This is a genomic window from Pseudomonas sp. H26/SER47-MNA-CIBAN-0231 (genome assembly GCF_040310465.1).
Taxonomy (GTDB): Bacteria; Pseudomonadota; Gammaproteobacteria; order Pseudomonadales; family Pseudomonadaceae; genus Aquipseudomonas; species Aquipseudomonas atacamensis.
In genome coordinates this window covers 1-57,671 of record NZ_JBEOPW010000016.1, presented here as the reverse complement: position 1 = coordinate 57,671, position 57,671 = coordinate 1, and the positions used below count along the sequence as shown (strand labels likewise).

Below are 57,671 nucleotides of genomic sequence, written 5' to 3'. Positions count from 1 at the left end.
CGGCAGCATCACGTATGGGCCGCTGCCCACGCCCCAATAGCCGAGCGTCTGACCGAAGTCTTCGTCGCTGCGGTTCAAGCCCATCTTGGTGCCGACGTCGAAGAAGCCGAGCAGACCGAAGGTGGTGTTGAAAATCAGTCGGGCGGTATCAACGCCCGCTGCAGCCGGTTTGGCCTGGAGGATGTTGTTCGCCAGGTTGGTCACGTCACCGACGTTGCGGAACATATTGTGAATGCCGTCTTCAACGAACTGCGGGGTGATGAACTCATAACCCTGGGCCAAAGGCTTCAGCGCGTAAGTGTCAACGAAGTCGTTGAACTGGAAAATCGGCCGGTTGACGCTTTCCCAAGGGTCTTCTTCGGTGGCCGCCTGGGTGGCGAACGGCGCCAGCAACAGGCTGGCACATACACTTAGCTGAGTGAGCGAAGGGCTCCAGCGCATAGAAAAACTCCTTGGATTCGATACTGGCGCGGTCCTCTCGGCCCGGGCATTAAGGCCGCTAGTATAAGCATAAACGCCGATTTGGGCAGTGCGCCGCTGCAAGGATATGCAGGAAGTTTCCTACGCAGGGTTTCACTCGGCTGTCATGCAACTGTCACCCCAGCGCCCTAGTCTTGAGCGTTATTTCAGGGACGTTGCCATGACTCACGCCGAAACCTTGCCCGTCGCCGCGCCCGGCCTGACTGCCGTGCTGTTCGGCCTGAGCGGTTGCCTGGTGGATTTCGGTGCCCGCGCCGCGCAAGAGTTCAACGCCCAGCCGGAACATGCCAAAACTACACCCGGCGCACTCGATAGCCTGAAAAGTTTGCAGCGCCAGGGAATTCCCTGCGCGTGGCTCGACGAATTGCCCCCTGCCCTCGCTCAGCCACTGGCCTCCTCGCTGCCAGACTGGATCAAACCGACGCAACATTCAGCAACAATGAATCCGTGGCCCGCCCCCAACGCCTGCTGGCAAGCGTTGATGGATCTGAACATCGACCGCCTCGACGGCTGCGTGCTGGTCAGTGGTGAGCCGCGCCTGTTACAGGCCGGTCTGAATGCCGGGTTATGGACGATTGGCCTGGCGTCCTGTGGCTCGCTATGCGGCCTGAGCCCGAGCGAGTGGCAGGCTTTGTCACAAAAGGAACGCGAAAAGTTGCGCGGCAAGGCCACCGTGCAGTTGTTCAGCCTGGGCGTGCATTCGGTAATCGATCATCTCGGCGAACTGGACGCCTGCCTCGCCGACATCAGCCTGCGCCGCGCCAAAGGCGAAAAGCCCTGATCGGCGTCATGCAGGTTTACCAAGAGTGGATTAATCTAAAGGTCAGCCATAGACCTTTGGCGCGTGGCTGCGGTCAATGCCAGTGCCTATTGATAAAAGGAAACCACCATGCCCGCCCAAGAACTGCAAAAACAGCTCGATACCCTGCGCGAGCAGCTGGAACACAATCCACCGCTGTCGGAAGCCGAGCGTGAGGATCTGCATGCGCTGATGGCGCAGATCGAATCGGAAATCCAGCTGGAAACTGCCACCCAGGACGCGAGCATCGCCGACGGCGTGAACCTGGCGGTCGAGCGCTTCGAAGTTGAACACCCGGCGATCGCCGGCACCCTGCGCAATATCATGAATACGCTGGGCAGCATGGGCATCTGACGCCCCGCCGCACAAAAAAGCCCTGCCAGCGATGGCAGGGCTTTTTCATTTGCAAAATGTGCATGCAAGCCCTTGTGGGAGCGAGCCTGCTCGCGAAGGCGTCGTGTCAGTCGACATCATCGTTGAATGACACACCGCATTCGCGAGCAGGCTCGCTCCCACATTGGATATCGCACACTCAGGATCTTTATTGACGTACGAGCCGATGATTCGGCAGCTGTACGCTTTCGGTACTGCGATACGGATTGATATCCAGCCCACCCCGGCGAACGTAACGTGCAAACACAGTGAGCTTTTCAGGTTTCAACAACCGCTGCAGATCGAGGAAAATCCGCTCCACGCATTGTTCGTGGAAGTCCGAATGCTGGCGGAAGCTGACGATGTACTCCAGCAGGCTGGCGTGATCCAGCGCCGCGCCGCGATATTCCACCACGACGCTGCCCCAGTCCGGCTGGCTGGTCACCGGGCAGTTGGATTTGAGCAGGTGGCTGTGCACGCTCTCTTCAACGATCCGCGAATCATCGCAACGCAGCAGCTCCGGACGCGGGTGCTCATAATTGCTGACGCTGATATCCAGATCGTCGATGCACACGCCCGGCAACGCCACCACACCTTCGGCTTCGACGTCCTTCAGACTGCGCACCCGCACGCCCACCGGTTTGCCGGCAGCGGCGGACAGATCCTTGACCAGCGTCGCTTGCAATGTGGCGACGTCGGCGAACGGCGTCTGGTTCAGCGAGTTGAGGTAAAGCTTGAACGACTTCGATTCGATGATGTTCGGCGAGTCCGCCGGGATGCTGAATTCAGCAATCGCCACCACCGGTTTGCCCGAGGGCAGCAGCCACGACAGCTCGAAGCAGTTCCAGAAATCCACGCCTTTATACGGCAGGGTTTCGGCGGTCAGGCCCAGCTCGGCCCATTTCGCGGTGCGCGGAATAGGGAACAACAGGGACGGCGTGTACGTGGCAATGTATTCGCTGGATTTGCCCAGCGGCGAATGTTCGGCTGCGGGATGCATGGCGGAAACCTGACTGAAGAATCAGCGGATTCTACCAGCCTTTGCCCGCGCCTTTGAGTGCTTACTGACTGACTGTCAGTTTGCCGACCATGCCCGCCTGATAATGCCCGGGGATATTGCAGGCAAACTCGAGCGCCGTGGCCTTGCTGAAGGTCCAGGTCAACTCGGCGGTTTTGCCCGGCTCGACCAGTACGCTGTTGGGGTCGTCATGCTGCATGCCATGCCCCATCGCCGCGTGATCCATGCCTGCCATGTCGTGGGACATTTCTTTCATGCCTGTCGGCGTGAGCATGCCGCTTTGCTGCATCTGCAACATTTCCTGCTGGTGACTGGCATGCATCGCCGCATCACCGAGGTTGAATTCGTGCAGTAACTGGCCTTTATTCACCAGCACAAAGCGAATGGTCTCACCGGCCTTGACCTGTATGGCTTTCGGGTCGAAGTTCATGTCGCCCATGACGATTTCGATACTGCGCGTGGCCTGGCTCGCCGCTGCCGGCTGGCCGAAGGCGAAGGTGTGCACCGGTGTCGCCCAGACTGGCGAACTCAATGCCAGCAGACAGGTGGCTATTTTCAGCGAGGTGCGCAAAAACATGGTCGTACTCCAACAAGAGAAGGTTCAGCCTGTGGGAAACTCTAACCACCCAGGACTGGCATCGACCTGACAGGCAGATTACAACTTTGTCAGCTTGGCGCTCATCGCCGGATCTCACGGTATAACGCCTTCGCCCTTCCAAATACCAACCCCGCCCGAGTCGCCCATGAAACTGTTGATCGTCGAAGACCAAGCGAAAACCGGCCAATACCTGCGTCAGGGCCTGACCGAGGCCGGATTCAATACCGAGCTGGTGGCTGACGGGATCAGCGGCCAGCAATTGGCCTTGAGCGGCGACTACGCGCTGTTGATCCTCGATGTAATGCTGCCCGGGCGCAGTGGCTGGCAGATTCTCCAAGCGGTGCGTAGCGCCGGCCTCGACACGCCGGTACTGTTTCTCACCGCCAAAGACGCCGTGGAGGACAGGGTTCACGGCCTCGAACTGGGCGCCGACGATTATCTGGTCAAGCCGTTCGCCTTTTCCGAGCTGCTCGCGCGGGTGCGCAGCCTGTTGCGGCGCGGCAGCGCGATCGCCCAGGAAACCAGTCTGCAACTGGCCGATCTGCGCCTGGATCTGATCCGCCGCCGGGTCGAACGCAGCGGCCAGCGCATCGACCTGACCGCCAAGGAGTTCGCCCTGCTGGAAATGCTCCTGCGCCGTCAGGGTGAAGTCCTGCCCAAATCGCTGATCGCCTCGCAGGTCTGGGACATGAATTTCGACAGCGACACCAACGTCATCGAAGTGGCGATACGCCGCTTGCGCCTGAAGATCGACGATGACTTCCCCAACAAGTTGATCCACACCGTGCGCGGCATGGGTTACGTGCTCGAAGAGCGTTCGCTGTGATGCGTCGTTGGTCCTTGAGCACGCGCCTGGCACTGTTGTTTGCCGCCTGCACTGCGGTGGTCTCGCTGTTCGCCGGGGTGCTGTTCGACCGCGCCAGCGAGGCGCACTTCATCGAGCTTGACCAGCAACAACTGGAGACGAAACTGATCGGCCTGCGCCGCGCCTTGCAGGATCTCCAACCTGCCCAGCGCGAGGCGCGGCTGGCCGATGAACTCAGCCGGCAGGCGGATCTGTCGTTGCGCATCACCAGTGGCGACGGGCAGCACTGGTACGACAGCTCGGTGCAGATTCCGAAGAATCTGCCCCTGCAAACCGGCCTGTCGACCATCAGCCATGACGGCACCGATTACCGCGTGCTGCGCGCCCCGCTCTACCCGGACACAGCGGATTCGCCGCAACTGACGCTGCTGCTGGACATCACCCATCACCAGCATTTTCTTACGCGCATGCAGCATCTGATCTGGCTGACCGTCGGCCTGTCAGCGCTGGCTACCGCCCTGCTCGGCGCTTGGGCGGCGCGCAGTGGTCTGCGCCCGTTGCGGCGGATGAGCGCGGTGGCACGTGGGATTTCTGCGCAATCGCTGAATGCCCGCCTGCCTGAAGAGAAGATGCCGCCAGAGCTTGCGGAAATGGCCCACAGCTTCAACGCCATGCTCGCACGCCTCGACGACTCGTTTCAGCGCCTCTCGGCGTTCTCCGCCGACATCGCCCATGAACTGCGCACACCGTTGTCGAATCTGCTGACCCACACCCAGGTCACCCTCACCCGCCCACGGGCACTGGAGGATTACCGCGAAGCGCTGCACAGCAACCTCGAAGAACTGCAATGGATGGCGCAACTGGTCAACGACATGCTCTACCTGGCCAAGGCTGACCACGGCTTGCTGATGCCCAAGCGCGAACCACTGGAGCTGGCGGATGAAGCTGACATGCTGCTGGAGTTTTTTGCGCCATTGGCGGAAGACGCCGGCGTGAGTTTGAGCCGTGAAGGCGAGGCGCGAATCGAAGGTGATCGCGGCATGTTGCGCCGGGCCTTGTCGAATCTGCTGGATAACGCGCTGCGGTTTACCCCGGCCGAGGATTATGTGCGCTTGAGCATCGTCGACGAGGGGGAGATCGTGCGCGTCTGCGTCGAAAACAGTGGCGAGGGGGTTTCAGCGCAATTACTGCCACGTCTGTTTGACCGCTTCTATCGAGCGGATCCGGCGCGGCAGGAAGGCAGCAGTGAGCATGCGGGGTTGGGTCTGGCGATCACCCAGTCGATCGTGCGTGCCCATGGCGGGACGATTCATTGCGAATCGGAGGCGGGGTTTACGCGGTTTGTGATCCAGTTACCGAAGCAGAACTGAGGCCAGCAGGTCCGGCCCCTTCGCGAGCAGGCTCGCTCCCACAGGGAAATGCATTCCAACCGTGGGAGCGAGCCTGCTCGCGAAGGCGGTCTTAAGGTTACGAGTATCTCAGCGCATGCGCCGGTTCGATCTTCGCCGCCCGCCACGCCGGATACACCGTGGCCAGGAAGCTCAGAATGAATCCCGCCGAGCAGATCAACAGCACATCGCCGCCCTGCAGTTCCGAAGGCAGGTTGCTGACGAAATACACGTCCGAACTGAAGATATGCTGGCCGGTCACACGCTCGACCCAGCCGACCAGTTCGCTGACATTGAGCGCCGCAATCACGCCCAGCACGCCGCCAATGATGGTGCCGGCAATGCCGATCACCGTGCCCTGCACCATGAAGATCGCCATGATCTGCCGGGGCGTGGCGCCGATCGTGCGCAGGATCGCGATGTCGGCGCCCTTGTCGTTCACCACCATGATCAGCGTCGCAATGATGTTGAACGCCGCCACCGCGACGATCATCAGCAACAGCAGGCCGATCATGGTTTTTTCCATCTTCATCGCGCTGAACAGGCTGCCCTGGGTGTGAGTCCAGTCGTCTGCCTTGAAGTCAGCGCCGAGGCCACTGGCAATGTCCGCAGACACCTTCGGCGCGGCGTACAGATCCTTGACCGCCAGACGCACGCTCTGCACCTGATTCGGTTGCCAGTGCTGCATGGTCGCGGCATCGGCGACATGAATCAGGCCCATCGAACCGTCCAGCTCGGCGCCGACCTTGAACACGCCCACCACATTCAGGCGCTGCATGCGCGGGGTGATACCGCCCGGCGCGGTGCTGACTTCCGGGACGATCAGAGTGATCTTGTCGCCGACATTGAGGCGGAAACGCCGCGCGGTGATTTCACCGATCACCACACCGAATTCGCCCGGCTTCAAGGCATCGAGACGCCCCTGCACGATGTGCTGGGCAACGATCGACACCTTGCCTTCCTGGGCCGGATCAACGCCGCTGATCTGAATCGGCTGCATCGAACCCTTGTAGGACAGCATGCCTTCCATTTCGGTGAACGGCACGGCGGCCGTCACTTCGGGATTTTTCATCGCGGCGGCGGCCACCGGCTGCCAGTCATCGATCGGCTTGACGCCAACGATAGTGGCATGGGGCACCATGCCGAGGATGCGCGAGCTCATTTCGCGCTGAAAGCCGTTCATCACCGACAGCACCACGATCATCGCCAGCACGCCGAGGGCGAGGCCGATCATCGAGGTCATCGAAATGAACGAAACAAAGCGATTGCGGCGCTTGGCGCGGGTATAGCGCGTGCCGATAAAGATCGATAACGGTCTGAACATTCGCTGGGGCACCGTATAGAAATAAAAGACCCGGCACCGTTACGGGCGCCGGGTTTCAGCCAGTCAGATGGGGGTCAGGCAGCCTTCCTGCAGCTGCAGAACGCGATCCATCTGGCGAGCCAGGTTCATGTCGTGCGTCACCACCAGGAACGCCGTGCGCATCGAAGTGCTCAGCTCCAGCATCAGATCCTGAATGCCTTCGGCGGTGTGCAGGTCGAGGTTACCGGTTGGCTCATCGAGCATCACCAGCCCCGGGTTGTTCACCAGGGCACGGGCGATGGCCACGCGCTGACGTTCGCCGCCGGACAGCTCGGCCGGTTTGTGTTCCAGACGATGGCCCAGACCGACGCGCTCCAGCAATGCCGTGGCACGCTGACGCGCCTCCGGGATGGCGGTCTTGCCGATCAACAGCGGCATGCAGACGTTTTCCAGCGCGGTGAATTCCGGCAGCAAATGGTGAAACTGATAAACGAAACCAAGCGCGCGATTGCGCAGCAGGCCACGCTTTTTCTCGCTTAATGCCGACAGCTCTTCGCCGTCGAGCCAGACACTGCCTTTGCTCGGCGTATCGAGGCCGCCGAGCAGGTTGAGCAAGGTACTTTTGCCGGAACCGGATTTACCCACGATCGCCACACGTTCGCCCGGGTGCAACTCCAGTTGCAGGCCGGCCAGCACTTGTACCGACTCCGGACCCTCCTCGTAGGATTTGCCCAGGTTACGGCAGCTCAGAATTGCTTGTTCACTCATGCCCGACTCACTCATAACGTAACGCCTCCGCCGGCTGGGTGCGCGCGGCACGCCAGGCGGGATACAGGGTGGCGAGGAAACTCAGGACCAACGCAGCGGCGCAGACCATGACGACGTCCTGGCTCTGGACCTGCGAAGGAAGATAATCAATGAAATACACGTCAGCATTAAGGAACTTGTGGCCGATCAGCCCTTCAAGCGCCGAAATGGCCGCACTGACATTCAGTGCCGCGAGGATCCCGACCACCGCGCCAATCGCCGTGCCGACCACGCCGATCACTGTGCCCTGAACCATGAACGTGCGCATGATCGTGCCCGGAGTGGCGCCAAGGGTGCGCAGAATGGCGATGTCGCCCTTCTTGTCGTTCACCACCATCACCAGCGTGGAAATGATGTTGAACGCGGCGACGGCGACGATCAGCAGCAACAGCAGCCCGATCATGGCTTTTTCCATGCGGATCGCTTGATACAGGTTGCCGTGGGTGCGGGTCCAGTCGCGGGCGTAGTAACGATCTTCGCCGAGCTGCTGGGCAATGTTCCACGCCTCGCGCGGGGCCTGGAACAGGTCGTCGAACTTCAGACGCAGGCCCTGCACCTGATCGGCTTTCCAGCGATGCATTTTCGCCAGATCCTGCAGATTGGTCACGCCGAGGTAGCCGTCGAGCTCACCGGCGCCGACATGGAAAATCCCGACCACGGTGAAGCGCTTCATGCGCGGGAACATGCCGGCCGGGGTCACGCTGACCTCGGGCGCAACGAAAGTGACCTTGTCGCCAATGCCGACGCCGAGCTTGGTGGCGGCCTTGTCGCCGATGACGATGCCGAAGCTGCCGGGCGTCAGGTCGTCGAGTTTGCCCTGCTTCATGAAGTTGTCGATGATCGACACATTGCGCTCCAGCGCAGGATCAATGGCGTTGAGCAACACCTTGGAAACCTGACCGTTGTTGGTCAGCAGGCCCTGCATCTGGGTGAACGGCGCCACCGCCGTCACCTGCCGGTTCTGCTTGACCTTGTCGGCCAGGCTTTGCCAGTCATTGATCGGCTCGCCGGTCTCGAGAGTAGCGTGGGGCACCATGCCCAGCACGCGGGTGCGCATCTCATGATCGAAGCCGTTCATCACCGACAGCACGACGATCATCACGACCACGCCAAGGGCGAGCCCGATCATCGAAGTCAGGGAAATGAATGACACAAAATGATTGCGACGCTTTGCACGGGTATAACGCGTGCCGATAAATACGAAGAGAGGTCTGAACATGTCGGGGCTTGTTCGGAGGGAAAAGGAACGTCCTTGTGGCGGGGGTCGAAAACCAGCTTTACACTCAGACCACCGCCGCTACCATGGGTTCGCCATGTCGACATTAGATGAAGAAGATCGCCGCGAATACTACCGTATCGAGGACACGATCGCACTGGAAATTCGGCCCCTGTCCGCTCCCGAAGCCGCAGGTCAGGAAGTGTTGCAGGATGCTTCCCCACTCTTCAACCTGCTCAGCGAACTGCACCTGAGCGAATTCGAGTCGCAGCACCTGTTGCGGCAGATCAGCGAGCGCGACCGCGCCATCGCCGCGTTTCTCAAATCGCAGAACAAACGCATCGACCTGCTCAGCCAGGTGATCGCCCTGACCGTGCTCGGCCAAATCGGCGAGCCGCAGCCGGTGATCATCTCCGAGGGCGGGATCGACTTTCAGTACCCGACCCCGATTGCCACCGGCGCACACCTGTCGGTGAAACTGGTACTGATGCCGCAGGCGCTTGGCCTGCTGCTGCGTGCCCGGGTCACCCATTGCGATCCCAAGGGCGATGGCTATGACGTCGGCACCGAGTTCGAGCGTCCGACCGATGCCCAGCGCCAATTGCTCGCGCGCTACATCTTGCAAAAGCAGGCTCAGGAACGTCGTCTGGCCCGCGAACAGAACGAATCTGGCATTTAACTTAAGGAAGCACCGTGACCCTCATCTACGGCCACCGCGGCGCCAAGGGCGAAGCACCGGAAAACACCCTGAGCAGCTTTCAGGAATGCCTCAAGCACGGCGTGCGTCGCTGCGAACTGGATCTGCACCTGTCCAAGGACGGCGAGCTGATGGTCATCCATGACCCGACGCTCAAACGCACCACCGACCGTCGCGGCAAAGTCGTCGAGCACACCGCCGCCGAACTGGTCACCTACGACGCGCGCAAGGGCGGCCCGGGCTGGATCAAGCCGTGCCCGATTCCGACGCTGGAAGAGTTGTTCGAGCAATGTGATTTCGAGCACTGGCAGCTGGAAGTCAAAAGCGCATCACGCACCCGCGCGGCGACTACCGTGCTGGCGATTCGGGAAATGGCTCAGCGCCACGGCCTGCTCGACAAGGTGACGATCACTTCGAGTTCGCGGGAAGTCTTGAAGGCAGCGCTGGATCTGGTACCCGACGTATCCCGTGGCCTGGTGGCCGAATACGCCTGGCTCGATCCGCTGAAAGTCGCGGCGAGCTACGGCTGCGAGATTCTCGCATTGAACTGGACGCTGTGTACGCCGGAACGCCTGCAGAAGGCGCAGCGTCAGGGCCTGCATGTGTCGGTGTGGACCGTCAACGAGCCTGCACTGATGCGCAGACTCGCCGACTTCGGCGTTGACAGCCTGATTACAGACTTTCCCGGTTTGGCCACTGCCACCCTTGAGAATTGCTGAAATCGGTCTCCCCGGCCGGCTCAGGCCACCGGCCGGAGCCCGTCAAAAAAGCCGGTTGAGGCCGTCGTACGCCGCGACCCGATAGGCTTCGGCCATGGTCGGGTAGTTGAACGTGGTGTTGACGAAATACTTCAGGGTGTTCAGCTCGCCCGGCTGGTTCATGATCGCCTGACCGATGTGAACGATCTCCGACGCCTGATAACCGAAGCAGTGCACGCCGAGCACTTCCAGCGTTTCGCGGTGGAAGAGGATCTTGAGCATGCCTTGCGGCTCACCGGCAATCTGCGCCCGCGCCATGCTCTTGAAGAAGGCCTTGCCGACTTCGTACGGCACTTTCGCCTGGGTCAGCTCCTGCTCGTTCTTGCCGATCGAGCTGATCTCCGGAATGGTGTAGATGCCGGTCGGCACGTCATTGACGAAGCGCCAGCTGCCATTGTCGACGATGCTGCCAGCGGCCGAACGGCCCTGGTCGTGGGCGGCACTGGCCAGGCTTGGCCAGCCGATCACGTCACCGGCGCCGTAGATGTTTTCCACGCAGGTGCGGTAGTTCTGGTCAACTTCGATCTGGCCACGGCTGTTGACCTTGACCCCGATGTTTTCCAGACCCAGCGTGTCGGTGTTGCCGGTACGGCCGTTGCACCAGAGCAAGGCGTCGGCCTTGATCTTCTTGCCGGATTTCAGGTGCAGGATCACGCCGTTGTCCACGCCTTCGACGCGGTCGTACTCTTCGTTGTGGCGCACGGTGATGTTGTTGTTGCTGAAGTGGTAGCTCAACGCCTGGGAAATTTCCGAGTCGAGGAAGCTCAGCAACTGGCCACGGTTGTCGACCAGCTCGACCAGCACACCCAGACCACTGAAGATCGATGCGTATTCGCAACCGATCACACCAGCGCCGTAAACGATCAGTTTGCGCGGGGTGTGGCCGAGGCTGAGGATGGTGTCGCTATCGTAGATACGCGGGTGGTGGAAATCGATGTCCGCCGGGCGATACGGACGCGAACCGGTGGCGATGATGATGTGCTTGGCCACCAGCTTCTCGACCACGCCGTTGCCGCAGACCACTTCGATGGTTTGCTCGTCGGCGAAGCTGCCGGTGCCGAAGAACACGTCGACGCGGTTACGGGCGTAGTAGCCAGTGCGCGAGGCGACTTGTTTGGAAATGACTTTTTCGGCGCTTTTCAACACGTCCGGGAAGGAGAACCAGCGTGGCTCGCCGATCGCGCGGAACATCGGGTTGGTGTTGAACTGCATGATCTGCCGCACCGAGTGACGCAGTGCCTTGGACGGGATGGTGCCGAGGTGGGTGCAGTTGCCGCCGACCTGGCGACGGCTGTCGACCATCGCGACCTTGCGCCCCGCTTTGGCGGCGTTCATTGCCGCGCCTTCTCCCGCCGGGCCGGAACCCAGTACCACCACGTCGTAGTTGTAGACAGCCATGCGTACTCCTCAGAACAGGCCGCGGTGCCAGCAGCACCGGCGGCTAAATCACGCCGAACGGCGGCGCGAAGGAACAATTGGGGGCCAGTGAAGAACCCGGACACAGTCTATAGAAGCGTCAACGCCGCGCACATTAACCCTTGGTCGCGTCGTAGGCTACTTTTGCCTGCACTACAACGCCAGCTTTCGTCTTGTCTTCGGTCAGTTTTTTTCGCCGACAAGCTGCGCAAATGCCTGACTGCTGCGGGTGACGAAACCTGTATCGGCACGCAGGACAAAGAATGCAGCAATGTCATGCTTTTGGGCATAGTCCCGCGCCCTTTCCGGCCCGAGAATCAGCAACAGCGTCGATAGTCCATCGGCCATCAGCGCTGAAGGATGAATCACCGTGACTGACGCCAGGTCGTGTAGGACCGGTCGCCCGCTGCGTGCATCGAAGGTGTGAGAATAACGCCGACCGTCCTGCAGAAAATAATGGCGGTAGTCACCGGAGGTGGACACGCCGTAGCCATCGACATCGATAATCCGCTCGGCCACTTGCTGGTCATCGCGAGGCTCTTCGAGAGCGATGCGCCACGCTGAACCATCCGGCTTCTTGCCCCGGGCTTTGAGTTCGCCCGTGGCTTCAACCAGGTAATTGTCGATGCCCATGCCCTGCAATCTGGCGGCGATGGCATCCACGGCGTAACCGGCGGCAATACTGTTGAAGTCGACTTCGACGGCGGCGTCCTTGCACAACTGCTCGCCGTCGATGCGCAGATGCTGATGACCGACTCGCTGCATGACCTCGGCCAGCGCGGCCGCATCAGGGATCTTTTCTTCGCGTCCTTGCGGGCCGAATCCCCAGAGGTCCAGCAGCGGCTCTACGGTCAGGTCGTAGGAGCCTTCACTTTGTATTGAAAGCTGTTCGCCGATGCGGACCAATTCGAGCACCGCTGCCGGCATGGCTTGGCAGCTATCGGCGGGCAAGGCGTTGAAACGTTCGATGGCGGAGTCACTTCGGTAAGTCGACAGCTGTTGATCGACTTCACCGAGGACGGCCTGCACTTCGCCGCGCACGCGCGCAGGATCGGCGCCCCCGGCGTGGCGCACGTACTTGACCGACCAGGTGCTGCCCATGGTCGAGCCACCGACCTGTTCCAGGGAATCGCCGGTGCCGCAGCCGACCGAAGCCGCCGCCAAGACCACAAGCCCCCACCAGCGTCCAGTTAACAATTCTTCATCTCCCCGCAAAACCACGGCGGCCATTATGAACTACAAGCGCCCGCTCGCTTCCCCATGGCTGCAACGCCTTTATACAAAATTGAACAGTGAGTACCTCCCATGTCCTCCACCACGGGCAAAGGCAAAGCGATCTTTCGCGTTGTCAGCGGCAACTTCCTCGAAATGTTCGACTTCATGGTCTACGGCTTCTATGCCACGGCCATCGCCAAAACCTTCTTCCCCACCGACAGCGCCTTCGCTTCGCTGATGCTGTCGCTGGCGACCTTCGGTGCCGGCTTCCTGATGCGCCCGCTGGGGGCGATTTTCCTCGGTGCCTATATCGACCGTCACGGACGGCGCAAAGGACTGATCATCACTTTGGCGATGATGGCCGCCGGTACAGTGCTGATTGCCTGCGTACCCGGCTACGCGACGCTCGGTGTCGCCGCGCCGCTGCTGGTGTTGTTCGGCCGTTTGCTGCAAGGCTTCTCGGCGGGCGTGGAACTGGGCGGCGTGTCGGTGTATCTGGCGGAAATTTCTACGCCGGGGCGTAAAGGCTTTTTCGTCAGTTGGCAGTCGGCCAGCCAACAGGCAGCCGTGGTGTTCGCCGGTCTGCTCGGCGTTGGCCTCAACCACTGGCTGAGTCCGGAGCAGATGGGCGAATGGGGCTGGCGCGTGCCGTTTCTGATTGGCTGCATGATCGTGCCGGTGATTTTCTTCATCCGTCGCTCGCTGGAAGAAACTCCGGAATTCCAAGCGCGAACCCACCGCCCTACCCTCGGCGAGATCGTCCGCTCGATCGGCCAGAACTTCGGCGTCGTCATTGCCGGCATGGCGCTGGTGGTGATGACCACGGTTTCGTTCTACCTGATCACTGCGTACACGCCGACGTTTGGCAAGGCCGAGCTGCACCTGTCTGATCTCGATGCGCTGTTGGTGACGGTGTGCATCGGCTTGTCGAACTTCTTCTGGCTACCGGTGATGGGCGCGGTATCCGACAAGATCGGCCGTAAACCCTTACTGCTGGCGGCGACGATTCTGGCGATCCTCACTGCGTATCCGGCATTGTCATGGCTAGTGGCGAACCCGAGCTTCAGCCATTTGCTGATTGTCGAACTATGGCTGTCCTTCCTCTATGGCTCGTACAACGGCGCGATGGTGGTGGCGCTGACCGAGATCATGCCGGTGGAAGTGCGCACGACCGGTTTCTCACTGGCTTACAGCCTGGCGACGGCGACGTTCGGCGGCTTTACCCCGGCGGCGTGTACCTACCTGATTCATGTGCTGGACAACAAGGCAGCACCGGGCATCTGGCTCAGTGGCGCGGCGGTGTTGGGGTTGATTGCGACGTTGGTATTGTTCCGTGGCAACCGGCATGAGTTGCGCACGGCGCAGGCTGCTGTGGTTGGCGGCGCCAGCTAGATCTCACCCGCCAGCGCGATCGCTCCCACGCAGAGCGTGGGAACGATCACTCCACAAACAAAAACGCCCCGACAAAATGCCGGGGCGTTTTCATTCAAGCCTGAGGCTTAGCGCGGGAACGCTGGCGGATTCACATCAGCCATGTCTTCCATTACGCGAACCACCTGGCAGCTGTAGCCGAACTCGTTGTCGTACCAGACGTACAGAACGACGCGGTTGTCCTGCACGATGGTCGCTTCAGCATCGACCACACCGGCGTGACGCGAGCCGACGAAGTCGGTCGACACCACTTCCTGCGAATTGACGAAGTCGATCTGCTTGTGCAGCTCGGAGTGCAGCGCCATGTAGCGCAGGTACTCGTTCATCTCTTCACGGGTGGCGGCTTTCTCAAGGTTGAGGTTGAGAATGGCCATCGACACGTTTGGCGTCGGCACACGGATCGCGTTACCGGTCAGCTTGCCGGCCAGCTCAGGCAGAGCCTTGGCAGCAGCGGTAGCGGCACCGGTCTCGGTGATTACCATGTTCAGCGCGGCGCTGCGGCCACGGCGATCGCCCTTGTGGAAGTTGTCGATCAGGTTCTGGTCGTTGGTGTACGAGTGAACGGTTTCGACGTGACCGTTGATGATGCCGAACTTGTCGTTGACCGCTTTGAGCACCGGCACGATGGCGTTGGTGGTGCAGGAAGCAGCCGAGACGATCTTGTCGTCAGCGGTGATTTCACCGTGGTTGATGCCGTGAACGATGTTCTTCAGCTTGCCCTTGCCAGGCGCGGTCAGAACAACGCGGTCGATACCCGGGCAGGCCAGGTGCTGACCCAGGCCATCGGCGTCACGCCAGACACCGGTGTTGTCCACCAGCAGCGCGTCTTTGATGCCGTACTGGGTGTAATCCACCTCGGTCGGGTTCTTCGCGTAGATCACCTGGATCAGGTTACCGTTGGCGGTGATGGTGTTGTTTTCTTCATCGATGGTAATGGTGCCGTTGAACGAACCGTGTACCGAATCGCGACGCAGCAGGCTGGCGCGTTTGGTCAGGTCGTTCTCGGCGCCTTTGCGCACGACGATGGCGCGCAGACGCAGGCCGTCGCCACCACCGGTTTTCTCGATCAGGATGCGCGCCAGCAGACGGCCGATACGACCGAAGCCGTAAAGAACAACGTCGGTGCCTTTGCGGGCCGAGGCGTTCTGCTGGCCAACCACGTCAGCCATCTCTTCACGCACGAACTGCTCGGCGCTGCGGCCGTTGCCTTCATTGCGGAATTTGAACGCCAGCTTGCCCAGATCCACCGACGCCGCGCCGAGCTTGAGCTCGCTCATGGCCTTGAGCAGTGGGAATGTTTCGTGGACGGAGAGTTCGCTGTCGTCCGAAGAACGGTGGCGAGCAAAGCGGTGAGCTTTGAGAATCGCGATGACAGACTGGTTGATCAGGCTGCGGCCATAGATCGAGCTAACCACGTTGTTATTGCGGTAGAGCTGACCGATAAGCGGGATCATCGCTTCTGCGAGTGCTTCACGGTCGATCCATTCACCAAGACACTGGTCGGGCTTCTGAGTCACGGTAACCTTCCACATGTAGGGGCAGAAAAAAGGGGCTACATTATGCCGCCGACAAGCCCTTTCAGCAATGCGCGCTTGTCGCGCAATCGGTAACAAAATCCCGTTCAAAAAATTTACGCCTTTCTCCAGCCCAGTAAAACCGGGGCTTTCAGCGCAGTCAATTTTTCGACGACTGTTAGACGATGTCTGTAACCCTCCGTAACACCACCCGGTTTCGGCACTACATAATCATGAAAAAAGTGCTCGTTTTTATGGTTACCACTACATTTCGTCCAAACCATGAAGATAGACGCAGTCTGCAACTGACAGGCGGCACCGGAGGCCGCTACAATTACCGACTTTGTCGCAACGCCTGGAGCTCAACCTTCCGTGCCTGTTCTGCGTCTACCGCTACTCCCTGCCGAAGCAGGTAAACAGCACTGGGGCAATCTGCCCGGTGCCGCCCTCAGCCTGGCGATTGCCGAGGCTGCCAGCGCTGCCAAGCGCTTTACCCTGCTGCTGACCGCCGACAGCCAAAGTGCCGAACGGCTGGAACAGGAGCTGAGTTTCTTCGCCCCGGATTTGCCCGTACTGCATTTCCCCGACTGGGAAACCCTGCCCTACGACCTGTTCTCGCCGCACCAGGACATCATCTCCCAGCGCATCGCCAGCCTTTACCGCCTGCCGGAACTGGCCCACGGCGTGCTGGTGGTTCCGATCACCACCGCCCTGCATCGCTTGGCGCCGACCAAATTCCTCCTCGGCAGCAGCCTGGTGCTGGACATCGGCCAGAAGCTCGACGTCGAACAGATGCGCGCGCGGCTCGAAGCCAGCGGCTATCGCTATGTCGACACGGTGTACGAGCACGGCGAGTTCACCGTACGCGGCGCGCTGATCGACCTGTTCCCGATGGGAAGCAAACTGCCGTATCGCATCGACCTGTTCGATGACGAAATCGAAACCCTGCGCACGTTCGATCCGGAAACCCAGCGTTCGATCGACAAGGTCGAGTCGGTCAAGCTGCTGCCGGCCCGCGAGTTTCCGTTGCAGAAAGACGCAGTCACCCGTTTCAAGGCGCGTTTCCGTGAGCGCTTTGACGTCGATTTTCGCCGCTGCCCGATCTTTCAGGATTTGAGCAGTGGTATCACCCCGGCCGGCATCGAGTACTACCTGCCGCTGTTCTTCGACGAAACTTCGACGCTGTTCGATTACCTGCCTCAGGACACACAAGTGTTTTCGCTGCCGGGCATCGAGCAAGCGGCGGAAAACTTCTGGAACGACGTGCGCAATCGTTACGAAGAACGCCGCGTCGATCCTTCGCGTCCTTTATTGCCACCGGCCGAACTGTTCCTGCCGGTAGAGGATTGCTTCGCGCGCCTGAAGAATTGGCCACGCGTCGTTGCCAGTCAGCAGGACGTTGAAAGCGGCGTCGGCCGTGAGCGCTTCCCGGCCCATGCGCTGCCGGACCTGGCCATCGAAGCCAAAGCCACGCAACCACTGGCGGCGCTGGCCGGTTTCCTCGAAGAATTCCCCGGTCGTGTGCTGTTCACCGCCGAATCGGCGGGTCGTCGCGAAGTCCTGCTGGAACTGCTGGAACGTCTGAAGCTGCGGCCGAAAACCGTCGACAGCTGGCCGGACTTCGTTGCCAGCAAGGATCGTCTGGCGATCACCATCGCCCCGCTCGACGAAGGTCTGCTGCTCGACGACCCGGCGCTGGCGCTGGTGGCGGAAAGTCCGCTGTTCGGGCAACGAGTGATGCAACGTCGTCGCCGCGAGAAGCGCAGCGACGTCAGCAACGATGCGGTAATCAAGAACCTCACCGAACTGCGTGAAGGCGCGCCGGTGGTGCATATCGATCACGGCGTCGGGCGTTATCTGGGCCTGACGATTCTGGAAATCGACAATCAGACCGCCGAATTCCTCACCCTCGAATACGCCGAGAACGCCAAGCTCTACGTGCCGGTCGCCAACCTGCACCTGATCGCGCGCTACACCGGCAGCGACGATTCGCTTGCGCCGCTGCACCGCCTCGGCTCGGAGACCTGGCAGAAAGCCAAGCGCAAAGCCGCCGAGCAGGTGCGTGACGTCGCCGCCGAATTGCTCGACATTTACGCCCGTCGCGCCGCCCGTGAAGGTTACGCCTTCGCCGACCCGAAGGCCGATTACGCCACCTTCAGCGCCGGTTTCCCGTTCGAAGAAACACCCGATCAGCAAGCCACCATCGAGGCCGTGCGCGAAGACATGCTCGCGCCGAAACCGATGGATCGCCTGGTCTGCGGCGACGTCGGCTTCGGCAAGACCGAAGTGGCCATGCGCGCCGCGTTCATTGCCGTGCACGGCGGGCGTCAGGTGGCGATTCTGGTGCCGACCACCCTGCTCGCCCAGCAGCACTACAACAGTTTCCGCGACCGCTTCGCCGACTGGCCGGTGACCGTGGAAGTGATGAGCCGTTTCAAGTCGGCCAAGGAAGTCAACGCGGCGATCGCCGATCTGGCGGAAGGCAAGATCGACATCGTCATCGGCACGCACAAGCTGCTGTCCGATGATGTGAAGATCAAAAACCTCGGGCTGGTGATCATCGACGAAGAACACCGTTTTGGCGTACGCCAGAAAGAACAGCTCAAGGCCCTGCGCAGCGAGGTCGATATTCTGACCCTGACCGCGACGCCGATTCCGCGCACGCTGAACATGGCGGTGTCGGGCATGCGCGATCTGTCGATCATCGCCACGCCGCCAGCGCGACGCCTGTCGGTGCGCACTTTCGTCATGGAGCAGAACAAGAGCACGGTCAAGGAAGCCCTGCTGCGTGAACTGCTGCGTGGCGGTCAGGTTTACTACCTGCACAACGATGTGAAGACCATCGAAAAATGCGCCGCCGACCTCGCCGAACTGGTGCCGGAAGCGCGCATCGGTATCGGCCACGGGCAGATGCGCGAACGTGAACTCGAACAGGTGATGAGCGACTTCTACCATAAGCGCTTCAACGTGCTGATCGCCTCGACCATCATCGAGACCGGCATCGACGTACCGAGCGCCAACACCATCATCATCGAGCGCGCCGACAAGTTCGGCCTGGCCCAGCTGCACCAGTTGCGAGGCCGCGTTGGCCGGAGTCACCACCAGGCTTACGCCTACCTGCTGACACCGCCGCGCCAGCAGATCACTTCCGACGCGGAAAAGCGTCTGGAAGCGATCGCCAATACCCAGGACCTCGGCGCCGGTTTCGTGCTGGCCACCAACGACCTGGAAATCCGTGGCGCCGGCGAACTGCTCGGCGACGGTCAGAGCGGGCAGATTCAGGCCGTCGGTTTCACCCTGTACATGGAAATGCTCGAGCGCGCAGTGAAGTCGATCCGCAAGGGCGAGCAGCCGAATCTCGATCAACCGCTGGGCGGCGGCCCGGAAGTCAATCTGCGGGTGCCGGCGCTGATTCCGGAAGATTACCTGCCGGATGTGCATGCGCGGTTGATTCTGTATAAACGCATCGCCTCAGCCACTGACGAGGAAGGCCTCAAGGATCTGCAGGTCGAGATGATCGACCGCTTCGGCCTGTTGCCGGAGCCGACCAAGAACCTGGTGCGGATCACCGCGTTGAAATTGCAGGCGGAAAAGCTCGGCATCAAGAAAGTCGACGGCGGGCCGCAAGGCGGGCGTATCGAGTTCGAAGCGCAGACGCCGGTTGACCCGATGACCCTGATCAAGCTGATCCAGACGCAGCCCAAGCGCTACAAGTTCGAAGGCGCAACGATGTTTAAATTCCAGGTGCCGATGGAGCGCCCGGAAGAACGTTTCAATACTGTCGAGGCGCTGTTTGAGCGTCTCATCCCGAAATCCGCTTGAAGGACGCCCGATGCGCCTGTTCCGCTCTCTGACTTTGTTGCTTGCACTTGCAGCACCGACGGCGTTTGCCGATGACACGTATCAGGTCGAAATGATCCTGGTGCGCCAGAATGCCGTCCCGGCCATCGTCAGCCGCGCCGCCCCGGAAGACTGGGCCGCTGGCGCCCAGCGCCTGGGCAGCGACAGCCAGCGCACCCCAGCGCTGAATGATGTAGTGAGCAAACTCACCGCCAGCGGCGAGTACACCGTGCTGATGCACAAAGCCTGGCAGCAGAGCCTCGGCGAATCGCCGGCGAAAGTCGCAGTGAGCGAAGGTCAGGAACAGTTCGGCCAGTTCCCCATCGAGGGCACGCTGGAAATGAAACTCGGCCGCTTCACCGACGTGACCGCCGATTTCTGGGTCAATCAGATCGACGCCAATGGCCTGGTCACCGCCAGTGAGCGCCTGCGCCAGGACAGCCACACCAAGAACGGCCAGCTCAATTACCTCGACAACGGCCACCTGGCCCTGCTGATCAAGATCACTTCCCTGACCGCGCCAGCGCCTCGCGAAGCGCCTGAAGTCGTGCCGGACTGATCGAAGTCCTTATGCCGCCGCCCCTGAGCAAACCGCTGGCCCCGTCGTGGGTCAGCCGATTCAAAGAACAGAGTCTGGAGCGCGGCCGCCGCTACGCTTTGGAGAATCGGGTGCGCATCGCCCAGGTCGGCGATGCGACCATCACCGCCAGTTGCGAAGGATCTGGCGGCAGTGTCTACCGGCAGACCATCCATCTGCGCGAGTCAGCCAAAGCGACGCTGTTGCTGGTCGACGCCACCTGCACCTGTCCGGTGCGCAGCAACTGCAAACACTGCGCGGCGGTGCTGCTGAAAATCCAGGAAACCCTCGACTACCCCGCCGCCGCGAAAGATGCCGAGCTGCTGGAGAAGCTCCAGGCCGTGCTGGAAAACCGTAGCCCGAAAGCGCCGCCGCAAGTGCTGGTGGACAACGTGCAACCGGTGCCGCGCCTATGGCTGGCGAGCGTCGAGTTCAGCGCCTTCGAGCCGCGCAACGGCAAGATGCAGCGCTACATTCAGCATCGTGCGGCGCTATCGTTCAGCTATCTGGACGAATACGTCAGCGGGCAAAAACACAGCGATATCCTGATCCGTCAGGAAGCCCAGACCCTGCGGATAAAACGCCACCCGGATGTCGAACAGTCCTACCGCGAACAGTTACGCATCCTCGGTTTCCGCATCGCCACAAGGCAGAGCAAAGCCCTGCCGGAAAGCGCCGGCGAACTCTACGAGATGGTCAACGACAGCGCCTGGCTGACCTTCACGCTGAATGACTTGCCGAAGTTGCGCAGCCAGGGCTGGGAGTTGCAGATCGATGAGGAATTCGGCTTCGACCTGACCGCCGTCGACGACTGGTACGCCACCGTCGAACAGGCGCCGGAGCGCGACTGGTTCGATCTGGAACTGGGCATCATCGTCAACGGCGAGCGCCTGAGCCTGCTGCCGATTCTGCTGAATCTGATGCGCTCGCACACCGAGATCCTCAACCCGGAACGCCTCGCCCGTCGTCGCGATGACGAGCTGATTCTGGTCAACATTCCGCAACGCACCAGCGAGCATGGGCCGTTGCAAGTGGCGCTGCCCCTCGGTCGCTTGAAGCCGGTATTGATGACGCTGGGCGAGTTCTATTTGCAGGAGCCGGGCGAAACCACCCTGCGCCTGAGCAAGGCTGACGCCACCCGGCTCAATTCGCTGGAAGGCCTGCCGCTGTTGTGGGAAGGCGGCGAGCAGATGCGCACCTTCGCCCAGCGGCTGCGCGACATCCGCGATTTCACTGCCGAAGCGCCGCAAGGTCTGAATGCAACGCTGCGCCCGTATCAGCTCGAAGGTTTGAGCTGGATGCAATCGCTGCGGCAACTGGAGGTCGGCGGGATTCTTGCGGATGACATGGGCCTGGGCAAAACCCTACAGACCCTGGCGCATGTTCTCAGCGAGAAGAACGCCGGACGCCTCGATCGTCCGTGCATGGTGGTGATGCCGACCAGCCTGATTCCGAACTGGCTCGATGAGGCGGCGCACTTCACCCCGCAGCTGAAAGTCCTCGCGCTGTACGGCGCCACGCGCAAAAAGCACTTCGACAATCTGGCCGACTTCGACCTGATCCTCACCACCTACGCCCTGTTGCCCAAGGACCTTGAGCGTTTGGCCAAACAGCCGTTGCACGTGCTGGTGCTGGACGAAGCGCAATACATCAAGAACCCCAACAGCAAAGCCGCCCAGGCCGCGCGCGAGCTGAATGCGCGCCAGCGCCTGTGTCTCAGCGGCACGCCGCTGGAAAACCACTTGGGCGAGCTGTGGTCGCTGTTCCACTTCCTGCTGCCGGGCTGGCTCGGCGACGTGAAAAGCTTCAATGCCGATTACCGTGTGCCGATCGAAAAGCGCGGCAGTGAAGTCAGACTGCAGCACCTCAACGGTCGGATAAAACCGTTTCTGCTGCGCCGCACCAAAGAGCAGGTCGCCACCGAGCTGCCGCCGAAAACCGAGATCATCCACTGGGTCGAACTCAACGAAGCGCAGCGCGACGTGTACGAAACCATGCGCCTGGCGATGGACAAGAAAGTCCGTGACGAGATCACTCGCAAAGGCGTGGCACGCAGCCAGATCATCATTCTCGAAGCATTGCTCAAGCTGCGCCAGGTCTGCTGCGATCTGCGCCTGGTCAACGACGCCACCCTGCCCGCACGCGGCAGCACCTCGGGCAAACTCGACAGCCTGATGGAAATGCTTGAGGAACTGTTCGAAGAAGGCCGGCGGATTCTGCTGTTCTCGCAATTCACTTCGATGCTGACATTGATCGAAGAGGAATTGAAAAAACGCAAGATCGCTTACGCCCTTCTCACTGGCCAGACCCGTGACCGGCGTACACCGGTGAAGGAATTCCAGAGCGGCACGCGTCAGATCTTTCTGATCAGCCTGAAGGCCGGTGGCGTCGGTTTGAACCTCACCGAAGCCGATACGGTGATTCACTACGACCCGTGGTGGAACCCGGCGACCGAGAATCAGGCCACCGACCGGGCCTATCGAATCGGCCAGGAAAAACCGGTGTTCGTCTACAAGATGATTGCCCGGGGCACAGTGGAAGAGAAGATTCAGCACCTGCAGAAGGAAAAGTCTGACCTGGCAGCGGGCGTGCTCGATGGGCGCAAGGCCGGGGACTGGAAGTTGCAGAGCGATGACATTGAAGCGCTGTTTGCGCCGTTGCCGGACAAGATCGACAAGCGCTGAAAGCGGCGTTGCTGGTTAGATAGCTTTCGCGAGCAGGCTCGCTCCCACACGATCCAGATTCACTGAAGATCAAACGTGGGAGCGAGCCTGCTCGCGAATGGCCACACCGCGGTTCAAAACCTTCAACCTCTGGAAACCGGCAACGGCGCAAACAGCGCCTCGATATCACTCTGTTCCAGTTTGAATCCGCCCGTCGTGCCGCCCTCGAGCACCGCCCCGGCCAGCGCCGCTTTCTCCTGCTGCAACGCCTGGATCTTCTCTTCGACGGTGCCTTTGGCAATCAACTTGTAGACGAACACCGGATTGTTCTGCCCGATGCGATACGCCCGATCAGTCGCCTGATTCTCCACCGCCGGGTTCCACCACGGATCGAAGTGAATCACCGTGTCCGCCGCCGTCAGGTTCAGACCGGTACCGCCGGCCTTGAGGCTGATCAGGAACAACGGCACCTTGCCGCTCTGAAAATCCTTCACCGGCGTGCGCCGATCGGTGGTGTCGCCGGTCAGCAACGAGTAGGCAAGCCCGCGTTGCTGCAACTCCTGCTCAATCAGCGCCAGCATCGAGGTGAATTGGGAAAACAGCAGAATGCGCCGACCTTCGCCGAGCAATTCTTCGAGCATCTCCATCAGGCTGATCAGCTTGCCGCTGCCCGAGCGCAACGCCTTCGCCGTGAGCGGCATATTGACCAAGCGCAGATCACAGCAGACCTGGCGCAGCTTGAGCAGCGCATCGAGGATGATGATCTGACTGCGCGCCACGCCGCTGCGGGCGATTTCGTCGCGGACCTTTTGGTCCATCGCCACACGCACCGTCTCATAGACGTCGCGCTGACCATCGCTGAGTTCGACCCAGTGGATGATCTCGGTTTTCGGCGGCAACTCGGTGGCGACCTGATCCTTCTTGCGCCGCAGCAAAAACGGCTTGATACGTGCGGTCAGGTGCTGCATGCGCTGCACATTGCCGTGCTTCTCGATCGGCGTGCGGTAATCGCGATTGAAGGATTTACTGTCGCCGAGCCAGCCGGGCATGAGGAAATGGAACTGTGACCACAGCTCACCGAGGTGGTTTTCCAGCGGCGTACCGCTCAGACACAAGCGCTGACGGGCCTGCAAGTCATGGGCAGCCTGGGCAGCTTTGCTCAGCGGGTTCTTGATGTTCTGCGCTTCGTCGAGAATCAGCACGCTCCACGACTGCGGCTGCAAGATTTCCAGATCCCTGGGCAGCAATGCATAAGTGGTCAGCACCAAGTCGTATGCGCCCAGATTGGCAAAGTCCTTTTGCCGCCCGGTGCCGTGCAGCGCCAGGACTTTCAACTGCGGCGTGAAGCGCTCGGCTTCGTCGAGCCAGTTGGGAATCAGGCTGGTCGGCATCACCGCCAGTGCCGGACAGTCCAGACGCCCGGCGTGTTTTTCCGTGAGCAGATGCGCCAGGGTCTGCAGGGTTTTGCCCAGGCCCATGTCATCGCCCAGAATGCCGCCGACCTCCAGCTCGCGCAGGGTCTGCATCCAGTTCAGGCCTTCGAGCTGATACGGACGCAGCTGCGCGTTGAGGCCGGCCGGCGCAGCAACCTGGGCGTGGCTGGAATTCTGCAGACGCTTGGCAAAAGTGCGCAGACGTTCGCCGCCCTGCCAATCCAGCGGCACGCCATCGAGCATACTCAGACGCGCGGCGTCTGGAGCGGTCAAGCGCAGCGCATCACCCTGATGGCCGCCCAGGTACAACTCGCCCAGCGTCGCCATCAGCGGTTTGACCCGACTCAGCGGCAACGCGACTTTGGCGCCCGCCGGTTCGCCAAAACCGCTGGGCTTGAGCTCGATCAGGAGTTTTTCATCATCGCTGCGCTGCGCCAGATTGACCGGGTCGAGCAAGCGCGGCTGGGTCCGCAACAGGTGTAGAAGAATCGGCAGCAAGCTGTAGCGCTCGCCGTTGACGACGATACCCAACTGCAAATCAAACCACTGATGCGTAGCCTCTTCTTCAACCTCCGCGTACCACTGCTCAACCGGTTGTACATCGAAATGGAAACCGGGACTGATCTCGATTTTCCAATCTGCGGCGCGCAGCGTGGCCAGCCCTTCGTGCATGAAGCCAAGCCAAGCGGAATCATCCGGCAAGGTAAACATCTCGCCGGGACGGTCCATGGCACTCTTGCGCGTGGCTTTCTTGAAGCCATGTTTTTGCAGGTTCTGGCGTAGCTTCTTTTCCAGCGCAGGCTGGCGTTGAATACGCTGGGTCTCTGTGCCGCTGAGGATCATCACCTCCGGGTTGCGATCCACCGCCGGATGACCGTTGTAGGTAAACAGCAGAGCGGCGCGGTGTTCCAGCACGTATTCCCAGCGCGAGCGTTCTCGGCCGCTGACCAGGGTCAGTTGCGGCTGCGGCCGCACGTCATCGATGATCCGTTCGGTGAGCTTGTGCGGTGGCGCAATTTGGGTCGCCGCGCTCATGCGATGGCTGAACTGCATGGCCTGACGCGCCGGAATATCTGGCGCCAGGGTCAAATGGCAGGCGAGCTTTTCTTCCAGCTCAGTGAACAGCGGGCCAACCTGGCGCTGCTCACGATCAAGGTAATAAAGCGGCTCCAGCGCCAGCACGGTTTCCTGCGCGGCTTCGGCACTGCTCCATTGCGCGCGGAATCCGCCGTCAGCCTGCTCGGCCCAAGAGAACTGACCGACGCGTTTCGCACCCGGTGTCAGCGCTCGCAGGTCTTCGAAGTCGAGGAACAGCCGCGAGGTGCGCAAGAGCATTTCCAGCAGTTCGGCACCACTGCTGCCTTCCAGCGGATAGCCGCTGTAATAGGCGTGATGGGAATGCATGGCGACCAACAGCCGGGCGATGCGCAGATCCAGTTCGGACAGGTAGCCGGGCTGGCGCATGAGCATTTCCGCGAGCGAGTACATCGGTTTGACTTCGCGTAACTCGCCGCTCTTGAGCTGGTAGACCTTGAAAATATCCAGGAGCCACTTGCCGTTCGCAGACGTCGGTTTGAGCTTGTAAAACAGACGCGTACCTGCGGTTTGCGCACTTTCTTCAGCGGGCTTGGCCGGCACGGGAATTGTCGAAAGCCAATGCTCCAGCGCTCGTCCCAACGGGGTCTGCGCGTCACTTCCAGACGCATCCTCGCCAGTGCCCAGCAGGTGATAGAGCACCGCTGCGCTGTGCTTGCAGTCCAGTGCAACCGGACAGCTGCACAGACATCGCAAGCTAACCGATCCCAACCGATCTTCTGACAGGTAAATGGTTTGCTCATACGCCTGAAGTTGCGATCCGATGCAGAACGCCTCTATCTTCCTGTCATCGATCTCGAGGATCTCGACCCGGTCATCGGCGGCATAAGCGCGGGCCTTGGCCAACGCCTTGCTGCTGAATGCGTGGGTCCACGTCAGCCCTTTGAGCCGCTCGATGAAAATGCTCATGGACAGTCCTTAGCTGGCCAGCACTCGGGCCAACGTTGATTTCACCTTGCCCATGCCGTCGTGCAGGGCCTGCTCGATTTCGGCCATGGTGATGACTTCGGTGGTCTTGCCGGCTGCTGGATTCACCACCAGCGCCAGACAGGCGTAATCCAGATCCAGCTCACGGGCAAGCGCCGCTTCCGGCATGCCGGTCATGCCGACGATGTCGCAGCCGTCACGCTCCAGTCGCACGATCTCGGCGACCGTTTCCAGACGCGGTCCCTGGGTGCAGGCGTACACGCCTTGATCGCTGAATTCGCAGCCTTCGGCGGCGACTGCTGCAATCAATTGCTGACGCAACGGCTCGCTGTAGGGAAAGCTGAAATCGATGTGGGTGACGTGTTCCAGATCATCGGCGAAATAGGTGTGCTCGCGCCCACTGGTGTAGTCGACGATCTGGTGCGGCACGCAGAAATGCCCGGTGCCCATGGCCGGATGAATCCCGCCCACTGCATTCACGGCGATGATCGCTTCGGCACCCGCCTGCTTCAGCGCCCACAGATTGGCGCGGTAGTTGACCTTGTGCGGCGGGAAACGATGCGGGTGACCGTGACGGGCGAGGAACAACACTTCCTTGCCAGCGTACTCACCAATCTGCACCTCGGCCGAAGGCGCGCCGTACGGGGTGTCGACTGCCAGCGACTGGCGAATGCTCAGGCCTTCGAGCTGAGTCAGGCCAGTGCCACCGATGATTGCGTAAACGGTCATAACGAAAAAATCCTTAATCGATCAGTTGAGCGTCTTTGAGCGCGCCGAGGGCGGTGAGCCAACGCGGGTCCTGACGATAATCGGTGCTGGCGAAGGCCTGCCCGCGCATCTTCGCGATGCGCGCGGAAGGCTTGACCTTCATACGCTGGGCAGCACTCAACGCCAGCTCGGCTGCCGCGCGGTCGTTGCACACCAGACCCATGTCGCAACCGGCACTCAGCGCGGCTTCGATGCGGCTGGCAGCGTCGCCGACCACGTGGGCGCCGGCCATCGACAGATCATCGCTGAAGATCACGCCATCGAACTGCAACTCGCCGCGCAGAATGTCCTGCAGCCAGCGTCGGGAAAAACCGGCGGGCTGCGAGTCGACTTGCGGATAGATGACGTGGGCCGGCATGACGGCGGCCAGTTGTTTGCTGAGTTTGGCGAAGGGCACCAGATCATTGGCGCGGATCACGTCGAGACTGCGCTCGTCGTTCGGGATCGCCACATGGGAGTCGGCTTCGGCCCAGCCGTGGCCTGGGAAATGTTTGCCGGTGGCGGCCATGCCGGCGCTGTTCATGCCGCGAATGAATGCACCGGCGAGCAAGGCTGCGCGCTCGGGATCGCCTTCGAAGGAACGGGTACCGACCACAGCGCTGCGCTGATAGTCCAGATCCAGCACCGGGGCGAAACTCAGATCGAGCCCGACCGCCAGCACTTCGGTGGCCATGATCCAGCCGCATTGCTCGGCGAGATACTCTGCATTCGGGTTATCGGCGATGGCGCGCATCGCTGGCAGACGGACGAAACCCTGACGCAGGCGCTGCACGCGCCCGCCCTCTTGATCCACCGCCAGCAGCAGATCCGGGCGAATCGCGCGGATCGCGGCGCTGAGTTCGCGCACTTGGCGAGGATGCTCGATGTTGCGGGCGAAAATGATCAGGCCGCCCACTTCGGGCTGACGCAACAATTGGCGATCTTCGGCCGTCAGCCAGGTACCGGCGACGTCCACCATCAACGAGCCTTGCAGGCCAGCAGTCATAGAGATTCCTTGAAAACGAAAAACCCGATCTGCTTGCATTCGCTACCGTGGGCAACGCCCGGACGGTTAGCAGAATTCATGCAGATCGGGTTCAGTACGAGAGTCGGCATGGCCGGCTAGCTTAGCGGATACCAGCTGCCGCGCCCACCCGTGCGCAGTCAAACCTTGGCGGCGACCGGCATGGATTTGCTGCGCGGGCGCAATTGCGCACTGGCCATGGCTGTATCGGTTACGCCGGTTTCGGCGCGCATGCCGGCAGCGAGAAACGGCACCATCAGGCGCATCACTTGTTCGATGGAGGTATTGACGCCGAAATCGGTCTCGGCGATCGCGCGCAAGGCCTTGATCCCGGACATGCTGAACGCCGCAGCGCCAAGCATGAAGTGCACGCGCCAGAACAGCTCGATCGGTGGAATGCGTGGCGCCGCTTCATTGACCAGCAGCATGTAGCGGCGGAACACCTTGCCGTACATGTCTTCCAGATAACGTCGCAAGTGGCCCTGGCTCTGACTGAACGCGAGGCCGAGCAAGCGCATGAAGATCGACAGGTCATTACCGCTGCGAGGCTGCACGACGAGCGCTTGCTCGACGAGAATTTCCAGCAACTCTTCGAGGGTCGGTTTGTTCTCAGGCTTGGCCTGACGGCGCTCCAGCTCTTTATCGAGGCTCACGCAGAACGGACCGAGGAAGCGCGAGAACACAGCTTGAATCAACGCCTTTTTCGAGCCGAAGTGATAATTCACCGCAGCCAGATTGACGCCAGCCTTGCTGGTGATCAAACGCAATGAGGTTTCAGCGAATCCTTTCTCCGCGAACAACTGCTCGGCAGCATCAAGAATGCGTTCAACGGTTTCCGACTGGGCCATGGCTACTCCGCCTGACAAACACTTGTTTGAAACATACGTTTCAGCCTGTGCCTTGTCAAGCCTGCCGGTTCGTTTTGGGAATGGTCGGTCAGCTATTTAACCACACAAGGCGCCAGCATTAATAAGCGCCCTGCGCGACCGCTCGGCGGGAGGCAAAAAAACGCCCATTGCCAAGACTGCTTCACTGTATATAATCCCAGTCACTGTATAAAAAGACAGAGCGATCAATATGCTAAAGCTGACGCCACGCCAAGCCGAGATTCTGGCCTTTATCAAACGTTGCCTCGAAGACAACGGCTATCCGCCCACCCGTGCGGAAATCGCTCAGGAACTGGGTTTCAAATCGCCAAACGCGGCGGAAGAACATCTCAAGGCCCTCGCCCGCAAAGGCGCGATCGAGATGACCCCGGGCGCTTCTCGCGGCATCCGTATTCCCGGCTTCGAAGCCAAGGCCGACGACTCCACCCTGCCGATCATTGGCCGAGTGGCTGCCGGCGCGCCGATCCTCGCCCAGCAGCACATCGAAGAATCCTGCAACATCAACCCGACCTTCTTCCATCCTCGCGCCGACTACCTGTTGCGTGTGCACGGCATGAGCATGAAGGACATCGGCATCTTCGACGGCGACTTGCTGGCTGTTCACACCACCCGCGAAGCGCGTAACGGTCAGGTTGTGGTTGCCCGCATCGGCGACGAAGTGACGGTCAAACGCTTCAAGCGTGAAGGCAGCAAAGTCTGGCTGATTGCCGAAAACCCCGAGTTCGCCCCTATCGAAGTCGACCTGAAAGATCAGGAACTGGTGATCGAAGGCTTGAGTGTCGGCGTCATTCGCCGCTAAAGGAGGCTCCATGCAGTTCCCACACACACCTCAGCAAACACAACTGCCTTTGTTTGAAGCGTTTCTGGCGCAACCGATTGCGCCGATCCTCAAAGACGTGGTCGAGCGTGACTGGAATGCCAAACCTGACGCCTTCAGTGAGCTATCACTGCGTGGTGCGGCCGGGAACTGCCTGAACCTGCTAGCGCCGATCCTGCGTGAATTGAGCGAGGATCAGGATGCGCGCTGGCTGACGCTGATCGCCCCACCCGCCAGTCTGACGCAAACCTGGCTGCGCGATGCCGGCCTGAATCGCGAACGCATTCTTCTGCTGCAACCGCGCGGCACTCAGAGTGCTCAGCAACTGGCGTGCGAAGCGTTGCGGCTGGGTCGCAGCCACACCGTGGTGACCTGGCTAAACCCGTTGAATGCCAATTCGAGGCAACAACTGATCAGCGCCGCGCGTACGGGCGAAGCTCAGAGCCTGAACATTCGTTTGGGTTGATTGATTGGTAATGCGCGCTGTGTGAAGCGCAGGGCTTCTCCAGGGACAGAGAAGCCGATCTGAAGCGCAAGCGACCGAGAAAAGGCCAAAGCGTGGATTAATGAAGAACCCGCGGCCCCTCTTCCTTATCAAACTCGCCTTCAACCATACGACCTGCCATCTGCACGCCTACGCTCAACATCGCTTTGGCAATTTCAACGTGCTGGCCTTGCAGGAACGCCTTGGCATCCTCGGAGAAATCCAGCGTCACCAGAGAACCTTCGTCCTCGGCCCTGCGCAGTTCGATTCGGCCGTCTGGTAACTCGACGATTTCTAGAAAGGACGTTGGCATATAAGTCTGTTCTCCACGAAAGGCAGCGATTATATAGACATCATTCGAGCTTCGCTCAGGATCTTGACCAGCAGCATGTTTCAGATTGCCACTGCGTCAAATCCAATCAGCACTCATTCAAACCTTCACGGAAACGCAGGGCCAGACCTTTGAGGTTCTGCCGCCAGCTCTCCAGCTCATCTCGAGTGAGCTCTTCCGGCGCCTCTTCTTCATCAAGATTAATCGCTTGAATCAGCGGTTGTGTCACGTCGCCTTTTGGCTTGCGTGGCGCCCTCGGTGGCTGAAACAGTGCTGCGTGCGCCGCCAGCAGTTTCGCCAGCCAGGTTTCCGGATTACCTGCCAGCTCGACCATTTCCGCCAGCTCCGGGATCGCTATCGATTCCAGCACTTCGCGCCTCAGCAACTCCTCTGCCCTCGGCGAATTGGCCTGCGGCAGACGATAAAAGCCAGCGATCTCATGACACAAGCCCAGCAGTGCGCCGTAGAGGTGAAACAGCGCCGACTCACGCCCGGCCTGGATCAGCGCCAGAGAATTCATCGCCCGCCCTTCTTCAGCACGAGCCAGAGCTTCGAGTGACAGGCCGGCAAAATAGATCTTCTGGTTGGTGCGGGTATAGAGTTCGTGGGCCATGACGGCAGCCTCCACAACGAAATAATTGCTTCACACAGGCCCGGCAGTGTCATGGATCAACCAATGCCAGCGCAAGCAAAAAACAAAAAGGCCGCATGAAATCCCGAAGGTTTCATGCGGCCTTTTCGCTGTTCAGAATAACGCTTACTCAGCCTTGGCCTTTGCGCTGCGCTTGTCTTCAACAGTCCACTTGCCACCGTCGTAATACGCCTTCCAGCCTGTCGGCTTGCCGTCGACTTCGGTCTGTACGTATTGCTCCTTGGTCTTGCGGCTGTAGCGGATGACCGCTGGCAGACCGTCAGGATCCTTTTGCGGAGCCTCGCACAGGAAGTGGTACTTCGGATCAATCTCGTCCTTGTGCGGCAGAATCTCGATCACCAGCGGAGCGCGAGTCTCGCGGTTTTTCGGGAACTGACTGGCGGCCAGGAACAGACCGGACGCACCATCGCGCAGGATGTAGGTGTCGTTGACCTTTTCGCATTTCAGCTCAGGCATCTTCACGGGATCCATCTTCGGCGGCGCCGCGTCACCGCTCTTCAGCAGCTTGCGGGTGTTCTTGCACTCCGGGTTGGTGCAACCGAAGAACTTGCCGAAACGGCCGGTCTTGAGCTGCATCTCGCTGCCGCACTTATCGCATTCCAGACTCGGACCTTCATAGCCCTTGATGCGATAGCTGCCTTCTTCGATTTCGTAACCAGCGCAATCCGGGTTGTTGCCGCAGATGTGCAACTTGCGCTTTTCATCCAGCAGGTAGGCGTCCATCGCCGTGCTGCAGATCGGGCAGCGATGCTTGCCACGCAGTACCAGCGATTCCGATTCGCCCTCGTCGTCCGCTGCGATTTCATCGCCCGGCACCAGGTTGACGGTAGCCTTGCAGCGCTCTTTCGGCGGCAGGCTGTAGCCTGAGCAGCCGAGGAACACGCCCGTCGATGCGGTACGAATCTGCATCGGACGACCGCAGGTGGTGCACGGAATGTCAGTCATGACCGGCTGGTTGGCGCGCATGCCGCTGTCCGGGTTTTCCGCTACTTCGAGCTTCTTCTTGAAGTCGCCGTAGAACTCGTCCAGCACGTTTTTCCAGTCGCGCTCGCCCTGCGCCACGTCATCGAGGTTCTCTTCCATGCCGGCGGTGAAGCCGTAGTCCATGAGATTGGAGAAGCTCTCGGACAGACGCTCGGTGACGATGTCGCCCATCTTTTCCGAGTAGAAACGACGGTTGTGCAGGGTCACATAACCGCGATCCTGAATGGTCGAAATGATCGCAGCGTAGGTCGAAGGACGACCGATGCCGCGCTTTTCCATTTCCTTGACCAGACTGGCCTCGGAGTAACGCGCCGGTGGCTTGGTGAAATGCTGCGACGGATCGAGCTTGATCAGCTTCATCACATCGCCCTGCGCCATGTCCGGCAGCACGTCGTCATCGCCAGGCTTGGCAATCTGCGGCATCACCCGGGTGTAACCGTCGAACTTGAGGATACGGCCCTTGGCACGCAGCTCGAAGTCGCCAGCGCCGACGCTGACGGTGGTCGACAGGTATTGCGCCGGCAGCATCTGGCAGGCGAGGAACTGGCGCCAGATCAGCTCGTACAGACGCTCGGCATCACGCTCCATACCCGCCAGCTTGCTTGGCGTAGTGTTGGCGTCGGACGGACGAATCGCTTCGTGAGCCTCTTGCGCGCCTTCCTTGCTGCTGTAGACGTTCGGCGTTTCCGGCAGGTACTTCTTGCCGAATTCGTCCTCGATATAAGTGCGCGCCATCGCCACGGCGTCGGCCGAGAGATTGGTCGAGTCGGTACGCATGTAAGTGATGTAGCCGGCTTCGTACAGACGCTGGGCCATCATCATGGTTTTCTTCACGCCGAAACCGAGGCGGTTGCTCGCAGCCTGCTGCAAGGTCGACGTGATGAACGGCGCCGACGGCTTGCTGCTGGTCGGTTTGTCTTCGCGCTTGACGATGCTGTAGCTGGAGGACTTGAGCTTCTCCAGCGCAGCCATGGCCTGGGCTTCGTTCAGCGGCTTGAAGGCTTCGCCTTTTTCGCGAGCCACTTCGAAACGCACGGTCGAGCCTTTGGCAGTACCGAGATCGGCATGCACTTCCCAGTATTCTTCGGGATTGAACGCACGGATTTCGCGCTCACGCTCGACCACCAGTTTTACCGCGACCGATTGCACGCGACCGGCGGACAGACCACGGGCGATCTTGGCCCACAGCAGCGGCGAGACCATGTAGCCGACGACGCGGTCGAGGAAGCGACGCGCCTGCTGGGCGTTGACACGATCAATGTCCAGCTCGCCCGGCTCGGAGAAGGCTTCCTGAATCGCCTTCTTGGTGATTTCGTTGAACACCACACGCTTGTAACGGCTGTCATCACCACCGATGGCTTCGCGCAGGTGCCAGGCAATGGCTTCCCCCTCGCGATCCAAGTCGGTTGCGAGATAGATGGTGTCAGCATCTTTGGCGAGCCGGCGCAGCTCTTCGATGACCTTCTCTTTGCCGGGGAGGATCTCGTATTGGGCTTTCCAGCCGTGTTCGGGATCGACGCCCATGCGCGAGACCAGCTGCTTGCGCGCTTTCTCTTTCGGCGAGAGCACCGGACCTTCGCCCGCAGCAGCCTTGCCGCGCTTGGCGGCTGGCTCTTTGCTGGCGCTAGCCGAACCGCTGGTGGGCAGGTCTCGGATATGGCCGATACTCGACTTCACCACGTATTGGTTACCCAGATACTTGTTGATGGTCTTGGCCTTAGCCGGGGATTCCACAATGACCAGCGATTTGCCCATGGATCAGAAAATTCCTGAATTCTAGAAGTGAAAGGCGGTTGGCGCCTGACGCGGCACCGCTATATATAGTTGATACAAGGTGAGGTCAAGCGCAGGGTTGTCTGCGCAGTCGCCTCATGCCTTGTCAAAGACGCTTGGTTCGGCCTGCACCAAAGCAAAGCGCGGCACCTGCTCGCCGTCAACCTCGACCGACTCGACGAACATGCTCAGCGGGCGCACCCAAAAGCCGTAATCGCCATACAGGGCTTGGTAAAAGACCACTTCTTCTTCGGTTTCGGAATGCCGCGCAACACTGAATACACGGTATTGCGGACCTTTGTAATGTTGGTAGAGCCCAGGTTGTATCGGCATGCTTCGGCCCTCACTGAAATCTTTTCAAAAATAAATAAAAAACCCAAAAACAAAAACCGGGGCACTGGGCCCCGGCTTCCATCGACGAGACGCTTAAACGCGTTCGAAGACGGTGGAGATGCCTTGGCCGAGACCAATGCACATAGTGGCCACCCCGAAGGTGCCGCTATTCTGCTTCATCACGTTCAACAGGGTGCCGGAAATACGTGCACCGGAGCAACCGAACGGGTGACCCAGGGCGATCGCGCCGCCGTGCAGGTTAACCTTCTCGTTCATCTTGTCGAGCACTTTCAGATCTTTCAGCACTGGCAGAGCCTGTGCAGCGAAAGCTTCGTTGAGCTCGAAGAAGTCGATATCGTTGATGCCAAGGCCTGCGCGCTTCAGGGCTTTTTGTGTCGCCGGCACTGGACCATAGCCCATGATCGCCGGGTCCACACCCGCTACTGCCATCGAACGGATCACCGCCATCGGCTGGATACCCAGGTCCTGTGCACGCTGCGCCGACATCACGATCATGCACGAAGCACCGTCGGTGATCTGCGACGAAGTACCGGCAGTCACGGTGCCGCCCTTCGGATTGAATGCCGGCTTGAGCGCCGCCAGACTTTCCAGGGTGGTTTCCGGACGAATGGTTTCGTCGTAGTCGTACAGTTTCAGGAAACCGTTCTCGTCGTAACCCTGCATCGGGATGATTTCGTCCTTGAACTTGCCTTCCACGGTTGCCTTGTGGGCCAACTGATGGGAACGCACGCCAAAGGCATCCTGCTGCTCACGGGTGATGCCGTGCATCTTGCCGAGCATTTCCGCGGTCAGGCCCATCATGCCCGAGGCTTTCGCCGCATACAGCGACATGTGCGGGTTCGGATCGACACCGTGCATCATGCTCACGTGGCCCATGTGCTCGACGCCGCCGACCACGAACACGTCACCGTTGCCGGTCATGATCGCTTGCGCAGCAGTGTGCAGCGCGCTCATCGACGAGCCACACAGACGGCTGACGGTCTGGCCAGCAGAAGTGTGCGGGATCTGGGTCATCAGCGACGCCATGCGCGCGATGTTCCAGCCCTGCTCCAGGGTCTGGTTGACGCAGCCCCAGATCACGTCCTCGACTTCCGCCGGGTCGACCTTGCTGTTGCGTTCCAGCAGTTTGCTGATCAGGTGCGCCGACATATCTTCGGCGCGGGTGTTGCGGTGCATGCCGCCCTTGGAGCGGCCCATCGGAGTACGACCGAAGTCGACAATCACGACGTCTCTAGGATTCAAGCTCATAAGTTCACTCTCACTCTAGTTGGGGGCGCTTAACCGAAGAAGCTCTGGCCGTTCTTGGCCATTTCGCGCAGCTTCGCGGTCGGGTGGTACAGCGCGCCCAAATCAGCGTACTGGTCAGCCAGGGCAACGAACTCGGCAACACCGATCGAATCGATGTAGCGCAGCGCACCGCCACGGAATGGAGGGAAACCGATACCGTAGACCAGACCCATGTCGGCTTCGGCGGCGGTTTCAACGATGCCGTCTTCCAGGCAACGCACGGTTTCCAGGCACAGCGGGATCATCATCCAGTTGATGATGTCTTCGTCAGTGACTTCGCGCTGCTCGTAAACGATCGGCTTGAGCACTTCGAGTACCGACGGATCGGCGACTTTCTTCTGCTTGCCTTTCTTGTCGGCCTCGTAGGCGTAGAAGCCCTTGCCGTTCTTCTGGCCCAGGCGTTTGGCTTCGTACAGCACGTCGATGGCCGAACGACGGTCATCCTTCATGCGATCCGGGAAACCTTCAGCCATGACGTCGCGACCGTGGTGACCGGTGTCGATGCCGACCACGTCCATCAGGTACGCAGGACCCATCGGCCAGCCGAATTTTTCCATGACTTTGTCGATGCGGACGAAGTCGACACCGGCGCTGACCAGCTTGGCGAAACCGCCGAAGTACGGGAACAGCACGCGGTTGACCAGGAAGCCGGGGCAGTCATTGACCACGATCGGGTTCTTGCCCATTTTCTTCGCATAGGCAACGGTGGTAGCGATCGCCAGTTCGCTGGACTTCTCGCCACGGATCACTTCCACCAGCGGCATCATGTGCACCGGGTTGAAGAAGTGCATGCCGACAAAGTTTTCCGGACGCTTGAGGGCCTTGGCCAGCAGGCTGATGGAAATGGTCGAGGTGTTGGACGCGAGGATGGTGTCCTCTTTGACCTTGTCTTCGACTTCAGCCAGTACCGCTTGCTTGACCTTAGGGTTCTCGACCACAGCTTCGACGACCAAATCGACGTGACCGAAGTCGCCGTACGACAGCGTCGGACGAATGCCGTTGAGCACTTCAGCCATCTTCGCAGCGGTCATGCGACCCTTGTCAACGCGGCCGACCAGCAGCTTGGCGGCTTCGGCCAGACCCTGCTCGATACCGTGCTCGTTGATGTCCTTCATCAGGATCGGCGTGCCTTTGGAAGCCGACTGATAAGCGATACCGCCACCCATGATGCCGGCGCCGAGTACGGCAGCCTGCTTCACGTCCTTGGCGATTTCGTCATAGGCCTTGGCCTTTTTCTTCAGTTCCTGATCGTTCAGGAACAGGCCGATCAGGCTCTGCGCAGCAGAGGTCTTGGCCAGTTTGACGAAGCCTGCAGCTTCCACTTCCAGCGCTTTGTCGCGACCGAAGTTCGCGGCTTTCTGGATGGTCTTGATCGCTTCAACCGGCGCCGGGTAGTTCGGGCCGGCCTGGCCAGCCACGAAACCTTTGGCAGTTTCGAAAGCCATCATTTGCTCAATGGCGTTCAACTTGAGTTTTTCAAGTTTCGGCTGACGCTTGGCCTTGTAATCGAACTCGCCGGAGATGGCGCGCTTGATCAGCTCGAGGGCAGCTTCCTGCAATTTTTCAGGGGCGACTACGGCGTCGACGGCGCTGACTTTCAGGGCGTCTTCAGGACGGTTTTCCTTGCCGGCGGCAATCCACTCGATGGCGTTGTCGACACCGATCAGGCGTGGCAGACGTACGGTACCGCCGAAGCCTGGGTAGATGCCCAGTTTGACTTCCGGCAGACCGATCTTGGCCTTGGTGGACATGACGCGATAATCGGCCGCCAAGCACATTTCCAGACCGCCACCGAGGGCGATGCCGTTGATGGCCGCGACGGTTGGCACGTTGAGGTCTTCGAAATCGCTGAAGATCTTGTTGGCTTCGAGATTGCCTGCAACCAGCTCGGCATCCGGCAGCTTGAAGTTGTCGACAAATTCGGTGATGTCGGCGCCGACGATGAATACGTCCTTGCCGCTGCTGACGATCACGCCCTTGATCGAAGCATCTGCCTTGATGGTGTCTACGGCCTGACGCAGTTCGTTCAGGGTTAGACGGTTGAACTTGTTGACGGACTCACCCTTGAGGTCGAATTTCAATTCGACGATGCCACTTTCAAGAGCTTTAACCGTGATGGCTTTACCTTCGTAAATCATCAACTGATCTCCACGATATGGAAGCTGAACAGTACACGTCGGACGCAGGTTTATGGCTCAGAAGGACGCTTTGTTCGTCGATACTGACACCGTCCGCCTGGCACACCCGCCAACGCGATAGTCGGGATTCTGTAGGAGCAGTCTGTAAGACAAACGCTCAATTCATACGCCCGTTTGATTCGGGTACGTCACCTTCACGGAATTTCTGACAATTGTCAATCGCCCTAAATTCGGGCTGAAATGCGACTTTGCAGTCATTTCTGCACCATGATGAGCAGCAACACCCGTCTCGATGTTGAGCCATTCATAGAATCAATAGTTAGAAAAGTCGCCCTAATTTCCGCCGAGCCCTGTTCAGAAGGCTACGCTGGGGGGACTGCGAGGAAATTTGCCGGGGCGATCGAAGCGCCTGCCGCAAAAAAAGATTACCGGCCTGCCTGGCCAACCCGCCCGACGAATCATGTCGGGCTTTTTATTGCGCGTCTGCCGGACGTTTCACACCGTTGCAGTGAGAAAAGTCCGCGCGTCACGCCAGTGCTTTCAGGGTCGCGTCGATATCCTGCAGAACCGTCGCCTCGCCCTTCTCGCCCCAGTACAAGGCGATCATCTGCTTGTCCGCTTCGATCTTGAAAACATTCCCCGGCAATTTTTCGAAATAATCGAGCAGGGTCCGGTCACTGCAGACTTCCTGCCATTGGTTGACCCACACGCCCGGGGTTTTCTGCCAATAGGTCCAGCACGCCGGCTGACTGCCACGCCGCGGCCGGTGGAACTGGGCGCACGGATTCGGCGGCTCCGGCAGCAGCCAGTGCGGCCACTCCTGCGGCGCCAGCTGCATGGCCAGGCCGATGCGTCGAGCCTCCATGCGCAAGGCCATGCGCCCGCTCTGCGTGCGCGATGGGCGCAACCATGCCAATGGACTTAAAACTACCAGCAGGATTGACACCACCAGCCAGACCGTCATATCTGTACTCCCGATTTTTGATGAGCCCATTGTGTCACTTGCGAACCAATGCGCTTGAAACCAGCCATACTTACCAATATCGAACCCTCAGGAGGAGCACCTCATGCCCTACCACCACATACTGGTCGCCGTAGATCTGACCGAAGAGTGCGACCCTGTGATCCACCGCGCCCGCGAGCTGTCGGTGAGCAACGCTGCCAAGTTGTCGCTGGTGCATATCGTTGAACCTATGGCCATGGCCTTCGGTGGCGACGTGCCGATGGACCTGTCACAACTGCAACAACAGCAGTTTGATCAGGCCAAGGAGCGTCTTGAAAAACTCAAATCGAAATACCCCGAGCTCGAAGGCGCCAATTGCCATCTGACCTACGGCCAGCCACGCCAGGAAATCCATCATTTTGCCAAGGAACAAGCGTGCGATCTGATCGTGGTCGGCAGTCACGGCCGTCATGGCCTGGCACTGCTGCTCGGCTCGACCGCGAATGACGTGCTGCACGGCGCACCATGCGATGTACTGGCGGTGCACCTGGTCAAACGTTGATCTGTCTTGCTCTTTGTGGGAGCGAGCCTGCTCGCGAATACGTCGGCACATTCAATATGAGTGGTGCCTGACACACCGCCTTCGCGAGCAGGCTCGCTCCCACAGGTGACCTGCTCCCGCCTGTAGATCGCGTTACATATGAAAAGCCCGGCGCTCATCACTGAGCGCCGGGCTTTTTTACATCAGGAGCAATCAAGCATCCAACTCGGCCCAACGCTCCACCAACGCATCCAGCTCGGCCTGCAATTGCTCCAGCGAAGCAATCACTTTGGCCGTTTCCGCCGGCGGACGCTGGTAGAAACCGGCTTCAGCCATTTCCGCTTCAACCGCAGCAATCTGCTGCTCCTTGGCGTCGATGTCGCCCGGCAAGGCTTCCAGCTCGCGCTGCAGCTTGTAGCTCAGTTTCTTCTTGGCAACCGGAGCGGCAGCGGCAGGCGCAGCCACCGGAGCCGGCTCAGCGGTAACCACCGCCGAATTCAGGTCAGCCTTGCCCGACTTGCTTTCAGTCACACCCAACAGACGCGGCGAGCCGCCCTGACGGATCCAGTCCTGATAGCCGCCGACATATTCACGAACCTTGCCTTCACCTTCGAAGACCAGGGTGCTGGTCACCACGTTATCGAGGAATGCCCGGTCGTGGCTGACCATCAGCACGGTGCCGTTGAAGGTCAGCAGCACTTCTTCGAGCAGTTCGAGGGTTTCCACATCGAGGTCGTTGGTCGGTTCGTCGAGTACCAGCAGGTTTGCCGGTTTGCTGAACAGCTTCGCCAGCAACAGACGCGCACGCTCGCCACCCGACAACGCCTTGACCGGCGTACGCGCACGCTGCGGGCTGAACAGGAAATCACCGAGATAGCTCAGCACATGGCGGCTCTGACCGTCGATATCGATAAAGTCGCGACCTTCGGCGACGTTGTCGATCACGGTTTTTTCCAGATCCAGCTGATGGCGCAACTGGTCGAAGTAGGCGACGTCGATACGCGTGCCCTCTTCCACTTTGCCGCTGGTCGGTTGCAGACCGCTAAGCATCAGTTTCAACAGGGTGGTCTTGCCGGTACCGTTGGCGCCGAGCAGACCGATACGATCGCCGCGCTGCAGGACCATGGAGAAATCCTTGATCAGGAACGGCCCGCCCGGATGCGCAAAGCTCACGTTCTCAAGGACCATCACCTGCTTGCCGGATTTGTCCGCGGTTTCCAGCTGGATGTTGGCCTTGCCGGTACGCTCGCGACGCTCACTGCGCTCAACGCGCAGGGCTTTCAGGGCGCGCACGCGACCTTCGTTACGAGTGCGGCGGGCCTTGATGCCCTGACGGATCCACACTTCTTCCTGAGCCAGACGCTTGTCGAACAGCGCGTTGGCAGTTTCTTCAGCGGCCAGCGCGGCTTCTTTGTGCACGAGGAAACTGGCGTAGTCGCCGTTCCAGTCAATCAGCCCACCGCGATCCAGTTCGAGGATGCGCGTGGCGAGGTTTTGCAGGAAGGAACGGTCGTGCGTGATGAACAGCACGGCGCCCTGGAAATCTTTCAGCGCTTCTTCGAGCCAGGCAATCGCACCGATGTCCAGGTGGTTGGTCGGTTCGTCGAGCAGCAGCAGATCGGGCTCGGACACCAGCGCCTGCGCCAGCAGCACGCGACGACGCCAGCCACCGGAGAGTTCGGCGAGGGTCTTGTCGGCCGGCAGTTGCAGGCGGCTCAGGGTGCTGTCGACCAGCGTCTGCAAGCGCCAGCCATCACGGGCTTCAAGGTCGTGCTGAACATGCATCAGCTTGTCCAGATCGGCGTCGGTGACGATGTTCTGGCTCAGGTGATGGTATTCGGCGAGCAAGGCGCCAACACCATCGAGGCCTTCAGCCACCACGTCGAATACCGTCCGGTCGTCGGCCACCGGCAATTCTTGCGGCAATTCGCCGATTTTCAGACCGGGGGCACGCCATACCGAGCCGTCATCGGGCTTCTGGTCGCCCTTGACCAGTTTCATCATGCTGGACTTGCCAGTGCCATTGCGGCCGATGATGCACACCCGCTCACCACGGGCGATCTGCCAGGACACCTTGTCCAACAACGGCATAGCGCCGAACGCAAGGGACACATCGCTGAATTTGAGCAGGGTCATGAGCTTCTCCAAAAACCGGGCGCGCATTCTACCTGACTTGAGGCTTGAGCAGGCCGGCAATTTGTCTGTCGAAGCACTCTGCACAACATTTGTTGCGAACTTGTGCAGCGAGGCTCGCAAAGCTTTCGCCGCTTGCTGGCAAAAGGCTAAGCTACAGGCAATTCAGTGCGGATTCCGATCGGCACTTGTCATGATTTCTCTGCCCGGATGTCTCATGCGCAGTCGCCTTTTCAGTGTTTTGTCCTGCTTGTTTCTTACCGCCGCTGCCGCTCAATCCGTCCAGGCGGTGGACCTGTCCACCCAACGCCAGTATTACGATGAAGCCAAGCGCGCCTTGGCCAAGGGTGATACCGGCCCGTATTTCCGTTACAGCCAGGCGCTGGCCGATTATCCGCTGGAACCGTATCTGGCCTACGACGAACTGACCGCGCGCCTGAAGACCGCGAGCAACGCAGAGATCGAGAAGTTCCTCGCCGAGCACGGTGACCTGCCGCAGGCCAACTGGATGAAGCTGCGCTGGTTGCGCTGGCTCGCCGACCGTGGCGACTGGGCGACCTTCGTCAAGTACTACGATCCGAAGCTGAATTTCACTGAGCTCGACTGCCTCAACGCGCAGTACCAAATCAGCCACGACAAGAAGGCTGAAGGCTATGCCAACGCGGAAAAACTCTGGCTGACCGGCAAATCGCAACCGGCTGCGTGTGACGCGTTGTTCGGCATCTGGGCCGCCGATGGCCAGCTCACCGAGCAGAAACGCTGGGAGCGCACCAAGCTTGCCGCGCAGGCCCGCAACTATCCGCTGGCCAACAGTCTGATCAACGGCCTGACCACCCTCGCCCCGCGCGGTCGCTTGCTGGTCGACGTGGCGCAGAAGCCCGAACTGCTCAACCAGCCGTCGCGCTTCACCCCGGCCGACGAGCCGATGTCAGACGTCGTCAGCCTCGGCTTGCGCCGCCTCGCCAGGCAGGATCCGGACAAGGCCATGGCTTTGCTCGACGGTTACGCCAGCAGCATGCATTTCTCTCGCGTTGAGAAGGTCGCGATCGCTCGCGAGATCGGCCTGACCCTCGCGCGCCGCTTCGACAGCCGCGCGCTGGACGTGATGACCAAATACGATCCGGAGCTGCGCGACAACACCGTCTCGGAATGGCGCCTGCGCCTGCTGCTGCGTCTGGCACGCTGGAACGATGCCTACGAATTGACCAAACGTCTGCCGCAAGACCTGGCCACCACCAACCGTTGGCGCTACTGGCAGGCGCGCAGCCTGGAACTGGCCGAGCCACAAAACCCGCAAGCGCTGACCCTGTACAAGAATCTGGCGCGGGAACGAGACTTCTACGGCTTCCTCGCCGCAGACCGTTCACAATCGCCTTACTCGCTGAACAACAAACCGCTGGTGCTCAGCCAGGCGCTGATCAACAAGGTCCGCAATACCCCCGGCGTACGTCGCGCGCTGGAGTTTCATGCACGCGGGCAGATCGTCGACGGGCGTCGCGAGTGGTATCACGTCAGCCGACATTTCAATCGCGATGAAATGGTCGCACAGGCCAAACTGGCCTACGACCTGAAATGGTACTTCCCGGCGATCCGCACCATCAGTCAGGCGCAGTACTGGGACGATCTGGACATCCGCTTCCCGATGGCGCACCGCGATACCCTCGTGCGTGAAGCCAAGGTGCGCGGCCTGCATTCGAGCTGGGTGTTCGCCATCACCCGCCAGGAAAGCGCCTTCATGGACGACGCGCGCTCCAGCGTCGGCGCCAGCGGTCTGATGCAATTGATGCCCGGCACGGCCAAGGAAACCGCGCGCAAGTTCAGCATTCCACTGGCCTCGCCCCAGCAAGTGCTTAATCCAGACAAGAACATCCAGCTCGGCGCCGCTTATCTCAGCCAAGTTCACAGCCAGTTCAACGGCAACCGCGTGCTCGCCTCCGCCGCTTACAACGCCGGGCCAGGCCGCGTGCGTCAGTGGCTGCGCGGCGCAGATCACCTGAGTTTCGACGTCTGGGTGGAAAGCATCCCTTTCGACGAAACCCGTCAATACGTGCAGAACGTGTTGTCCTACTCGGTGATCTACGGGCAAAAGCTCAACTCGCCGCAACCGCTGGTGGATTGGCATGAGCGGTATTTTGATGATCAGTAATCACCAGGCTGACGCCGGATCATGAAAAATGCCCGTATCGTGAGATACGGGCATTTTTTTGGTCGGTTACTTGGTCGGTTACTTGGTCGGTTACTTGATCGGTTACTTGGTCGATTGCTCAGTCTGCTGTGACAGATCGACCATCATTAAACTGCAACGCCGCCAGCCGTGCGTACAGCGGATTGCTGGCGATCAACTCCTGATGTGTCCCCACCGCTACCAGCTTGCCTTGATCCATCACTGCAATGCGGTCAGCGTTCTTCACCGTGGCCAGTCGGTGCGCGATGACCAGCGTGGTGCGGTTCTCCATCAGCGTTGGCAGGGCCTGCTGGATCAGATGCTCGCTCTGTGCGTCGAGGGCGCTGGTGGCTTCGTCCAAAAGCAGGATCGGCGCGTCTACCAGCAAGGCGCGGGCAATGGCCAGACGCTGGCGCTGACCGCCGGACAACCCGAGGCCGCCATCTCCCAGATGAGTCTGATAGCCGTCCGGCATTTGTTCGATGAAGTCGTGGGCGTGGGCAATTCGCGCAGCTTCCTTGACCTGTTCAAGCGTGGCCGTCGGGCAGCCGTAGCGGATGTTGTCCTCCACACTGCCGAAGAACAATGCAGGGGTTTGCGAGACCAGGGCGAAACAGCGGCGCAGATCCAGCGGGTCAAGGCTGGTCAGCGGCACGCCATCAAGGAGAATCTGCCCCTCGCGTGGATCGTAGAAGCGCAGCAACAAGTCGTAAACCGTGGACTTGCCGGCGCCGGACGGCCCCACCAATGCCAGGGTTTCGCCTGCCCTCACCGTCAGATTCAAGCCATCGACGGCGTAGCTTTGCGGACGCGACGGGTAGGAAAAACGCACGTCGCGCAGTTCAAGTTCACCTTTGACTCGCGCTGGCAGAGTGACCAGTCCGGTCAACGGTGGCTGGATGATGTTTTCCGAACGCAGCAATTCTGCGATGCGTTCAGCGGCACCCGCAGCGCGTTGCAGTTCGCCGATCACTTCGCTCAGCGTGCCGAACGCACTGCCGACAATCAGGCTGTAGAAAACGAACGCCGCCAGTTCCCCAGCCGAAATCCGTCCCGCCATCACATCCATGCCGCCGACCCACAACATCACCGCCACCGCGCCAAGCACCAGCACGATCACCAAAGTGATCAACCACGCTCGCTGGAAGATCCGTTTACGCGCAGTTTCGAACGCCTGCTCGACGGTCGAAGCGAAACGCTGCTCGTCCTGAACCTGGTGGTTGTAGGCTTGTACGGTTTTGATCTGACCAAGGGTTTCCGACACATAGCTGCCAATGTCGGCGATACGGTCTTGGCTCTGGCGCGACAGATTGCGTACGCGGCGGCCGAAAATGAGGATCGGCGCGATTACCAGCGGCAGTGCAATCACGACAATGCTGGTCAACTTCGGATTGGTGATGAACAGCAGCATCACACCGCCGATCACCATCAGCAGATTGCGCAGGAACAGCGAGAGCGACGAGCCGATCACCGATTGCAGCAGCGTGGTGTCAGCGGTCAGGCGCGACTGGATTTCCGAGCTGCGGTTGTCCTCATAAAAGCCCGGATGCAGATACACCAGGTGATTGAACACCTGACGGCGAATGTCGGCGACCACGCGCTCGCCTATCCACGACACCAGATAGAAACGGGCAAAGGTGCCCAGCGCCAGCCCGAGCACCAGCAACATGAAAATGCCGATGGACTGATTGAGCAGATGCGGCGAACGGGTCATGAAACCCTGGTCTACCAACAACTTGATGCCCTGCCCCATCGACAGGGTAATGCCGGCGGTGACGATCAGCGCGAGTAGAGCGCCGACGGCATGCCAGCGGTACGGCAGGAGAAAATGACTGGTCAGGCGCAGGGCGCGCCGGTGTCGGGAAGAAAGCATGGAGATCATGGAGTTCACGTCTGCGCAGAAGGATCGGGCCAGCCTACAGACTCAGATGGGGTGGAACTCTGTAAATCACAATGAGTCAGGTTAAATATGCCCGGGATGTCCGGATGCTAGAAACGATTGGTCTAAGGTTGCGGTTGAGACGAGCGGTCATTTCTGTTTGAGTAGAGATGCCGCCCGCCGACAGACCGCAGGGAGTTGTCACAGCCTGGTCACGTGGCGGTTTTAACTTAGGCACACAACCTGATGAGGAGACAGGCCATGTCCTTGCAACACAGCAGCGAAGACAAGATTGAAGTGATCCGCACCAAACCCGACCAGTCTCTGGGTTGCTCGATTATCGATGAGCAGGGCCGCGAAGTACCGATCACTGAAGACATGATCCAGGACGCTTGCCGCGAACTGGAGAAGCGATTGGTCAAGCCTGCCGAACAAGAGTGATGTAGCCACCGTCTTCCCGACCCGGCCCTGATTGGCCGGGTTTTTTATATCTGCAATTCGGGATTGGTGGTCTGGCTTTCGCGAGCAGGCTCGCTCCCACCTTTAACTTTGCTGCACTGTAGATCCCCTGTGGGAGCGAGCCTGCTCGCGAAAAGGCCAGCGCTGATTCAGACAGCCACCGCCCCCAGCGCCTCAACAATCTGCCGCAACCCCGGCGCATCTCCTTCAATTCGCACCTTCAGCCCTTCAATCTCGCGGCGCACCGGATACTGCTTGCGCAACACGTCAAACGCCGCTCGCTGCTCGGCGACATTCCCCACCAGACTGCGGCGGAAATCCGCATCATCGCGGCGCGGGTCGTACACGCCCCGGCACAACATCGCCAGTGCCCACGCCGGATCGCTGTCACCGTGCAGGGAAACTTCCGACAACCAGGTTGCTGGCAGCAGATCGCTGAGCTGGATAGCTGCAGGTTGGCCGCTTAAAGCGCAGTAGGCCTGATAGATCTGCGCGGTCCCGCGTTGCTTGCCGTCGAGGCTGTAACCGGCAATATGAGGCGTGGCCAATACGCAGAGCTCGGCCAGCGCAGGGTCGACTTCCGGCTCCTTCTCCCAGACGTCGAGCACCGCTTGCAGGTCCTCGCGCTCCAGCAGCACCTCACGCAGCGCAACGTTATCCACCACAGGGCCGCGCGCCGCGTTGATCAACCATGCACCCGGCTTGAGTTGCTGCAAACGCTGCTGATCGAACAGGTGCCACGTCGCGTCGTCGCCATTGCGGGTCAATGGCGTATGCAGACTGATCACGTCGCACTGTTCGATGATCTGCTCGAGGCTGACATATTCGCCGCCCTCGGCAGCCTGACGCGGCGGGTCGCAAACCTTCACATTCCAGCCCAAGCCTTTCAGGACCTTGATCAAGCGCCCACCCACTTCACCGGCGCCGACGACACCGTAAGTACGCTGAGTCAGATCCGCGCCTTCGATTTCGGCCAGCGTCATCAGACTGCCCAGTACGTAATCGACCACGCCACGGGCATTGCAACCCGGCGCGCTCGACCAGCAGATCCCGGCCTCGTTGAAGTAATCGAGATCCAGATGATCGGTGCCGATGGTGCAGGTGCCGACAAAGCGCACCTTGCTGCCAGCAAGCAGCGCGCGATTGACGTTGGTCACCGAACGCACCAGCAACACATCGGCGTGCTCGACCGTCGCGCGGTCAATGGAGCGGCCCGGCACTCGGCGGATGTCACCGAAACCGGCAAAAAAGGCATCGAGCAGCGGGATATTTTCGTCGGCAACAATCAGCATGGCGGGCTCCTTGGGCGGATCGGCAGTTTAGGTGCTGACGCGTCGATCAGCCAGCAGGGTTTGCGCTTACAAATACGCAACAGAGGATATTTCCTGACCGAGGCGTCAGCGGCGTAGAATGCGCCGCTCTGCGCATCAATACTTTCTGGACGCTTTGCCTGTGAACCCTGTAACTGACCAACCTGTCGCCGTCTCGCTGAGCCGCCCTGCGCGGATTCGCCTGGAGTTGAAAAACCTGCTCGCCCTCGCCCTGCCGATCATCATCGCGCAACTGGCGACCACGGCCATGGGCTTCGTCGATGCGGTGATGGCCGGGCGCGTCGGGCCCAAGGACCTGGCGGCAGTGGCATTGGGCAACTCGATCTGGGTTCCGGTATTTCTGTTGATGACCGGCACCCTGCTGGCCACCACGCCAAAGGTCGCGCAGCGTTTCGGCGCCGGCAAGCACAGCGAGATCGGCCCGATCGTGCGTCAGGCGTTGTGGCTGGCATTGGTAGTCGGATTGATCGCCACCTCGATGCTGATCGCTGCCGAGCCGGTCCTGCATCTGATGAAAGTCGATCCCGAGTTGATCGGCCCGTGCATGCAATATCTGCACGGCATCGCCAGCGGCTTGCCGGCGGTGGCCTTCTATCACGTATTGCGTTGCACCAGTGATGGCATCGGCCGCACCCGCCCGGCCATGGTGTTGGGCCTCTGTGGTCTGGCATTGAACATCCCGCTGAACTACATCTTCATTTATGGCCACTTCGGCGTACCGGCCATGGGCGGCGTCGGTTGCGGCTGGGCCACGGCGATCGTGATGTGGGTGATGGCGCTGGGCCTGGCCGGGTACGAACGCTGGGCACCAGCCTATCGCTCAAGCGAACTGTTCAGCCGCTTCGACTGGCCGCAGTGGGCGGTGATCAAACGTCTGCTGTCGATTGGTTTGCCGATCGGCATCGCGGTGTTTGCCGAGTCGAGCATCTTCGCCGTGATCGCCCTGCTGATCGGCAGCCTCGGCGCGACGGTGGTGGCCGGGCATCAGATCGCGCTGAACGTCAGCTCGCTGGTGTTCATGATCCCGTACTCGCTGGGCATGGCGGTTACCGTGCGTGTCGGCCAGGCGCTAGGCCGCGAGGAACCGCGTGAGGCGCGTTTTGCCGCTGGAGTCGGCATGGGCACGGCGCTGGCCTACGCCTGCCTGTCGGCGAGCCTGATGCTGGCGCTGCGCGAGCCGATTGCGGCGATCTATACCGCTGATCCAACGGTGATTCACATTGCGGCGATGCTGATTGTCTATTCGGCGCTGTTCCAGTTTTCCGATGCGATCCAGGTGACTGCGGCAGGCGCACTGCGTGGTTATCAGGATACTCGGGTAACGATGATCCTGACTCTCTTCGCCTACTGGGGGATTGGTTTACCGGTCGGTTATGCGCTGGGCCTGACCGATTGGCTCGGCGAGCCACGCGGTCCGAGCGGTTTGTGGCAGGGTTTGATCGTCGGTTTGAGCTGCGCAGCGTTGATGCTGTCGATTCGTCTGACACGCAGTGCGCGCAAGCGAATTCGAATCAGTCGTTCGGCGGGTTGATCACCCATAAAAAAAGACCTGCATTTGCAGGTCTTTTTTTGCCCTGAGTCAGGACTTCTTGCGAATCCAGTACAGATAGGTGCCGGCCTCTTCGTGCTGGCTGACCAGCTCATGGTCAAGAAACACGCAGAACTTGGGGATATCGCGCTTGGTCGAGGGATCGGTGGCGATCACCTTGAGCAGGCCGCCGGGCACCAGATCGCGGATGTGCTGGTGCAACATCATCACCGGTTCCGGGCAATTGAGGCCGGTGGCGTCGAGGGTGCCGTCGACCGGGGTGTTGATCATTTCGCTCATGGTTTACTCCAGAAACTGGCCGGCATTGTCGCGCATCGCCGGGAATATCGTCCAACGTCTGCCGGTTAGCGGGACTTGGGCTTTTTGCTGTCGTGGCGGCGCAAGTGGCAGGTGACTTCCTCGCGGTCGTGATACAACTGCTTGCAGCCGATATCAACCTTGATCCCACGTGCCTTGAATCCATCGGCAATGCGCTCGAGCAGACGTTTCACCTCGGCATAACGCTGTTTCATCGGCAGCTTCAGGTTGACCACGGCCTCGCGGCAATGTCCCTCGCCAATCCATTCTTCCAGCATCGCCGCGTTACGCGCCGGTTTCTCGACAATGTCGCAAACCATCCAGTCCACCGGCTGTTTGGGCTTGAAGGTGAAACCATCCGCCATCAGATGCTGGACCAGCCCGGTTTCCATCAGGCTTTCAGCCATCGGGCCGTTGTCGATAGCCGTCACCAGCATGCCCCGGTTGACCAGTTGCCAGGTCCAGCCGCCCGGCGCGGCGCCAAGGTCAACGCCGGTCATGTCGCTGTGCAGGCGATCTTCCCACTGATCACGTGGAATGAAGTGGTGCCACGCCTCCTCCAGCTTCAAGGTCGAACGGCTCGGCGCCTCGCGGGGAAACTTCAGGCGCGGAATGCCCATCGGCCACATCGCCGAATTGCCGGCATCGGCCATGCCGAGAAACACTTCGCGACCACTTTTGAAGGTCAGCAACAAACGCGGCTTGCTGGCGTCTTCCACCAGTTTGCCAGCGGCGGTCAGCGCCTTGCGCAGCGGTCCTTCAAACTTTTTGCAGAAATTCGACAGTTCCTTGCCGTCATTGGTATCGACCACTTCCAGCCACAGACTGCCAAACACCGGAAAATCGGCCATGTGCGCGAGAATCACACTGATCCGGTCGTTTTCCGGTAAATCGATGAAAAAGCCGCGCGCCCACTGGCGAGGGAAGATCAATTCGGCGAAACGCTGACCGCGCATCAGGCGTTCGGCGCCGTCCGCTTCGGTACAGACAAACTCGGCGCACGCCGTGGCGGTTTTGGCTTTGGCGTAACCGGCGACATTGAGACGGGCGGCGAGATCGGAAATCTCCGAACAGACTTCGCCTTCGAAGCCGGGCCGGCAATGCATGAATAGGGTGTTCATTCTTACTCCTGGGCAGCGGTCGATCATTCGACCGCTGCGCGATGCTCAAGCCTTGCGTTGCCGCAATGCCTGTCACGAAAACCGGCGCATGATAGCTGAAGTCGGAACCATGGTTGCGCCGATAGAGTCCAGTTATTAGCCAGCTACTCAAAACAGGGCTAGGTTTAATGCTCTGCCCGTCCCCTCAGTCCGTAGCCGTGCGGACTCAAAGGAGTGATCGTAATGCCGTCCCTCGATAGTCTGAAGTCACTGAAAACCCTACAAATCGACGCCACGACCTACCACTATTTCAGCCTGCCGGAAGCCGCCAAAAGCTTGGGCGATCTCGACAAGCTGCCGATGTCATTGAAGGTCCTGCTGGAAAATCTTCTGCGCTGGGAAGACGAAAAAACCGTCACCGGCGCTGACCTCAAAGCCATCGCCGCCTGGCTCAAGGAGCGCCGCTCTGATCGGGAAATCCAGTACCGCCCTGCCCGCGTACTGATGCAGGATTTTACCGGTGTGCCCGCCGTGGTCGACCTCGCCGCCATGCGTGCGGCGATGGCCAAGGCCGGCGGCGATCCGCAGCGGATCAATCCGTTGTCGCCGGTGGATCTGGTGATCGACCACTCGGTGATGGTCGACAAGTTTGCCAGCGCCAGTGCGTTTGAACAGAACGTCGACATCGAAATGCAACGCAACGGCGAGCGCTATGCCTTCCTGCGCTGGGGCCAGAGTGCGTTCGATAACTTCAGCGTGGTCCCGCCGGGTACCGGCATCTGCCACCAGGTCAACCTTGAGTACCTCGGCCGCACCGTCTGGACCAAAGAGGAGGATGGCCGCACTTACGCGTTCCCCGACACGCTGGTCGGCACCGACTCACACACCACCATGATCAACGGCCTCGGCGTACTCGGCTGGGGCGTGGGCGGGATCGAAGCGGAAGCGGCGATGCTTGGGCAACCGGTATCGATGCTGATTCCGGAAGTGATCGGCTTCAAGCTCACCGGCAAACTCAAGGAAGGCATCACCGCCACCGATCTGGTGTTGACCGTGACGCAGATGCTGCGCAAAAAAGGCGTGGTCGGCAAATTCGTCGAGTTCTACGGCGACGGTCTCGCCGACCTGCCACTGGCCGACCGCGCGACCATCGCCAACATGGCCCCGGAATACGGTGCGACATGCGGCTTCTTCCCGGTCGACAATGTCACGCTGGAATACCTGCGCCTGTCGGGTCGGCCGCCGGAAGTAGTGAAATTGGTCGAGGCCTACACCAAAGCTCAAGGCCTGTGGCGTCTGCCGGGTCAGGAGCCGGTGTTCACCGACAGCCTGGCGCTGGATATGGGCAGCGTCGAAGCCAGTCTGGCCGGGCCGAAACGCCCGCAGGATCGGGTCTCGCTGCCGAACGTCGCGCAGGCTTTCAGTGATTTCATCGACCTGCAATTCAAACCCACCAGCAAAGAAGAAGGACGCCTGGAAAGCGAGGGCGGTGGCGGCGTGGCGGTGGGCAACGCCGATCTGGTCGGTGAGGCGGACTACGAATACGAGGGCAAGACCTATCGCCTGAAAAACGGTGCCGTGGTCATCGCCGCGATCACTTCCTGCACCAACACTTCCAACCCGAGCGTGATGATGGCTGCTGGACTGCTGGCGAAAAAAGCCGTCGAAAAAGGTCTGACACGCAAGCCGTGGGTCAAAAGCTCACTGGCCCCCGGCTCGAAAGTGGTCACCGACTACTACAAGGCTGCCGGATTGACTCAGTACCTTGATCAGCTCGGGTTTTCGTTGGTCGGCTACGGTTGCACCACCTGCATCGGCAACTCCGGGCCACTGCCGGAGCCGATCGAGAAAGCCATTCAGAAAGCCGATCTGACCGTCGCGTCGGTCTTGTCCGGCAACCGCAACTTCGAAGGTCGCGTACACCCACTGGTGAAAACCAACTGGCTGGCCTCGCCTCCGCTGGTCGTCGCTTACGCACTGGCTGGCAGCGTGCGCACCGATATCAGCAGCGAACCGCTGGGCGAGGATCAGCAGGGCAATCCGGTGTACCTGCGCGATATCTGGCCGAGCAGCCGGGAAATCGCCGAAGCGGTGAATCAGGTCAATACGGCGATGTTCCACAAGGAATACGCCGAAGTGTTTGCCGGTGATGAGCAATGGCAGGCCATCGAGGTGCCGCAAGCGGCCACTTACGTGTGGCAGGACGATTCGACCTACATTCAGCATCCACCTTTCTTCGACGACATTTCCGGCCCTCTGCCGGAAGTCAAAGACGTCAAAGGCGCGCGGGTCTTGGCCTTGCTCGGCGATTCAGTGACCACCGACCACATCTCCCCCGCCGGCAACATCAAGATCGACAGCCCGGCCGGGCGTTATCTGCAGGAAAAAGGCGTCGAACCGCGCGACTTCAACTCCTACGGTTCCCGTCGCGGCAATCATGAAGTGATGATGCGCGGCACGTTTGCCAACATCCGTATTCGCAACGAAATGCTTGGCGGCGAGGAAGGTGGCAACACGGTTTACATCCCCACCGGGGAAAAAATGGCGATCTATGACGCAGCGATGAAATATCAGGCTTCGGGGACGCCGTTGGTGGTGATTGCCGGTCAGGAGTACGGCACCGGGTCGAGCCGTGACTGGGCGGCGAAAGGCACCAATCTGCTGGGCGTCAAAGCCGTGATTGCGGAGAGCTTCGAACGCATTCACCGCTCGAATCTGGTCGGGATGGGTGTGCTGCCGTTGCAGTTCAAGCTTGATCAGAACCGTAAGAGCCTCAATCTGACCGGCAAAGAGACGTTCGAGATTCTGGGATTGACCGGCGTCGAGCTAAGGCCGCGGATGAACCTGCCGCTGGTTATCACTCGCGAGGATGGGCGTCAGGAGAAGATTGAAGTCTTGTGCCGGATTGATACCTTGAATGAAGTTGAGTACTTCAAATCCGGGGGGATCCTGCATTATGTGTTGCGGCAGTTGATTGCTTCGTGACGGGATGACATTCGCCCAGGCTGTGATCTTTTTGACCTGGCTTTCAAAAGCAGGATCAAAAGATCGCAGCCTTCGGCGGCTCCTGCATTCAGGCGAAAAAAAACCCGCCGAAGCGGGTTTTTCCCAAGACCATTATCGACTCCCTGTCGGCAGCGATCCTTGCGATGGTCGATCGTCCATGATCCTGAAACACTCCCTGTGTCTCAGTTGATGTGTGTAGATTACCCAGTGGATCCAATCAGCAATAGTCGTAAAAGCTACCAACACGTGTAAGACATTCGCCATACAAACACTTCCGAAAACCCTTAGACCCGTCAGGCACCGCCGCTTTCACGAGCCCTGGCGCTTTCGGCGAGAAACTGTTCAAGCCTGCTCAACTGCTCCTCCCAGCCGCGACTGTCCATGTAATACGCCTCTTTCTGACGGATATCAGGGATGTGCGCGAAGCCGGATTCCGAGACCTTGAGTAGAGTGCCGTCTTCAAAATCCTGCAATTCGAACTTGACCAATGTGGTCGGCTCTTGTGAGTAGTCGATCTTCGGGTTGACCGCATACGGGTGCCAGCGGAAAGAAAACAGCTGCTGCGGCTCGACCCGCTCGATCAGCACATTCCACAATACGTGTTCATAACCGGGGTAAGTGACCTGACCCTGCGTCCACTCGCCAGCAATGAAACGCCGGCCCTCGAGCGCCACGCCAAACCACTGGCCAAACGCCTCTGCATCGACCAATGCACGCCAGACATGGGAACGCGACGCCTTGAGCGTGATCTTGCGTTCGAAACTGTTAGGTACTGGTTTCATACGTCACCTCCTGTTCTGAACACTAGGCTTGTATGACCACATGTCCAATGCGAAGTTGTATCCAGGCGCTGCAGGCATCGTTTCAAGCGGACACATCCTGCCGTAGTTTCCGCTCTGTAATCAGCCCCGTCTGACCTGTTATCTTGCCAGCGAATCCGCAGAAACAAGGACGAATCATGCAGCTTTCTCTCGCCGATCGGTATCGCGGCGCCATCCTCGGCCTGGCTTGCGGCGATGCGGTCGGCACAACGGTTGAGTTCCAACCGCGAGGATCATTCCAGCCGCTGACCGACATGATCGGCGGTGGTCCGTTTCAGCTCAAGCCTGGGCAATGGACCGATGACACGTCGATGGCACTGTGCCTGGCCGAGAGCCTGCTGAGCAAAAACGGCTTCGATGCGGCTGATCAGATGGGCCGCTATCTCAATTGGTGGAAATGGGGATATCTGAGCTCCACCGGTGAATGTTTCGACATCGGCATGACCGTGAGCCAGGCGCTGCAACAGTATCAGCGAAGCGGAGAGCCTTTTGCCGGCTCGACTGACCCGTTGACAGCTGGCAACGGGTCGCTGATGCGGTTGGCACCAGTCGTGCTGTTTTATTTTCCGGACGCTGGACAGATCCAGATCCACGCCGCCGACAGTTCGCGCACAACCCATGCGGCGCCGGAGGCAATCGAGTGCTGCCAATTGCTGGCTGATCTGATTGCACGAGCGCTTGAGGGTGCGGAGAAAACACAGCTTCGCCGGGCGCCACTGCTCAAGCTTTCCCAGCCCAAGGTGGTTGCGATTGCTCAGGGTGAGTACCTTCACAAAGCGGAAACTGAAATAAAAGGCAGTGGCTATAGCGTCCAATCGCTGGAAGCCGCTTTGTGGTGCTTTCACCATACGCAGACATTCGCCGAAGCGGTGTTGAAAGCAGCCAATCTCGGTGATGATGCGGATACAACGGCTGCTATCGTGGGTCAGTTGGCAGGTGCTTACTACAGCGCTCGGGCGATCCCCGAGCACTGGCTGGAGCAGTTGCATGAAGGCGAGGAAATCACCGCCACTGCGGATCGCTTGCTTGAGGCCTCCCGGCTACGTACATAACAATCGATACACTCTTTCCACTCGAGATAGCGAGAACCTTATGTCAGTACGTTTGCTTCTGGCCTCTGTGCCTTTTTTGTTTGCCCCTTTCGCCCATGCCGCCGTTGATTGCGCCAACGCCAGCGATCAGGCGACGATGAATCAATGCGCGGGGCAAGCGTTCAAAGCGGCAGACAAGGAGTTGAATACGCTCTATCAGCAGATCAACGGACGCCTGAAGGACAACCCGGACGGAAAGAAGCTGCTGGTCAACGCGCAGCGGGCGTGGGTCAGCTTTCGGGATGCGGAGTGCAAGTTTTCGGCTTCTGGGGTGGCGGGCGGGAGTGTTTATCCATTGGTTTACAGTGGCTGTCTCACAGCCGTCACCAAGGCTCGGGTAGAAGCCTTCAAGCAATATTTGAAATGTGAGGAAGGTGATATGAGTTGCCCGGTACCTGTGCTGTGAAACCGTTACGCTTCAGACGTGAGGATCGCCCGGCGCTCTGCTCGGTGCCGCATATTGCGGCTTGAGGTGGCCATCCTGATCGAGTAACCAGGCGTCCATGATCTGCCGCACTACTGGACCGGCAACACGACCACCCGCCTCGCCGTTCTCGATCATTACCGAGATGGCGATCTTTGGATGTTCGGCCGGTGCAAATCCTACAAACAGGGCGTTGTCACGGTGGCGCTCGAGGGTTTTCTCACGGTTGTAGCGCTCACCCTGCTTGATCGCCACCACTTGCGCCGTACCACTCTTGCCGGCAATGCGATATTGCGCCCCCGCAGCCGCCGCTCGTGCGATGCCTCGAGCATCGTGCATGACCATCTGCATACCGTGATTGACCTGTTCCCAATCCCGCGGATCCTTGAGCAGAATGTTCGGCATCGGGTGCTCGTCAACCGGCGCTACACCGTCGACCGACTTGGCCAGATGCGGTCGATTCCATATCCCCTTGTTGGCAATCAGTGCAGTGGCTTGGGCCAATTGCAGCGGTGTGACCTGCATGTATCCTTGGCCGATGCCCAGAATAACGGTTTCACCGGGATACCAGGCCTGCCGCCGAGTAGCGCGTTTCCACGCTTGCGACGGCATCAGACCGGGGGACTCTTCAAACATGTCCAGCGAGACTTTTTCACCAAGGCCGAACATCGCCATGTAGTCGTGCAGACGATCGATGCCAAGCTTGTGCGCCAGGTCGTAGAAGTAGGTGTCGTTGGAACGCATGATCGCCGCGTCCATGTCCACCCAACCGTCACCACTGTGGTTCCAGTTGCGATACTTGTGATCGAAGTCGGGTAATTGGTAGTAGCCGGGATCGTATACGCGGGTCTGCGGGGTCACGACGCCGGCGTCCAGACCAGCGATGGCGACTTCCGGCTTGATCGTCGAGCCTGGGGCGTACAGGCCGCGCAATACGCGGTTGAACAATGGCCGATCGATGGAATCCCGCAGCGCTGAATATTCCTTCGAACTGATCCCGGTGACGAACAGATTCGGATCGAAACTCGGATTGCTGACCATCGCCAGCACTTCTCCGGTGGACGGATCAAGGGCTACCACTGAGCCACGACGGTCGCCCAAAGCAGCTTCGGCAGCTTCCTGCAGCTTTACATCGAGGCTAAGGACGATGTTTTTACCTGGAACCGGATCGGTGTGCTTGAGTACGCGCAGCACACGGCCTTGAGCATTGGTTTCCACTTCTTCGTAACCGACATGGCCGTGCAACTGCGCTTCATAGAAGCGCTCGATACCGGTTTTACCAATGGATTGAGTGCCTCGGTATTCAACGGAATCGAGCGTCTTCGATTCTTTTTCATTGATCCGACCGACATAACCAATCGAATGGGCGAAATGGGCCCCAAGGGGATAGTGCCGGACAAACTGCGGCTCGACATCAATACCCGGCAGACGAAATTCATTAACCGCCAAGATAGCGATCTGCTCCTCCGTCAGCTCATAAAACAGGGTGACCGGTGTGAACGGATGCCGGGATTGCTTCATCGCCTTGTCGAATACCGTGCGGTCTTCAGCAGGCAAGTGCAGCAAGTTGATGACTTCGTCCAATTCTTGATTGACGTCGGTGGCACGCTCACGGGTGATGGTCAGGTTGTAGCTGGGGCGATTGTCGGCGAGCAACACACCGTTGCGGTCGTAGATCAATCCACGGGTTGGCGGTATCGGGAGGACATGGACGCGATTGTTTTCGGAGATGGTCGAGTGGTAGTCGAATTCCACGACCTGGAGGATGTACAGGCGCACCACCAGAGCGCAGCTGATGGCGAAGACAAACAGAGCGCAGGCGATCAATCGTTTGTTGACCAGCCGCGTCTCTTTTTCATGATCCTTGATCGGGATTGGTTCAGGCATTTCTACAGCAACTCTTTGACATAAATGAGTGCCGATCCGTGGGCATGACATCAGTCCGTTAAAAAACGAGCTGCACCATACCAAAACTCGCCATCCACTTCAGGATGAATTTCCCCGGTGGCAGGCTGAAAACTTTCTTGCAGGCAAAACAAAACCCCAACTGCTTTCGCAATTGGGGTTTCGGAATTTAATCTTGACGATGACCTACTCTCACAT

46 protein-coding genes and 1 pseudogene (1 of these 47 running past the window's edge) are annotated in these 57,671 nt (G+C 59.9%); 20 read left to right on the top strand and 27 right to left on the bottom strand.

Going from position 1 to position 57,671, the window contains the following annotated elements:
• Nucleotides 1–441, bottom strand: partial view of an MlaA family lipoprotein gene (locus AAEZ10_RS21230; protein ID WP_016775470.1) — the 5' portion only. The gene continues 249 nt to the left of window position 1, outside the view; 441 of the gene's 690 nt are visible here — the first part of the coding sequence; it begins with the start codon at nt 439–441; the stop codon falls past the left edge of the window.
• A gap of 199 nt (nt 442–640) precedes the next feature.
• Here AAEZ10_RS21230 and pcrP point away from each other — a divergent pair, with 199 nt between their 5' ends.
• From pcrP to AAEZ10_RS21215, 3 genes and pseudogenes are all read left to right on the top strand, one after another.
• Nucleotides 641–1,261 (top strand): HAD superfamily inactivated hydrolase PcrP, encoded by a 621-nt coding sequence (gene pcrP, locus AAEZ10_RS21225; RefSeq protein WP_350570868.1) that lies wholly within the window; start codon nt 641–643, stop codon nt 1,259–1,261.
• Between the two features lie 108 nt (nt 1,262–1,369).
• Nucleotides 1,370–1,633 (top strand): DUF4404 family protein, encoded by a 264-nt coding sequence (locus AAEZ10_RS21220; protein ID WP_016775472.1) that lies wholly within the window; start codon nt 1,370–1,372, stop codon nt 1,631–1,633.
• 56 nt (nt 1,634–1,689) lie between these two features.
• Nucleotides 1,690–1,794: pseudogene (locus AAEZ10_RS21215) on the top strand (metal ABC transporter ATP-binding protein); the annotation flags it as partial.
• Between the two features lie 26 nt (nt 1,795–1,820).
• On the opposite strand, the gene queF reads toward AAEZ10_RS21215, so the two are convergent.
• Together queF and copI are read right to left on the bottom strand one after the other, a co-directional pair.
• Entirely contained in the window at nt 1,821–2,651 is an 831-nt protein-coding gene (queF, locus tag AAEZ10_RS21210) for an NADPH-dependent 7-cyano-7-deazaguanine reductase QueF (protein WP_071173047.1), read from the bottom strand.
• A gap of 61 nt (nt 2,652–2,712) precedes the next feature.
• Nucleotides 2,713–3,246 (bottom strand): copper-resistant cuproprotein CopI, encoded by a 534-nt coding sequence (copI, locus tag AAEZ10_RS21205; protein WP_243242822.1) that lies wholly within the window; start codon nt 3,244–3,246, stop codon nt 2,713–2,715.
• Nucleotides 3,247–3,412: 166 nt separating this feature from the next.
• Here copI and AAEZ10_RS21200 point away from each other — a divergent pair, with 166 nt between their 5' ends.
• On the top strand, nt 3,413–4,093 hold the full coding sequence (locus tag AAEZ10_RS21200; RefSeq protein WP_071173049.1) for a heavy metal response regulator transcription factor: 681 nt from the start codon (nt 3,413–3,415) through the stop codon (nt 4,091–4,093).
• Complete coding sequence (locus AAEZ10_RS21195; protein ID WP_350570864.1) at nt 4,093–5,442, top strand: heavy metal sensor histidine kinase; 1,350 nt, start codon at nt 4,093–4,095, stop codon at nt 5,440–5,442. The genes AAEZ10_RS21200 and AAEZ10_RS21195 overlap by 1 nt, the downstream gene beginning before the upstream one ends.
• 97 nt (nt 5,443–5,539) lie before the next feature.
• On the opposite strand, the gene AAEZ10_RS21190 is transcribed toward AAEZ10_RS21195, so the two are convergent.
• The 3 genes from AAEZ10_RS21190 to AAEZ10_RS21180 form a co-directional block, all read right to left on the bottom strand.
• Nucleotides 5,540–6,784 carry a lipoprotein-releasing ABC transporter permease subunit gene (locus AAEZ10_RS21190; RefSeq protein ID WP_350570862.1) on the bottom strand — a complete coding sequence of 415 codons (1,245 nt, stop codon included), beginning with the start codon at nt 6,782–6,784 and terminating at the stop codon, nt 5,540–5,542.
• 63 nt (nt 6,785–6,847) lie between these two features.
• On the bottom strand, nt 6,848–7,546 hold the full coding sequence (gene lolD, locus AAEZ10_RS21185) for a lipoprotein-releasing ABC transporter ATP-binding protein LolD (RefSeq protein WP_024013628.1): 699 nt from the start codon (nt 7,544–7,546) through the stop codon (nt 6,848–6,850).
• Entirely contained in the window at nt 7,539–8,789 is a 1,251-nt protein-coding gene (locus AAEZ10_RS21180; RefSeq protein ID WP_024013629.1) for a lipoprotein-releasing ABC transporter permease subunit, read from the bottom strand. Before AAEZ10_RS21180 ends, lolD begins: the two co-directional genes overlap by 8 nt.
• Nucleotides 8,790–8,883: 94 nt before the next feature.
• On the opposite strand from AAEZ10_RS21180, the gene AAEZ10_RS21175 reads away from it, so the two are divergent.
• Nucleotides 8,884–9,465 (top strand): PilZ domain-containing protein, encoded by a 582-nt coding sequence (locus AAEZ10_RS21175; protein ID WP_350570859.1) that lies wholly within the window; start codon nt 8,884–8,886, stop codon nt 9,463–9,465.
• 14 nt (nt 9,466–9,479) lie between these two features.
• Nucleotides 9,480–10,202 carry a glycerophosphodiester phosphodiesterase gene (locus AAEZ10_RS21170; RefSeq protein WP_008087738.1) on the top strand — a complete coding sequence of 241 codons (723 nt, stop codon included), beginning with the start codon at nt 9,480–9,482 and terminating at the stop codon, nt 10,200–10,202.
• A gap of 42 nt (nt 10,203–10,244) precedes the next feature.
• Here AAEZ10_RS21170 and sthA read toward each other — a convergent pair whose 3' ends face one another.
• Entirely contained in the window at nt 10,245–11,639 is a 1,395-nt protein-coding gene (sthA, locus tag AAEZ10_RS21165; RefSeq protein WP_016775479.1) for a Si-specific NAD(P)(+) transhydrogenase, read from the bottom strand.
• A gap of 201 nt (nt 11,640–11,840) precedes the next feature.
• Complete coding sequence (locus AAEZ10_RS21160; RefSeq protein WP_350570856.1) at nt 11,841–12,887, bottom strand: FAD:protein FMN transferase; 1,047 nt, start codon at nt 12,885–12,887, stop codon at nt 11,841–11,843.
• 75 nt (nt 12,888–12,962) lie between these two features.
• Between AAEZ10_RS21160 and AAEZ10_RS21155 the strand changes: the two genes are divergently transcribed.
• Complete coding sequence (locus tag AAEZ10_RS21155) at nt 12,963–14,264, top strand: MFS transporter (protein ID WP_110646762.1); 1,302 nt, start codon at nt 12,963–12,965, stop codon at nt 14,262–14,264.
• Between the two features lie 107 nt (nt 14,265–14,371).
• Here AAEZ10_RS21155 and AAEZ10_RS21150 read toward each other — a convergent pair whose 3' ends face one another.
• Nucleotides 14,372–15,835 (bottom strand): glyceraldehyde-3-phosphate dehydrogenase, encoded by a 1,464-nt coding sequence (locus AAEZ10_RS21150; RefSeq protein ID WP_016775482.1) that lies wholly within the window; start codon nt 15,833–15,835, stop codon nt 14,372–14,374.
• 354 nt (nt 15,836–16,189) lie between these two features.
• Between AAEZ10_RS21150 and mfd the strand changes: the two genes are divergently transcribed.
• Genes mfd through AAEZ10_RS21135 form a run of 3 tightly spaced genes read left to right on the top strand, consistent with a single transcriptional unit; the run spans nt 16,190 to nt 22,918 of the window.
• The gene (gene mfd / locus AAEZ10_RS21145) at nt 16,190–19,639 is read left to right on the top strand and encodes a transcription-repair coupling factor (protein ID WP_350570854.1); all 3,450 of its coding nucleotides are present in this window, start codon (nt 16,190–16,192) and stop codon (nt 19,637–19,639) included.
• Nucleotides 19,640–19,649: 10 nt separating this feature from the next.
• Nucleotides 19,650–20,216 carry a CsiV family protein gene (locus AAEZ10_RS21140; RefSeq protein ID WP_339101249.1) on the top strand — a complete coding sequence of 189 codons (567 nt, stop codon included), beginning with the start codon at nt 19,650–19,652 and terminating at the stop codon, nt 20,214–20,216.
• Nucleotides 20,217–20,227: 11 nt separating this feature from the next.
• Complete coding sequence (locus AAEZ10_RS21135; RefSeq protein ID WP_243242817.1) at nt 20,228–22,918, top strand: DEAD/DEAH box helicase; 2,691 nt, start codon at nt 20,228–20,230, stop codon at nt 22,916–22,918.
• Nucleotides 22,919–23,040: 122 nt separating this feature from the next.
• On the opposite strand, the gene AAEZ10_RS21130 is transcribed toward AAEZ10_RS21135, so the two are convergent.
• The 4 genes from AAEZ10_RS21130 to AAEZ10_RS21115 all read right to left on the bottom strand — a co-directional run bounded on the left by AAEZ10_RS21130 (nt 23,041) and on the right by AAEZ10_RS21115 (nt 28,971).
• The gene (locus tag AAEZ10_RS21130) at nt 23,041–26,334 is read right to left on the bottom strand and encodes a DEAD/DEAH box helicase (RefSeq protein WP_350570851.1); all 3,294 of its coding nucleotides are present in this window, start codon (nt 26,332–26,334) and stop codon (nt 23,041–23,043) included.
• Nucleotides 26,335–26,343: 9 nt separating this feature from the next.
• Complete coding sequence (locus tag AAEZ10_RS21125) at nt 26,344–27,081, bottom strand: S-methyl-5'-thioinosine phosphorylase (RefSeq protein ID WP_071173058.1); 738 nt, start codon at nt 27,079–27,081, stop codon at nt 26,344–26,346.
• A gap of 13 nt (nt 27,082–27,094) precedes the next feature.
• Nucleotides 27,095–28,105: a beta-N-acetylhexosaminidase gene (gene nagZ / locus AAEZ10_RS21120; protein WP_252882413.1), complete on the bottom strand. Its 1,011-nt coding sequence runs from the start codon at nt 28,103–28,105 to the stop codon at nt 27,095–27,097.
• Nucleotides 28,106–28,263: 158 nt separating this feature from the next.
• Complete coding sequence (locus tag AAEZ10_RS21115) at nt 28,264–28,971, bottom strand: TetR/AcrR family transcriptional regulator (RefSeq protein WP_016775489.1); 708 nt, start codon at nt 28,969–28,971, stop codon at nt 28,264–28,266.
• Nucleotides 28,972–29,200: 229 nt separating this feature from the next.
• Here AAEZ10_RS21115 and lexA point away from each other — a divergent pair, with 229 nt between their 5' ends.
• The gene (gene lexA / locus AAEZ10_RS21110; RefSeq protein ID WP_016775490.1) at nt 29,201–29,809 is read left to right on the top strand and encodes a transcriptional repressor LexA; all 609 of its coding nucleotides are present in this window, start codon (nt 29,201–29,203) and stop codon (nt 29,807–29,809) included.
• A 10-nt stretch (nt 29,810–29,819) separates the two neighbouring features.
• Complete coding sequence (sulA, locus tag AAEZ10_RS21105; RefSeq protein ID WP_041477346.1) at nt 29,820–30,293, top strand: SOS-induced cell division inhibitor SulA; 474 nt, start codon at nt 29,820–29,822, stop codon at nt 30,291–30,293.
• A gap of 97 nt (nt 30,294–30,390) precedes the next feature.
• Here the strand turns inward: sulA and AAEZ10_RS21100 are convergent, their stop codons facing one another.
• The 7 genes from AAEZ10_RS21100 to AAEZ10_RS21070 form a co-directional block, all read right to left on the bottom strand.
• Entirely contained in the window at nt 30,391–30,624 is a 234-nt protein-coding gene (locus AAEZ10_RS21100; RefSeq protein WP_003226592.1) for a hypothetical protein, read from the bottom strand.
• Nucleotides 30,625–30,730: 106 nt separating this feature from the next.
• Complete coding sequence (locus AAEZ10_RS21095; protein ID WP_350570847.1) at nt 30,731–31,255, bottom strand: DUF6586 family protein; 525 nt, start codon at nt 31,253–31,255, stop codon at nt 30,731–30,733.
• A gap of 144 nt (nt 31,256–31,399) precedes the next feature.
• Entirely contained in the window at nt 31,400–34,033 is a 2,634-nt protein-coding gene (gene topA / locus AAEZ10_RS21090) for a type I DNA topoisomerase (protein ID WP_016775493.1), read from the bottom strand.
• 114 nt (nt 34,034–34,147) lie between these two features.
• On the bottom strand, nt 34,148–34,384 hold the full coding sequence (locus AAEZ10_RS21085) for a DUF1653 domain-containing protein (protein ID WP_041477350.1): 237 nt from the start codon (nt 34,382–34,384) through the stop codon (nt 34,148–34,150).
• Between the two features lie 93 nt (nt 34,385–34,477).
• Nucleotides 34,478–35,653 (bottom strand): acetyl-CoA C-acyltransferase FadA, encoded by a 1,176-nt coding sequence (gene fadA / locus AAEZ10_RS21080; protein WP_016775495.1) that lies wholly within the window; start codon nt 35,651–35,653, stop codon nt 34,478–34,480.
• A gap of 29 nt (nt 35,654–35,682) precedes the next feature.
• The gene (fadB, locus tag AAEZ10_RS21075; protein WP_024013640.1) at nt 35,683–37,830 is read right to left on the bottom strand and encodes a fatty acid oxidation complex subunit alpha FadB; all 2,148 of its coding nucleotides are present in this window, start codon (nt 37,828–37,830) and stop codon (nt 35,683–35,685) included.
• A 526-nt stretch (nt 37,831–38,356) separates the two neighbouring features.
• Complete coding sequence (locus tag AAEZ10_RS21070) at nt 38,357–38,794, bottom strand: hypothetical protein (RefSeq protein WP_073471442.1); 438 nt, start codon at nt 38,792–38,794, stop codon at nt 38,357–38,359.
• Between the two features lie 103 nt (nt 38,795–38,897).
• On the opposite strand from AAEZ10_RS21070, the gene AAEZ10_RS21065 reads away from it, so the two are divergent.
• On the top strand, nt 38,898–39,335 hold the full coding sequence (locus AAEZ10_RS21065) for a universal stress protein (RefSeq protein ID WP_016775498.1): 438 nt from the start codon (nt 38,898–38,900) through the stop codon (nt 39,333–39,335).
• A 192-nt stretch (nt 39,336–39,527) separates the two neighbouring features.
• On the opposite strand, the gene AAEZ10_RS21060 is transcribed toward AAEZ10_RS21065, so the two are convergent.
• Nucleotides 39,528–41,450: an ATP-binding cassette domain-containing protein gene (locus tag AAEZ10_RS21060; RefSeq protein WP_039760799.1), complete on the bottom strand. Its 1,923-nt coding sequence runs from the start codon at nt 41,448–41,450 to the stop codon at nt 39,528–39,530.
• 214 nt (nt 41,451–41,664) lie between these two features.
• Here AAEZ10_RS21060 and AAEZ10_RS21055 point away from each other — a divergent pair, with 214 nt between their 5' ends.
• Nucleotides 41,665–43,593, top strand: a complete 1,929-nt coding sequence (locus AAEZ10_RS21055) for a transglycosylase SLT domain-containing protein (protein WP_122703552.1) — start codon at nt 41,665–41,667, stop codon at nt 43,591–43,593.
• A 118-nt stretch (nt 43,594–43,711) separates the two neighbouring features.
• On the opposite strand, the gene AAEZ10_RS21050 is transcribed toward AAEZ10_RS21055, so the two are convergent.
• The gene (locus AAEZ10_RS21050) at nt 43,712–45,493 is read right to left on the bottom strand and encodes an ABC transporter transmembrane domain-containing protein (RefSeq protein ID WP_350570842.1); all 1,782 of its coding nucleotides are present in this window, start codon (nt 45,491–45,493) and stop codon (nt 43,712–43,714) included.
• A 258-nt stretch (nt 45,494–45,751) separates the two neighbouring features.
• Between AAEZ10_RS21050 and AAEZ10_RS21045 the strand changes: the two genes are divergently transcribed.
• The gene (locus AAEZ10_RS21045) at nt 45,752–45,931 is read left to right on the top strand and encodes a PA1571 family protein (RefSeq protein WP_024013646.1); all 180 of its coding nucleotides are present in this window, start codon (nt 45,752–45,754) and stop codon (nt 45,929–45,931) included.
• Nucleotides 45,932–46,098: 167 nt separating this feature from the next.
• Here the strand turns inward: AAEZ10_RS21045 and pdxB are convergent, their stop codons facing one another.
• The gene (pdxB, locus tag AAEZ10_RS21040; RefSeq protein ID WP_350570839.1) at nt 46,099–47,241 is read right to left on the bottom strand and encodes a 4-phosphoerythronate dehydrogenase PdxB; all 1,143 of its coding nucleotides are present in this window, start codon (nt 47,239–47,241) and stop codon (nt 46,099–46,101) included.
• A 160-nt stretch (nt 47,242–47,401) separates the two neighbouring features.
• Here pdxB and AAEZ10_RS21035 point away from each other — a divergent pair, with 160 nt between their 5' ends.
• Complete coding sequence (locus AAEZ10_RS21035; protein WP_041477396.1) at nt 47,402–48,811, top strand: MATE family efflux transporter; 1,410 nt, start codon at nt 47,402–47,404, stop codon at nt 48,809–48,811.
• Between the two features lie 48 nt (nt 48,812–48,859).
• Here the strand turns inward: AAEZ10_RS21035 and tusA are convergent, their stop codons facing one another.
• Together tusA and rlmM are read right to left on the bottom strand one after the other, a co-directional pair.
• On the bottom strand, nt 48,860–49,108 hold the full coding sequence (tusA, locus tag AAEZ10_RS21030; RefSeq protein WP_071173066.1) for a sulfurtransferase TusA: 249 nt from the start codon (nt 49,106–49,108) through the stop codon (nt 48,860–48,862).
• 65 nt (nt 49,109–49,173) lie between these two features.
• Nucleotides 49,174–50,247 carry a 23S rRNA (cytidine(2498)-2'-O)-methyltransferase RlmM gene (rlmM, locus tag AAEZ10_RS21025; RefSeq protein WP_122746895.1) on the bottom strand — a complete coding sequence of 358 codons (1,074 nt, stop codon included), beginning with the start codon at nt 50,245–50,247 and terminating at the stop codon, nt 49,174–49,176.
• Nucleotides 50,248–50,469: 222 nt separating this feature from the next.
• On the opposite strand from rlmM, the gene acnA reads away from it, so the two are divergent.
• Nucleotides 50,470–53,211, top strand: a complete 2,742-nt coding sequence (gene acnA / locus AAEZ10_RS21020; protein WP_350570836.1) for an aconitate hydratase AcnA — start codon at nt 50,470–50,472, stop codon at nt 53,209–53,211.
• A gap of 314 nt (nt 53,212–53,525) precedes the next feature.
• Here acnA and AAEZ10_RS21015 read toward each other — a convergent pair whose 3' ends face one another.
• Nucleotides 53,526–54,014 (bottom strand): SRPBCC family protein, encoded by a 489-nt coding sequence (locus AAEZ10_RS21015; protein WP_016775506.1) that lies wholly within the window; start codon nt 54,012–54,014, stop codon nt 53,526–53,528.
• Nucleotides 54,015–54,190: 176 nt separating this feature from the next.
• Here AAEZ10_RS21015 and AAEZ10_RS21010 point away from each other — a divergent pair, with 176 nt between their 5' ends.
• Both AAEZ10_RS21010 and AAEZ10_RS21005 read left to right on the top strand, forming a co-directional pair.
• A complete protein-coding gene (locus tag AAEZ10_RS21010; RefSeq protein ID WP_110646748.1) occupies nt 54,191–55,105 on the top strand; it encodes an ADP-ribosylglycohydrolase family protein in 915 nt (304 codons plus the stop codon).
• A gap of 40 nt (nt 55,106–55,145) precedes the next feature.
• Nucleotides 55,146–55,550 carry a lysozyme inhibitor LprI family protein gene (locus AAEZ10_RS21005; protein ID WP_350570834.1) on the top strand — a complete coding sequence of 135 codons (405 nt, stop codon included), beginning with the start codon at nt 55,146–55,148 and terminating at the stop codon, nt 55,548–55,550.
• A gap of 12 nt (nt 55,551–55,562) precedes the next feature.
• On the opposite strand, the gene mrdA is transcribed toward AAEZ10_RS21005, so the two are convergent.
• The gene (gene mrdA / locus AAEZ10_RS21000; protein ID WP_350570832.1) at nt 55,563–57,455 is read right to left on the bottom strand and encodes a penicillin-binding protein 2; all 1,893 of its coding nucleotides are present in this window, start codon (nt 57,453–57,455) and stop codon (nt 55,563–55,565) included.
• Nucleotides 57,456–57,671 lie beyond the last annotated feature (216 nt).

Coding starts and splice junctions, on each gene's coding strand:
- pcrP (WP_350570868.1), top strand. CDS start 641: ATGACTCACGCCGAAACCTTGCCCGTCGCCGCGCCCGGCCTGACTGCC.
- AAEZ10_RS21220 (WP_016775472.1), top strand. CDS start 1,370: ATGCCCGCCCAAGAACTGCAAAAACAGCTCGATACCCTGCGCGAGCAG.
- queF (WP_071173047.1), bottom strand. CDS start 2,651: ATGCATCCCGCAGCCGAACATTCGCCGCTGGGCAAATCCAGCGAATAC.
- copI (WP_243242822.1), bottom strand. CDS start 3,246: ATGTTTTTGCGCACCTCGCTGAAAATAGCCACCTGTCTGCTGGCATTG.
- AAEZ10_RS21200 (WP_071173049.1), top strand. CDS start 3,413: ATGAAACTGTTGATCGTCGAAGACCAAGCGAAAACCGGCCAATACCTG.
- AAEZ10_RS21195 (WP_350570864.1), top strand. CDS start 4,093: ATGCGTCGTTGGTCCTTGAGCACGCGCCTGGCACTGTTGTTTGCCGCC.
- AAEZ10_RS21190 (WP_350570862.1), bottom strand. CDS start 6,784: ATGTTCAGACCGTTATCGATCTTTATCGGCACGCGCTATACCCGCGCC.
- lolD (WP_024013628.1), bottom strand. CDS start 7,546: ATGAGTGAGTCGGGCATGAGTGAACAAGCAATTCTGAGCTGCCGTAAC.
- AAEZ10_RS21180 (WP_024013629.1), bottom strand. CDS start 8,789: ATGTTCAGACCTCTCTTCGTATTTATCGGCACGCGTTATACCCGTGCA.
- AAEZ10_RS21175 (WP_350570859.1), top strand. CDS start 8,884: ATGTCGACATTAGATGAAGAAGATCGCCGCGAATACTACCGTATCGAG.
- sthA (WP_016775479.1), bottom strand. CDS start 11,639: ATGGCTGTCTACAACTACGACGTGGTGGTACTGGGTTCCGGCCCGGCG.
- AAEZ10_RS21160 (WP_350570856.1), bottom strand. CDS start 12,887: ATGGCCGCCGTGGTTTTGCGGGGAGATGAAGAATTGTTAACTGGACGC.
- AAEZ10_RS21155 (WP_110646762.1), top strand. CDS start 12,963: ATGTCCTCCACCACGGGCAAAGGCAAAGCGATCTTTCGCGTTGTCAGC.
- AAEZ10_RS21150 (WP_016775482.1), bottom strand. CDS start 15,835: ATGTGGAAGGTTACCGTGACTCAGAAGCCCGACCAGTGTCTTGGTGAA.
- AAEZ10_RS21140 (WP_339101249.1), top strand. CDS start 19,650: ATGCGCCTGTTCCGCTCTCTGACTTTGTTGCTTGCACTTGCAGCACCG.
- AAEZ10_RS21135 (WP_243242817.1), top strand. CDS start 20,228: ATGCCGCCGCCCCTGAGCAAACCGCTGGCCCCGTCGTGGGTCAGCCGA.
- AAEZ10_RS21130 (WP_350570851.1), bottom strand. CDS start 26,334: ATGAGCATTTTCATCGAGCGGCTCAAAGGGCTGACGTGGACCCACGCA.
- AAEZ10_RS21125 (WP_071173058.1), bottom strand. CDS start 27,081: ATGACCGTTTACGCAATCATCGGTGGCACTGGCCTGACTCAGCTCGAA.
- nagZ (WP_252882413.1), bottom strand. CDS start 28,105: ATGACTGCTGGCCTGCAAGGCTCGTTGATGGTGGACGTCGCCGGTACC.
- AAEZ10_RS21115 (WP_016775489.1), bottom strand. CDS start 28,971: ATGGCCCAGTCGGAAACCGTTGAACGCATTCTTGATGCTGCCGAGCAG.
- lexA (WP_016775490.1), top strand. CDS start 29,201: ATGCTAAAGCTGACGCCACGCCAAGCCGAGATTCTGGCCTTTATCAAA.
- sulA (WP_041477346.1), top strand. CDS start 29,820: ATGCAGTTCCCACACACACCTCAGCAAACACAACTGCCTTTGTTTGAA.
- AAEZ10_RS21100 (WP_003226592.1), bottom strand. CDS start 30,624: ATGCCAACGTCCTTTCTAGAAATCGTCGAGTTACCAGACGGCCGAATC.
- AAEZ10_RS21095 (WP_350570847.1), bottom strand. CDS start 31,255: ATGGCCCACGAACTCTATACCCGCACCAACCAGAAGATCTATTTTGCC.
- topA (WP_016775493.1), bottom strand. CDS start 34,033: ATGGGCAAATCGCTGGTCATTGTGGAATCCCCGGCTAAGGCCAAGACC.
- AAEZ10_RS21085 (WP_041477350.1), bottom strand. CDS start 34,384: ATGCCGATACAACCTGGGCTCTACCAACATTACAAAGGTCCGCAATAC.
- fadA (WP_016775495.1), bottom strand. CDS start 35,653: ATGAGCTTGAATCCTAGAGACGTCGTGATTGTCGACTTCGGTCGTACT.
- fadB (WP_024013640.1), bottom strand. CDS start 37,830: ATGATTTACGAAGGTAAAGCCATCACGGTTAAAGCTCTTGAAAGTGGC.
- AAEZ10_RS21070 (WP_073471442.1), bottom strand. CDS start 38,794: ATGACGGTCTGGCTGGTGGTGTCAATCCTGCTGGTAGTTTTAAGTCCA.
- AAEZ10_RS21065 (WP_016775498.1), top strand. CDS start 38,898: ATGCCCTACCACCACATACTGGTCGCCGTAGATCTGACCGAAGAGTGC.
- AAEZ10_RS21060 (WP_039760799.1), bottom strand. CDS start 41,450: ATGACCCTGCTCAAATTCAGCGATGTGTCCCTTGCGTTCGGCGCTATG.
- AAEZ10_RS21055 (WP_122703552.1), top strand. CDS start 41,665: ATGCGCAGTCGCCTTTTCAGTGTTTTGTCCTGCTTGTTTCTTACCGCC.
- AAEZ10_RS21050 (WP_350570842.1), bottom strand. CDS start 45,493: ATGATCTCCATGCTTTCTTCCCGACACCGGCGCGCCCTGCGCCTGACC.
- AAEZ10_RS21045 (WP_024013646.1), top strand. CDS start 45,752: ATGTCCTTGCAACACAGCAGCGAAGACAAGATTGAAGTGATCCGCACC.
- pdxB (WP_350570839.1), bottom strand. CDS start 47,241: ATGCTGATTGTTGCCGACGAAAATATCCCGCTGCTCGATGCCTTTTTT.
- tusA (WP_071173066.1), bottom strand. CDS start 49,108: ATGAGCGAAATGATCAACACCCCGGTCGACGGCACCCTCGACGCCACC.
- rlmM (WP_122746895.1), bottom strand. CDS start 50,247: ATGAACACCCTATTCATGCATTGCCGGCCCGGCTTCGAAGGCGAAGTC.
- acnA (WP_350570836.1), top strand. CDS start 50,470: ATGCCGTCCCTCGATAGTCTGAAGTCACTGAAAACCCTACAAATCGAC.
- AAEZ10_RS21015 (WP_016775506.1), bottom strand. CDS start 54,014: ATGAAACCAGTACCTAACAGTTTCGAACGCAAGATCACGCTCAAGGCG.
- AAEZ10_RS21010 (WP_110646748.1), top strand. CDS start 54,191: ATGCAGCTTTCTCTCGCCGATCGGTATCGCGGCGCCATCCTCGGCCTG.
- AAEZ10_RS21005 (WP_350570834.1), top strand. CDS start 55,146: ATGTCAGTACGTTTGCTTCTGGCCTCTGTGCCTTTTTTGTTTGCCCCT.
- mrdA (WP_350570832.1), bottom strand. CDS start 57,455: ATGCCTGAACCAATCCCGATCAAGGATCATGAAAAAGAGACGCGGCTG.